We start from the raw sequence: 57671 nt of genomic DNA on the forward strand, positions 1-57671 counted from the left end.
GAGGCCCAAAGCAAGCACAGCGAGGGCGCCGACGGGTCCTGGAGCGGCTGGAGGTGCACTCCCGAGGAACGAGGGCGTGCACCGCAAGGCGCGAAGCCCTCGTCCCAAAGGCGCCCGACCACGGGGCCGAAGCAGGAAGGACTGCGCCGCAGGCGTCCGTTGAGGGTGGTGGCGGGCGACGGCGTGGGCACGAGCGGAGGCCCCAGAGAACTTAGGAGAACCAGTCCGACGGGCCCTGGAGCGGTCCGAACTCCCATACGGGAGCGGCGGTGAGACCGATGGACAGGATCAGCATCGTCAGCAGGACGATGCCCACGATCACGGCGATGTAGAGGTACAGGTTGCGGAACCTGACCCGCTCCACCAGCCACACCGCCTGGTGCCGCGCCTCGCGGCCGCTCGGCATGATGTAGCTGAGCAGGATCGTCACGAAGATCGCGAAGCCGCCGGTGTAGTTCGCGCCCTCGTTCGGCACGTCCATGAGGGACGCGTAGACCATGCCGACCAGGATGCCCGCCAGCAGGTACACCAGCCCGAACCCGATCGTGCGCAGCACGCTGCGGCCGAAGGCCACCGGATAGCTCAGCACCATCATCACGGCGTCGGAGGGGCCCGGACCGCGCTTCTGCACGCGCTCGGCCTGCTGGATCTTGACCTTGTCCAGGGCGCTGAGCCCCGCGATCATCACGATCCCCAGGATGACGCCGAACCACGGGAACCACAGCGCCACACCGGCGAGCGAGACCATGATGGGGATCAGCACGAGCGGATGCATCCGCCAGGCCGCTTCCTCGTACTCATCGTCGTCGTACTCGTCGTCCCCGCCGCGGAAGTAGTCGCCGAGCCGGTCGTGGCTGCCGCGGCGGAACCGGTTCAGCAGGCCGCCGCGCCGTTCCTCCCCGTACCCGTCGTCGTACTCGTCGTCGAACTCCCGTGTCCGGCCGGAGCGCGTACCGTCGTCGACCGGGGTGAGGATGTCGCCGAAGTCGCCCTTGGACAGCGGCGTGTTGAAGAACTGGGTCTGCGGCGCCTGGTTGGCGTAGTCGTCCTCGTACTCGTCCACGCGCTCGCGCCCGTTCTCGACGGGGTCGATCATCATCGTCCCCTGCGGGTCCTCGCGCTCGACCGGAGCGCCGGGCCGGATGCGCTGGGTGCCCGCGACGTCGTCGCCGCCGACGGGGTCGATCATCATCGTGCCCTGCGGGTCCTCCAGGTCGTCGGAGCCGACCGGGCTGATGCGCTGGGTCCCCGCGTCGGGACCGCCGACCGGCTCCTGCCGCGCGCCCCAGGCCGGGCGCCCGCCGGACAGGTCGTCGGTGGCCTCCTCGTCCTGCCACCCGGTGGCCGCGCGCCGCCCGCCGGACAGGTCGTCCGTGGCGTCGTCGTCGGTCTGCCACCCGGTGGGCGCGCGTCGCGCACCCGACAGGTCGTCGGTCGCCTCGTCGTCCGCGTTCCAGCCGCCCGAACGGGCGGCGTGCGTACGCGGCTGCTCCGCGGGCACCGACCAGGCGGCGGCCGTGTGCGACGGGTTGGGTCCGCTGGCCGAGTGCGAGGGCCCCCAGCCCTCGCTGCCCCGGGCTCCGTGGCTGGCCAGGTATCCCGCGGCCCCGCCCAGAGCGGCACCGGCGGCTCCCGCCGCCCCCGCCCCGCCGACACCGCGCCCGCGACCGTCGGAACCCGACGACGCACCGGCCCCGCCGCTGGCGGCCGGGCCGTGGCCGGCCGCCGGGCCGACGACGGTGTGGTTGCCGGTCAGCCCCGTCGGGCCCGCACCGGGGTCCTCGGTCCACGGCAGGTCGAGGTTGAGCCGGCCCGTCTCGGCGACGAGTTCGGCGGCGGTCGGGCGCTGGCGCATGCTCCGCGAGACCGCGCGGGTGACCAGCGGACGGAGTGCCTCGTGCATCCCCTCCATGTCGATCTCGCCGTTGAGGATGCGGAAGAAGATCACCTCGAAGGAGCCCGAGCCGTAGGGCGGGCGTCCGGTGGAGGCGAAGGCGACCGTGCCGCCCCAGGCGTGGATGTCCGTGGCCGGACCCAGGTCCGTGCCTTCGATGACCTCGGGCGACAGGTAGCTGGGCGTACCGACGAACGTGCCGGTCTGGGTCAGCTTGGCGCCGTCGACGGCGTGCGCGATGCCGAAGTCGATGACGATCGGCTCACCGTTGGAGATGATGACGTTGCCGGGCTTGAGGTCGCGGTGGATCACGTCCACCGCGTGGATGTCCTTGATCGCCCGGGCCAGTCCGGTGATGAAGCGGGTCAGAGCGCGGCCTCGCAGGGGACCGTGGTCGGTGACGGTCGCGTCCAGCGTGGGGCCGGGGATGTACTCGGTGACCACCCAGGGCAGCTCGGCCTGCGTGTCCGCGTCGATGACCTCGGCCACGTTGGGGCTCTGCACGCTGCGCATGGTCTCGACCTCGCGCGCGAGGCGGGCCCGCGCGATGTGGTCGCCGGCGACCTCGGGCTTGAGGACCTTCAGCGCCACGAACTGCTCGGTCCGGGGGTCCTCGGCCTGGTACACCACGCCCATGCCGCCCTGGCCGATGCGGCGGCGGATCACGTAGTGGCCGATGCGCTCCGGCAGCTCCTCGCCCGTGGGGAAACCTGCCGACATTGCCATCGAGAACTCATCCCCTCAAAAGACCGCATACCGCCACGTCCAGCTTATCGGCCGGGGGGATGGGTCAACCTTGGCTTGTGCGGCCCGTCCAGGGCCGTGGTGGTCTTCCGGGCCCACCGGGAGGTGGGGGCTCCGGCGACCGCTCCGTCCTCGGACGGCCACCACGAGTATGACGGAAAATCCGCCCCTGCGGTTCCCGTGCGGGGTGGTGCCCCCGGCCGGAACCGGCCGTCGGGCCGACCGCGGGCGGCGCCCGGATCGTCCCGACGGTCTCGATCATGCCAAAAACAGCGGAATCCGACGAGTGGGCGGGTGTGGGGAGGGTCGCACCGTGCCACCGCACGGCCCGACCCCCGGTCCCGCACGGCCGGTCAGCGCCCCTGGAAGGTCGCCTTGCCCGGCCCCTGCTCGATGAAGCTGCGCATCCCGGTCTTCTGGTCCTCCGTGGCGAACAGCCCGGAGAACTGCAGCCGCTCGATCTCCAGGCCGGTGTCCAGGTCGGTCTCCAGCCCGCGGTCCACGGCCTCCTTGGCGGCGGCCAGGGCCACCGCGGGGCCGTCCGTGTACCGGGCGGCCATCGCCATCCCCGCGGAGTAGACCTCCGCGTCGGGGACGACCTCGTCCACCAGGCCGATCCGCAGCGCCTCCTCGGCGCGCACGTGCCGGCCGCTGAAGATCATCTCCTTGGCCCGCGCCGGCCCCACCAGGCGCGGCAGGCGCTGGGTACCGCCCGCGCCGGGGATGACGCCCAGCTGGATCTCCGGCTGGCCGAGCCGGGCCTTCTCGCCCGCCACGCGGAAGTCCGCGCACAGGGCCAGCTCGCAGCCGCCGCCCAGCGCGTACCCGCTGATCGCCGCCACGACGGGCTTGGGGATCCGGGCCACGGAGGTCAGGGCGTTCTGCAGCGCCCGGGAGTACTCCAGCATCTGCGCGTGGGTCAGCTCCGCCATCTCCTTGATGTCGGCACCGGCCACGAACGCGCGCTCGCCGCCGTAGAGCAGCACGGCGCGCACGGAGGCGTCGGCCGCCACCCGGGTCGCGGCGACCGCGATCTCTCCCGTCACCTGGCCGTTCAGCGCGTTCAGGGCCTTGGGCCGGTCGATGCGCACGACGGCCACGGCCGGGTGGTCCGGATCGGTCTCCACCCGCACGAACTCGCCCACGAGCTCCACCTCTTCACCTTCGACGACTGTGTCCCTGGCTGTCCTACCACCCGGGTCACGAGAACAGCAGCACCAGGGTGCCCAGCCGCGCGGAGCAGGCGTAGGCCGCCGCCAGCAGGAGCACCGACCCGGCGATCAGCAGCGTGTCGGCCGCCCGCCAGCGGCTGCGGCGCGCGTGCGAGCGCGGCCCGGTGCCGAAGGCCCGGGCGTCCATGGCCGTGGCCAGCAGGGTCCCGGTCCGGATGGAGCGCACCAGCAGCGCGAACAGCCGCCCGAAGAACAGCCGCACCACCGCCACCGGGTTCGCTCCGGCCTCCAGACCGCGCGCCCGCCTGGCCAGGGTGATGGTCCGCCACTGGTGGGCGAGCAGCGGGATGAGGCGCAGGGCCGCCAGCACCCCCATGGCCGGGCGCTCCGGCAGCCGGAGCCGCTGCACGAGGCCGTCGGACGTCTCCGTGGGGTCACTGCTGACCGCCGCGAGCAGCCCGGGCAGGGCGATCGCGAGCAGCCGGACCGCCGCGCCCACCGCTCCGGAGAGGCCCTCCTCGCCGTAGAGGTAGTTGACCGCTCCGCTGGACAGGCCCATGAGGACGAAGGGGCCGCCCAGGACGAGCAGCGTGCGCCGGTCGATCCCGCTGAACGGGACCACCAGCACGACGGCGGCCAGCACCACGCCACCGGTCACCGCGTCCACGGCCGGGACGAGTCCCAGGGCCAGCACCAGCGCGGCGAGCAGTTTGGCGGCCGGGTTCAGCCCGGTCAGCCAGGCGCGGGCACCGGTGTGCCCGGGGCCGCCCAGGGCGGGCGCGCCCGCCTCGCCCCGCACGTCCGGCGGTGCGGCCTCCTCGTCCGGTACGTCCCGCGCGACGGGCACGGCCCCGGTGTCCGACGCGGCGTCCGAGCCCGGTGTGCCCCCCGCGCGCGACGAGGCTTCTGGGCCCCACGACCCTTCTGGGCCCGACGCGGTTCCGGATCCCGGATCGCGCCCTGGGGCCGAGGAAATCCCTGTGTCGGGCGCGGCCCCGGTGTCCGAAGCGGCGTCCGAGCCCGGTGTGCCCCCCGCGTCCGGCCGGATCGCCCTTCCCCTCATCGGTCCTCCTCCGCCGCGGTGGCCGCGGCCGGCTCCGGGTCCGCCACGGCCCGGCCGTCGGCCACCCGCACGCGCGTGTCCGCGAACCGGCGCAGCAGCAGTTCGTCGTGGGTCGCCATCACCACGGCACGGCCCTGGGCGCGCAGGGCGCCCAGCAGCTCGACGAGTTCGGTCCACGTCCGGGTGTCCTGCCCGAAGGTGGGCTCGTCCAGCACCAGGACGTCCGGCGCCCGGCTCGGGCCCGAGCTGAGCGCCGTGGCCACCGACAGCCGCCGCTTCTCCCCGCCCGAGAGGGTGTAGGGATGCACGTCGGCCAGCGCGGTCAGCCGCAGCCGCTCCAGCAGCTCGTCCACCCACGCCGCGGTCTCGGCCTCACCCGCCCCGGCCCGCCGCGGGGCGAACCTCAGCTCGTCGCGCACGGTGGTGGTGACGAACTGGTCCTCCGCGTGCTGGAACACGGTCCCCACGTGCCGGGCGAGCCGCCGGGCGGGCCAGCGCCGCAGCGGGCGCCGGTCCGCCTCCGCCAGCGGCCCGCGCGGCAGCACGGACCCGCGGTGCGGCTTGGCCAGTCCGGCCAACAGGGTCAGCAGGGTGGACTTGCCCGCCCCGTTGGGGCCGGTGAGCGCGGTCGCCGTCCCGGCCCTCACCTCCAGGTCGACGCCGGAGAACACCGTGCGCGGGGGCCCGGAGCCGACGCCCAGCTCCGGGGGCGTGCGCGCGGCGGCCCCGACCGCGGCCAGCACGCCCGCGCCGCCCGGTGCCGGGTCCAGCCGGGGCTCCGGTTCGGCGCCGGGCACCCACACGCCCTGCTCGGCCAGTGACCGGCCGTGCTCGGCGAACACCGCGTCCGGCGCGCCGTCGGCGACGACGCCGCCGCCCGGTTCCACCACCACGACCCGGTCGACGAGGCCGACGACCTCGGCGACCCGGTGCTCGACCAGCACCAGGGTGGCCTCGGTCGCGGCGAGGACGCGGGCCAGGACCGCCCGTACCAGGGCGGCGCCCGCCGGGTCGAGGTTGGCGGTCGGCTCGTCCAGGAGCAGCAGGCGGGGCCGCATCGCCAGCGCGCCGGCGATGACCAGGCGCTGCTTCTCGCCCCCGGACAGGGCGCCGGTGGAGTGGCGCGGCCCGTACGGGAAGCCGACGTCGGCCATCGCCCGCTCCACCCGCGGCCAGATCAGCGCCGGGTCCACCCCGAGGTTCTCCGGCCCGAAGGCGACGTCGTCGCCCGCCCGGGCCATCACCAGCTGGGTCTCGGGGTCCTGGCTGACGAGGGCGGCTCCGCCCCGGCGGCGGTCGGCGGGGCCGCCGTCCACGCGCAGGACGCCCTCCTGGTCGCCGCTGATGGCGCTGTCGGCGCCGGTCAGCCCGGCCAGCGAGTGCAGCAGGGTGGACTTGCCCGCGCCGGAGGCGCCGAGCAGGAGCACCCGCTCCCCCGGTTCGATGACCAGGTCCACGCCCCGCAGGGCGTACGACTCCCGGCCGGAGTGCCGCCAGCCCCATCCGGCGAGCTCGACGCGCGCGCCCTGGGCCCGCTCCACGCTCAGTCCCTGGCCGACGGGAAGGGAGCCAGCGCGCCCGACTTGGCCAGGGCCGTGGTGAGCAGGCGGGCGCCGACGCCCGCGATGACGGCGGCGCTGAGGATGACGATCAGGCCGTAGGCGAGCTTCAGGTCGAGCGACCAGGTGACGTTGTAGGTGAGGTTGTCGCGGATCGCGGGCGAGATCCCGGCGACGGCGGCGGCCAGGACGGCCACGCCCATGCCCCAGCGCCGGTAGCCGAAGGCGAGGAAGACCAGCTCGGGCAGGATCCCCTGCAGTGTGCCGTCGAGGATCACCATGACGCCCCACTGGGTGCCCAGCACCGCGGAGACGGACGCGGCGGCGATCGCGGTGAGCAGGGCGGCGCCGGGCTTGCGGATGATCAGGCCGCCCAGCACGCCGGAGATCAGCCACATGCCGTAGATGACCGCCTGTCCCGGGGGGAAGGCGACGAACAGCGGCGCGGTGATCGTCCAGAGGATGTTCCAGGCCCAGAAGACCACGCCGATGGCGACGCCGATGACGGCGGCCACGACGATGTCGACCGTGCGCCAGCTGCGGAGCCGGAGCAGGACGTCCTGCCAGAAGCCCGGGGTCTCGGTCTCGGTGCTCATGTCGGGGTGTCCCTTCGTTGGGGGGACGAGGGGCCCTTCCGGGGCACGCGGCGTCCGCCGCGCGCACCCTGGCCAAGAGCGCCACCGCGAACGTGCCGTCGGTGGCGGTTCTTACGACTTCCTTCGCTGGCATGACCCAGATCAGGTGTGTAAGGGTCTGCGGCCCTGTGCCGCACTCTCAGCGCTCGCGCGCTCCCCTGTCGGTTGGTCCCAGTATGGGGCATGAACGGCCGGATCGCCGCATGTCACCCCCGATTCGTGCCGCGGGACCCCTCAGGTGCCCTCCGTACCGCCGTCGCCGTCACCGTCGGCCCGGGGCTCGGGCCGGTCCGCGTCGGGGTCGCCGAAGTCCGACGGTGACTTGGGGAAGGACTTCTCGGGCAGGCCGGCCGTCGCCTCCCGCATGGTCTCCTGCCAGATGGGTCCGGGCAGGGTCCCGCCGTAGACGATCCCGTAGTAGCGGTCGCCGATCCGCACGCCCTGGAGCGGGTTCTGCTCGCCGCCCCGCAGGTCGCCGACGGCCACCGCCGCGGCCAGGTTGGGCGTGTACCCGGCGAACCACGCGTAGGCGGCGCTGTCGGTGGTACCGGTCTTGCCCGCCGCCGGGCGGCCGATGTCCAGACCGTTGGCGGTACCTCCCTTGAAGGTCTGCTGGAGCAGGTGGCTGACGCCGTCTGCGACCTTCCGGTCCACGGCGTCCTCCTCGCAGGTGTTGCCGACCACGATCCGTCCGGCGTCCGGATCCACGGGGTTCTCCGAGACGACCTCCACGGGGCGGGGCTCGCAGCGGGTGCCGTGGGCCGCGAAGGTGGCGTAGGCGTTGGCCACGGTGAGCGGGGAGACCTCCTGGTCGCCCAGGGTGAAGGAGCTCCACACGCCCAGGGGCTCACCGTCGGCGCGCGCGATCCCGGCGCTCTCGGCCATCCGCGAGGTCTCGCACAGGCCCACGCGCTTCTGCAGCTGGGCGAAGTAGGTGTTCACCGACCCCTTGGTCCCGCTGATCATGTTGTGCCGGCCCGCGCTGCTCTCCCCGGCGTTGCGGACGTCCCAGCCCGACATCCGGCCGCCGTCGCAGTTGCGCAGCCCGTCGACGGTCATGGTCTTGGGCGCGGAGAAGCTCGTGCCGTAGCCGAGCCCGGCGTCCAGCGCCGCCGCCAGGGTGAACGCCTTGAACGTCGAACCCGCCTGGTAGCCGTGCGAGCCCCCGTCCTCGTGGTCCACCGCGAGGTTGATGGAGGTCGTGTCGGAGTCCTCCTCGTCGAAGCCGTAGCGCAGGTTCTGCGCCAGCGCCCGGACCTTGCCGTTGCCCGGCTCCACGACCGCCTCGGCGGCGAACTTCGGCGCGGCGTCGGGCGGGACGTGCCGGTCCACGGCCTCCTGGGCGGCCGTCTGCGCGTCGCGGTCCAGGGTCGTGCGCACGGTGAACCCGCCCTGTTCCAGGGTGCGGTTCCGCTGCTCCTCGGTCTCGCCGAGGATGTCGGAGTTCTCCAGCCAGCGCATGACGTAGTCGCAGAAGAACGGGTAGTCGCTGCTGTAGCAGCTGCCCCCGCGCTCGGTGGGCTCCAGGTCCAGCCCGGTGCCCTTGTACTCCTCGGCCTCCTCTGCGGTGAGGTCACCGGTGTCGGCCATCCGGTCGAGCACCGTGTTGCGGCGCTCGATCGCGGCGTCGGGGTTGGCCAGCGGGTCGTAGTAGGAGGGTCCGCGCACGAGGCCGACCAGCAGCGCGGCCTGGGCCGGGCCGAGGTCGGCGGCGGGGACGGAGAAGTAGCGCCGGGCGGCGATCTCGATGCCGTGCGCCCCCGAACCGAAGTACGAGAGGTTGAGGTAGCCCTCCATGATCTCGTCCTTGGTCATGCGCTCCTCGATGCCCATGGTGTGGCGCAGCTCGACGAGTTTGCGCCCGACCGTGCGCTCGTTGGCGCGGGCCAGTTCCTCCTCGGTGTCGGCGTTCTCGATCAGGAGGTTCTTCACGTACTGCTGGGTGATGGTGGACCCGCCCTGGAGGTCGCCCTGGGCGGTGCGCACGAGCGCGCGCAGGACGCCGCGCAGGTCCAGGCCGTTGTGCTCGTAGAAGCGCTCGTCCTCGATCGCCATGAGCGCCGCCGGGACCCACGGGCTGATCTCGTCCAGGCCGACCAGGTCGCGCTCGCGTTCGGCGACCTCGGCGATCGGCCGGCCGTCGGCGTCGGTGAGCAGGATCCGCTCCGACAGGGGCGGGGGCTCCAGGTCGGCGGGCAGGGCCATGAACGCCGACGCCACGTCCCGTCCGACCAGGCCGGCCGCGCCCACCCACGGTAGGACGAGTGAGGCGCACAGCACTCCGGCCAGCGCCGCGACCCCCGTCAGCCGCAGGAGCGCGGCCGCCCGGGTCTCCTCGCGTGCTCCGTCACCACTGGACTCGGTCACGTCTCCCCCTCGGCGCCGTGCCTGCCGGTTCCGCGTGAGGCGGAACGCACTGCCCCGACCACCCTCCCCGGCGGGCCGCAAAGGGAGTCCTGCTCGTTCCCGCGTGTTGTCGAAAAGCTTCACAAATCAACGGCAAAGCGCACAGATCGTGCATCCGCTGACAGTCCGCACGAAACAGACTCTTCAATAACTCGACATCAAGAGGAATCGACGCGGACGACACCCCCGTGTACGCGTCGGCGCCGAAACCAGGGTCATCGACCGCACCCCGAGTCTGATCGATCGTTCGAGCCCCGGCGGCCCGTCCGGAATGACGCGCGACCCTCGACGTCGGCATTTGGTCATCCCTACCCAGCCGCACGCTCCTCGCAACCCGGTGGTTGAGTTTTCCGACTTTTCGCGAGAAGGAATACAAAAACAACCACAGAGACACCTGAATCTGGTGCAGCCCTATGCCCGATTTGAGAGGTTTACATGGCAGAAACCCGTCAAATACCAGCTCCGAGCCTTGGCGACCAGTGTGATGAGGATCACATTAATTATTCGGCCCCGACGCTCCGCCAAACCCCATGAGAGGGCAGACGATAGAGAGCGGAGGGCGCCGAAGCCGCAATCCGGACAGGTGTTGTTCCGGACCCTTCGTTAACTCCGGCTTGCCTTCGATGAAATTCTTGTTATTCGCCTTCCGAATACCGGCATGCCAGCCGAACCAGCCATAACGCCCAAAACATGACAGTTGCGGTGTAATCAGTGATCGGACGCCTTCCCATACTCGGGATCTCTCCAGACAACGACCTAGGACCGGTGAAAGCGGTCCCCGGTGAACGCTTCACCGTGGGAGCGACGGTGATCCGCGAGGGACACGACTCCCTCGCCGCCGGCGTGGTCCTCTACTCACCACAGGGCAAGCGCCGGGAACTCGTTCCCATGCGCGAGGCCGCTCCCGGAACGGACCGCTTCGAGGCCGAGATCAGCCTCCCCTCCGAGGGCACGTGGTCCTTCGCCGTGGAGTCCTGGACCGACCCCTTCACGACCTGGCGGCGGACCGCCCGGATCAAGCTGCCGCTGGGCCAGGACACGGACCTCGTCCTGGAGGAGGGCGCCCGCCTGCTGGCCCGCGCCGGCCGCCGCGTGCCCCGCAGGCCCGCCCTGGCCAGGGCGGCGGCCGTCCTTCGCGATGACTCCCTGGCCCCGGTGGACCGCCTGGCGGCCGCCCTGACCGACGAGGTCCTGGCCGAGATGGAGCGCGCTCCCGTGCGAGAGCTCGTCACCAGGTCCAAGCGGCGCAGCGTCGTCGTGCACCGCGAGCGCGCCCTGTTCGGCTCCTGGTACGAGTTCTTCCCGCGCTCGGAGGGCGCCCAGGTGGACACCGCACCGGGCCAGGAGCGCTCGGGCACCTTCCGGACCGCCGCCAAGCGCCTGCCGGCCATCGCCGACATGGGCTTCGACGTCGTCTACCTGCCGCCGATCCACCCGGTGGGCACCACCCACCGCAAGGGCCGCAACAACGCCCTGAAGGCCGGGCCGGGCGAGCCCGGATCGGTGTGGGCGATCGGTTCGGCCGACGGCGGCCACGACGCCGTCCACCCGGACCTGGGCACCCTGGACGACTTCGACGCCTTCGTCTCCGAGGCGGCCGAACACGGCCTGGAGGTGGCGCTCGACCTGGCCCTGCAGTGCTCGCCCGACCACCCGTGGGTCACCGAGCACCCCGAGTGGTTCGCGCACCGCGTGGACGGCTCCATCGCCTACGCCGAGAACCCGCCGAAGAAGTACCAGGACATCTACCCGCTCAGCTTCGACACCGACTTCGACGGCCTGTACGCCGAGGTCCTGCGGGTCGTCCGGCACTGGATCGACCACGGAGTGCGCATCTTCCGCGTCGACAACCCGCACACCAAGCCGGTGGCGTTCTGGGAGCGGCTGCTCGCCGACGTGGCCCGCGGCCACCCGGACGTGCTGTTCCTGGCCGAGGCGTTCACCCGCCCGGCGATGATGCGGACGCTGGCCAAGGTCGGCTTCCACCAGTCCTACACCTACTTCACCTGGCGCAACAGCCGGGAGGAGATCGAGGACTACCTCACCGAGCTCTCCCAGGAGACCGCCCACTACCTGCGGCCGAACCTGTTCGCCAACACCCCGGACATCCTGCACGCCTACCTCCAGCACGGCGGCCGTCCCGCCTTCGAGGCGCGCGCGGTCCTGGCCTCGACGCTCTCCCCCACCTGGGGCGTCTACTCCGGGTTCGAGCTGTGCGAGAACGTGCCCGCCGCCCCCGGCAGCGAGGAGTACCTCGACTCGGAGAAGTACCAGTACCGCCCGCGGGACTGGGCCGCCGCCGAGGCCGCCGGACACACCCTGAGCGGGCTCATCGGCCGGCTCAACGCGCTGCGCCGCTCCCACCCCGCCCTGCGCGAGCTGCGCAACCTCCGCTTCCACCACGTGGACCGGCCCGAGCTCGTGTGCTTCTCCAAGTACCGCCCCGGCACCGGCCCCGACGAGCCCGACGACCTCGTCATCGTGGTCGTCAACCTCGACCCGCACCACGCCCGCGAGGCGACCGTGCATCTCGACCTACCGTCCATCGGCCGCGACGGGGAGGAGGAACTCGCAGTGACAGACGAGCTGACCGGTCGCTCCTACACCTGGCGCGCCGCCAACTACGTCCGGCTCGACCCGGCGACCGGACCCGCTCACGTGTTCACCGTCAGCGGCAGATAGCGCCCTGGGCGGGGCCGGCGAGACCGGCCCCGCCCGTGCCCGAAACGCCCGTTGATCCGATGTCGAACATTCTTGGTGGGGAGCAGTAGATGAGCAATGACGAGCCCGGACCCGTTCACCACGGTCCGCTCGCCCCAGCCACCGGGGCCGCCACCGGCCCGCTCATGTCATCCGGCGGTACCAGCGATCCCTACTGGTACAAGCACGCCGTCTTCTACGAGGTCCTGGCCCGGGGCTTCTTCGACTCCAACGGCGACGGCACCGGCGACCTCGCCGGGCTGGTGCAGAAACTGGACTACCTCCAGTGGCTCGGCATCGACTGCGTCTGGCTGCTGCCGATGTACGAGTCCCCGCTGCGCGACGGCGGCTACGACATCTCGGACTACTTCAAGATCCTGCCGGAGTTCGGCCGCACGGCCGACTTCGTGGAGCTCCTCGACGAGGCGCACCGGCGCGGGATCCGGGTGATCACCGACCTGGTCATGAACCACACCAGCGACCAGCACCCGTGGTTCAAGGCCTCCCGGGAGGACCCGGAGGGCCCCTACGGCGACTTCTACGTGTGGTCGGACACCGACGACCGCTACGACGAGGCGCGCATCATCTTCGTCGACACCGAGACGTCGAACTGGACCTACGACGACGTGCGCGGCCAGTACTACTGGCACCGGTTCTTCTCCCACCAGCCGGACCTCAACTTCGAGAACCCGGCGGTCCAGGAGGCCATCCTGGAGGTCCTGCGCTACTGGCTCGACCTGGGCATCGACGGCTTCCGCCTGGACGCCGTGCCCTATCTGTACGAGCGCGAGGGCACCAACTGCGAGAACCTCAAGGAGACGCACGAGTTCCTCAAGCGGGTGCGGGCCGAGGTCGACCGCCTCTACCCCGACCGGGTGCTGCTGAGCGAGGCCAACCAGTGGCCCTCGGACGTCGTCGACTACTTCGGCGACTACGAGACCGGCGGCGACGAGTGCCACATGAACTTCCACTTCCCGCTGATGCCGCGGATGTTCATGGCGGTCCGCCAGGAGCAGCGCTTCCCGATCTCGGAGATCCTGGCCCAGACGCCGCCGATCCCCCGCAACTGCCAGTGGGCGATCTTCCTGCGCAACCACGACGAGCTGACCCTGGAGATGGTCACCGACGAGGAGCGGGACTACATGTACGCGGAGTACGCCAAGGAACCCCGCATGCGCGCCAACGTGGGGATCCGCCGGCGGCTGGCACCCCTGCTCGACAACGACCGCAACCAGATCGAGCTGTTCACCGCCCTGCTGCTGTCCCTGCCCGGCTCGCCCGTCCTCTACTACGGCGACGAGATCGGCATGGGCGACAACATCTGGCTGGGCGACCGCGACGCCGTGCGCACGCCGATGCAGTGGAGCGCGGACCGCAACGCCGGGTTCTCGCGCGGCGACCCCGCCCGGCTGTACCTGCCGCTGATCATGGACCCCGTCTACGGCTACCAGGCGCTCAACGTCGAGTCCCAGCGCGACAACCCGGGCTCGCTGCTGCACTGGACGCGCCGGATGATCCAGATCCGCAAGCGCCACCCCGTCTTCGGCACGGGCGAGTTCGCCGAGCTGGAGGCCACGAACCCGAGCGTGCTGGCCTTCATCCGCGCCCACGGCGACGACCGGATGCTGTGCGTGAACAACCTGTCGAGGTTCCCGCAGCCCGTGGAGCTGGACCTGTCCGGCTACGCGGGGGTCGCCCCGGTGGAGTGCGTGGGCGGCGTGCGCTTCCCGGAGATCGGTGAACTGCCCTACCTGCTCACCCTGCCCGGGCACGGCTTCTACTGGTTCCAGCTGCCCGCGGCCACCGGGGCCGCGCCGACCGCGCGCGACGAGGACGGCCTGCCGACCTACGGCCTGCCCGCCGCCGGGGTGAGCCCGCGCCCGGTCTTCGAGGGCCTGTCCGGCCACCCGTCCGGTCCGCCGGCCCGCGACTCGCACCACCGCACACCCACCATGGCGTCCAGCACCCCGAACGGTGACGCGGCCGACCCGCGCGACGGCGCGACCGGGCCCGCCCAGCGTCCCGCCGTCTCCGCTCCGAGCCTCGCGGGGCAGGCGACGGCACACACCGGACGGGATGGTGGCGGGAAGGGAAACAGGCCGTACTGACATGTCGCAACTCGAAGAGCTCCTCGCCGCCTGGCTGCCCCGACAGCGGTGGTTCTCCGGCAAGGGAATCCCCATCCAACAGATCCGGATCGAGAGTCAGCACCGGCTGGTGTCCTCCGGTGCCGGCGGGCCCGATCTGTACCTGCTCGTCGTGCAGGCGGGCCAGCGCGGCCGCAGTTCCCGCTACCAGGTTCTGCTGGGCGCGCGCCCGCCGCGGTCACTTCCTCCGGAACTGGCCGGCGCCGCGATCGGCGTGTGCACGGTGGCGGGCGGACGGCCCCGGGTCGTCTACGACGCCACCCACGACACCGAGCTGACCGGCATGCTCCTGGAGTGCTTCGTCTCCGGGCGTCCGGACGACGACAACGGGCCGGTGCGCTTCCGCACCCTGCCCGGAACGCGGGTGCGCACCGGCGCGCGCGGTCGGCTGCTGACCGGGGAGCAGTCCAACTCCTCCCTGGTCTTCGGCGACGACTACGTCCTCAAGGCGTTCCGCAGACTCTGGCCCGGCCACAACCCTGACCTGGAGCTCAACGTCGCGCTGGCGGGGTCGCCGTACGTGGCTCGCCCCTGCGGCTGGATCGAGGCCGACCTGCCGGGGCACCCGGCTCCGGCCACCCTGGCCCTGCTCCAGGAGTACGTGCCCGGCGCCACCGACGGCTGGGTGCTGGCGACCGCGAACGTGCGGCGCCTACTGGAGGGCGGCGGCGCCCAGCGCGAGTCGGCCTTCCCGCCCGTCTCCCACCATCGCCCCGGGGCGCTACGCGAGGGGATGGGGCATCCACCCTCGACCGAGAGCCTTCGGCTCCAGTCCTTCGCGGAGGAGGCCGAACGCCTGGGCCGCACCACGGCCGAGGTGCACCGCTCCCTGGCGCAGGCCCTGCCCACGGACGTGCTCTCCCCGGCCGCCGCCGCCGAGCTCGCCGACGCGATGGTCGAACGCCTGGCGATGGCCAGCGCGGAGGTCCCCGAGCTCGCCGAGCACGCGCCGCGGGTGCTGGAGGCCTACGCCGACTTCTCCGAGGTGGACGAGCCGCTGCCGATCCAGCGCGTGCACGGCGACTACCACCTGGGACAGGTCATCCGCACCGACTCCACGTGGGTACTGCTGGACTTCGAGGGCGAGCCGACCGTGCCCGTCCGCGACCGGCAGCGGCTCTCCAGCCCGCTGCGGGACGTGGCCGGGATGCTGCGCTCCTTCGACTACGCCGCCGGGTTCCTGCTCGTGGGCCAGCCCGCGGACCCCGAACTGGAGTGGTCGGCCCGGGCGTGGGCGCGGACCAACCGGGAGGCGTTCTGCGCCGGGTACGCCGACGGCGGCGGTCCCGACCCGGACAAGCACCTGACGGTGCTGCGCGCCTTCGAGTTCGACAAGGCCGTGTACGAGGTGCTCTACGAGGCCCACAACCGGCCGGACTGGCTCCGGGTGCCGCTGGAGTCCATCGCCACGGCCGCCGCCGCCCGGCCGGTGCCCGGCTGACCGATGACCGGGAGGACCGCCACGCGGGTGGCGGTCCGTCCCGCACCGCCGTCCCCGCGGACGCCGGCCCCGGCCGCCGTCCGCTCCCGCGCAACCCCGCACCGACACGATCCCGACGGAGCCGATGTGACCTCGCCCCGCAGCCAATCCCGACCGCGCCCGCGTCGACGCACCGCGCCCGACCCCGCGCTCCTGGCCGAACTCGACCGCGTGGTGGACGGACACCACCACGACCCGCACTCCGTGCTGGGCCTGCACGGCCCGACCGGCCGGAACCTGCGGGTCCTGCGCCCGGGCGCCGTGGAGGTGGCCGCCGTGCTGCCCGACGGTGACCGCGCCGAACTCACCCACCTGCACCGCGGCGTGTTCTCCGGGAACGTGCCGCGCGGGACCCGCGACTACCGGGTCGCGGCCCGCTACGAGCCCGGCGGCCCCGAACACGTCACCGCAGACGCCTACCGCTTCGCCCCCACCCTGGGCGAACTCGACCTGCACCTGATCGGCGAGGGCCGGCACGAGGAGCTGTGGCGCGCCCTGGGCGCCAACACCGCCGAGCTGGAGACCCCGATGGGCGAGGTGCCCGGGACGGGCTTCGCGGTGTGGGCGCCCGACGCCCGCGGCGTGCGGCTGATCGGCGACTTCAACTACTGGAGCGGTGTCGCGCACCCCATGCGCAGCCTCGGTTCCAGCGGGGTCTGGGAGCTGTTCCTGCCCGGCGTGGGCGAGGGCGACCTCTACAAGTTCCAGGTGCTGGGGGCCGACGGCCAGTGGCGGGACAAGGCCGACCCCATGGCGCGGCGCACGCAGGTCCCGCCGGCGACCGCGTCCGTGGTCACCTCCTCCGAGCACGTGTGGACCGACCAGGAGTGGATGGCCGAGCGCAAGGGCGTGGAGCCGCACCGGGCCCCGATGAGCGTCTACGAGGTGCACCTCGGGTCGTGGCGGCCGGGTCTGGGCTACACCGAGCTCGCCGAGCAGCTGGTCGAGTACGTGACCGACATGGGGTTCACGCACGTGGAGCTCCTGCCGGTGGCCGGGCACCCCTTCGACGGGTCCTGGGGCTACCAGGTCACCTCCTACTACGCGCCCACCCCGCGGTTCGGCTCGCCGGACGAGTTCCGCCACCTGGTGGACTCGCTGCACAGGGCGGGCGTCGGCGTGTTCCTGGACTGGGTCCCCGCGCACTTCCCCAAGGACGAGTGGGCGCTGGCCCGCTTCGACGGGTCGGCGCTGTACGAGCACCCGGACCCTCGGCGCGGTGAGCACCCGGACTGGGGGACGCTCATCTTCAACTACGGGCGCACGGAGGTCCGCAACTTCCTGGTCGCCAACGCCCTGTACTGGCTGGAGGAGTTCCACATCGACGGGCTGCGCGTGGACGCGGTGGCCTCGATGATCTACCTGGACTACTCGCGTGACTCCGACCAGTGGGAGCCCAACGTCTTCGGCGGGCGGGAGAACCTGGAGGCGATCGACTTCCTCAAGGAGCTCAACACGACCGTCTACCGGCGCAACCCGCACGTGGCGATGATCGCGGAGGAGTCCACCGCCTACACGGGCGTGACGCGGCCGGTCGACATGGGCGGGCTGGGCTTCGGCCTGAAGTGGAACATGGGGTGGATGCACGACTCCCTGGAGTACGTGAAGAAGGAGCCGGTCCACCGCAAGTACCACCACAACGACATCACGTTCTCGATGGTCTACGCCTACAGCGAGAACTACGTGCTGCCGCTGTCGCACGACGAGGTCGTGCACGGCAAGCAGTCGCTGTTCAACAAGCCGCCCGGCGACGAGTGGCAGCGCTCGGCGACGCTGCGGGCCCTGCTCGCGTTCATGTGGTCGCACCCGGGCAAGCAGCTGCTGTTCATGGGCGGGGAGATCGCCCAGGGCGACGAGTGGTCGCACGACCAGGGCGTGCCGTGGTGGCTGGTGCAGTTCGAGCACCACGCGGGCGTCCAGCGTCTGGTCAGAGCGCTCAACGCCGCCTACCGGCCGCGCCCGGCCCTGTGGTCCCTCGACACCGACCCGGCGGGGTTCCGCTGGCTGGACGGGGGCGACCACGAGGGCAACACGCTCACCTACCTGCGGCACGGCGAGGACGGCTCGGTGCTGGCCTGCGGCGTGAACTTCTCTCCGGTCCCGCGCCCCGAGCGCCGCGTGGGCCTGCCCGCCGGGGGCCGGTGGGAGTCGGTGCTCAACACCGACGACCCGCGTTTCGGCGGTTCGGGCTTCCCAGCGCCGGTCCGCGTCGAGGCGGAGGAGGTGCCCTGGGACGGCCAGCCCTTCTCGGCGGAGATCGCCCTGCCGCCGCTGGGCGCGGTGTGGTTCGAGCCCGAGCGCTAGAGAGTCACGGTAGCGTAACGCCGAGTTGAAGGAGACCGTTGCCTGGGCGGGGAGCAGACCCGCCCAGGTGAACGGAGTCTCCATGGTTGTCCAGGCTTCCTTCTCCCTCCCTTTCACCGTGTGTATCTCGGGCACGTAGCGAGTGCGCCTCCCGGTCGCGACCGGAGAGCCGCCCGGCGCCCCGGGCGCCGGCCCCAAGCGAACGGGCAGCAACGGCACCGCACGGACGGAGGAGATTGCCTTGAGCTCGGTCACCAGCGAAGGAAGGTCGACGAGGAAGGCCGGCCACCGCCGACCGCACAGCCACGACCCGATCGAGGGCGAGGCCGCCGCGAACGCGGCCCTGGCCGAGATCGGGGCACTGCCCGAGGACGACGCCCGTGCCGCGGAACTGCGGGAGTACGTCGTCATGGTCTACGCGCCCTTCGTCCGACGGGTCGCGCTCAAGTACCGCGGACACGGCGAACCCTACGAGGACGTACGCCAGACCGCCATGGTCGGACTGCTCAAGGCCGTCCACGGCTTCGACCCGGACCGCGGCAGCCCGTTCGTCTCCTATCTGCTGCCCACGGTCCTGGGCGAGATCAAGCGCCACTTCCGCGACCACACCTGGGCGATGCGCGTGCCGCGCCAGCACCAGGAGAACCGCGCACGGCTCCGGACGGCCATCGGGGCGTTCGAGCAGGAGCACGCCCGCGAGCCGACGACCCGGGAGATCGGTGAGCTGCTCGGCATGTGCGAGGGCGAGGCCGCCGAACTCCTCCAGGCCGACCAGGCCTACCGCGCCCTGTCACTGGACGTGCCCCACAGCTGGAGCGGGGACGGTTCGGAGGGCACCAGCCCCGAGGACCGCCTCGGATGCGAGGACCGGGGGCTGGCGCTGGTCGAGGAGCGCGAGTCGCTGCGGCCCGCCCTGGCCCGGCTGCCCGAGCGCGAGCGGCGGCTGCTCACCCTGAGGTTCTTCGGTGACAAGTCGCAGTCGGAGATCGCCGCGGAACTCGGCTACTCCCAGATGCACGTCTCCCGCCTCCTGGCGGCCGTCCTGCAGCAGTTGCGCGAGGACGTGGGCGCGTGCGGGCCGAAGGCGGTGTGAGGCCCCGCCGGGTGCACCCCCGCGGGGTGGGAGCCCGTCGGCCTGGCCGGGTGCGGCCCGCCGTGCCCGCGAACTCGGAATCCGGGTGGAGCCCGCCGAGACCGCGAGCCCGGTGCAGGCCCGCCGGGGCGGAGCGGAGTGCGCCGCTCAGCCCACGTAGCGCCGTGCCCGCGACCTCCGGCGCGGCTCCTCCAGGGCCCGCAGCCCGCGCTCGACCTCCACGGGGACCGGGCGCCGGTCCTCCAGCACCCACGGCAGGCCCGCCGCGGCCTCGGCCAGCGCCGCCACGGTGGCGGTGTCCAGGGGGGCCGCGCGCAGGGTCGCCCAGGTGTGCCGGCACGCTCCGGGCAGGGGGCGGCGCAGCCAGGCCGTCCACAGGGTGTTGCGGATCCCGAGGCGACGGCGGCGGCGGGCGTCGCGCACCTCGGAGGCCGCGTGGTGAACCGTCATCGCGCCGTCCCAGCACATCCACCACCCCGCGGCCGCCAGGTCGAGTGCCAGGAGTTCCTCCTCCCCGCCCAGCCACAGGCGCGGGGAGAACCCGCCGACGTCCTGGAAGGCGCGCACGCGCAGCACACTGGCTCCCGCGAGGATGCCGAGGAGGGCGGGCCCGGGCAGCCAGGAGGGGCCGCGCACCGGTGAGTGCCGCAGCTCCGGGGTGATGGGGTCCTCCTCCCCGCCGGGCTCGACGAGGATGCGGGCGGTCACCGCGCCCAGGCCGGGATGGGCGTCGAAGTGGTCGGCCGCGCGGTCGAGCGCGCCCGGCTCCCACCACGTGTCGTCGTCGCAGAAGGCGACGTAGGGCGTGTCCAGGGCTGCCACGCCTACGTTGCGGCCGACCGCCCCCAGGTTGGCCCGCGCCCGGATGAGCCCCATACCGGGATGGGCGCGGGCGACCGCCTCGGCGGTCCCGTCCCCGGAGGCGTTGTCCACGACGACGACCGGCGGCGACTCCGGAAGGTCCGCGAGCCGGTCCAGGGTCCGCAGGAGTTCGTCGCACCGGTTCCGGGTGATGACCACCACGCCGGTGCGCGCGCTCACCGCGACTCCAGCAGTGCCAGGTCCCGCTCCACGCGGGTGGGCAGCGGGCGGCGCCCGGCCACGGCCCTGGGCATGAGCCGCAGGGCGCCGGTCAGGGCCGCCCGGCTGTCGGGATCGCTGAGGGAGCGGCGCGCCGCCTCGGCCGTGCGGGACAGGGCGACCCCCGGCCGGCGGCGCAGCCAGGCGGCCAGGAGGGCGTTGCGCGCCTCCATCCGCCGCCGCCAGGTGCTCGGCGGGCGCAGCGAGGAGGGGTGGTGGTGGGCGCGCACGCCCGGAAGGTGGCACAGCCCCCATCCCAGGGCGGCCAGGTCCTGAGCGAGCAGGGCCTCCTCACCGCCGAAGAACAGCAGCGGATCGAACCCGCCCGCCTGGACGAAGGCGCTCCGGCGCACCACGGCCGCGCAGGCCAGGAAGCCCAGGACGCGCGGCCCCGGCAGGTCGTCGTCCGCGGGCAGCGGGCTGTGGGCGAGGTCGGCGTTGACCGGGTCGGGGCGTTGCGCCGCCCCGACCAGGACCGACGCGGCGACCAGGCCCAGCCGGGGGTGGGCGTCGAAGGCGTCGGCGGCGGCCTCCAGAGCCCCCTCCTCCCACCAGGAGTCGTCGTCGGAGAACGCGACGTAGGGGGTGCGCGCCCGCGCGACGCCGGTGTTGCGGGCGGCGCACCCGAGGTTGTGGTCGTGCTCCACCAGGACGACGTCGGGGAACTCGGCCCGGACGGCCTCGCCCGTGCCGTCGGTGGAGCCGTTGTCCACGACCACCACCGGCGGCGGGGGCGACAGGCGCCCCAGGTGGGCGAGGGTCCGCCGCAGTTCGTCGCGCCGGTCGCGGGTCGCGACGACCACCGTCACGCGGCTCTCGGTCACGTCCGCTCCCCCTCGGCCCCCACCGCGGCGGCCGACACCTCCGCAGCCCCGTCACCCGAGCACGCGCGCTCCTCCACGAAGTACTCGACGGTCCGCCGGATCCCCTCCTTCAGCCGGATCTCCGGGCGCCAGCCGAGGAGGCTCGTCGCCAGGCTCAGGTCGGGCCTGCGGTGGACGGGGTCGTCCGGGGGTCGCGCCACGAAGTCGATCTGCGAGCGCGACCCGGTGAAGTTGCGCACGTACTCGGCCAGGCCCAGCACCGTGAGCTCCTCGTCGCTGCCGATGTTGACGGGTCCGACGGCGTCGCTGTCGGCCAGGGCCAGCAGCCCGCGCACGGTGTCGTCGACGTAGCAGACCGAGCGGGTCTGGTGCCCGCTCCCCGCCACCGTCAGGGGCTCACCGGCCAGCGCCTGGTTGATGAACGTCGGGATCACGCGCCCGTCGTCCGGGCGCAGCCGCGGCCCGTAGCAGTTGAAGATGCGGGCGATGCCCACGTCGGCGCCCCGGGCGCGGCGGTGCGCCATCGTCAGGGACTCCGCGTAGCGCTTGGACTCGTCGTAGACGCTGCGCAACCCCACGGGATTGACGTTGCCCCAGTAGCTCTCGCGCTGCGGGTACTCCAAGGGGTCGCCGTACACCTCGCTCGTCGAGGCCAGGACCAGCCGCGCGCCGCTGCGTTCGGCCAGGGCCAGGGCGTGCCGGGTGCCGAGGCTGCCCGCCTCCAGTGTCTCCACGGGAAGGCGGAGGTAGTCCGCGGGCGAGGCCGCCGAGGCCAGGTGGAAGACCACGTCCAATCGTTCGGAAACGTCCAGCGGCTCGACGAGGTCGGCCTCCGTGAGCGTGAACCCGGGGTCGTCGAGCAGATGGCGCACGTTCTCCCGTCTGCCGGTGGAGAAGTTGTCCACGCACAGCACGCGGGCGCCCTCCTCCAGCAGCCGTTCGCACAGGTGCGAACCGATGAATCCCGCGCCGCCCGTGACCAGGGCGGTCCTCGTGTACCGGTCACTCATCCTCACTCGCCTCCTACGGCGTTCGTTCGGTCAGGGCCAGGAGGTCTCCTGGGACGGGCACACGACCAGCTCGCGCACCTCGCACCCGGCCGGCTGGGCCAGGGCGAAGACGACGGTCCTCGCCACGTCCTCGGGCGCGTTGAGCTTGGCGTCGGGGCCCGGCTTGTACTGTTCGGGGCGGTCGTCGAAGAAGTGGGTGCTCATGCCGCCGGGGACCAGCAGCGTCACCTGGACCTGCCCGGCGAGTTCGGCGGCCAGGGCCCGGGTGAAGCCGACGACCCCGAACTTGGAAGCGCAGTAGGCGGTCGCGTCGCTCAGCGCCCGCAGTCCGAGGGTGGACGCGCAGTTGACGATCGTTCCGTGGCTCTCCCTCAGGTACGGAAGGGCCGCCCGGGTCATGGCCGCGGTGCCGAGCAGGTTCACCCGCACGACCCGTTCCCAGTCGTCGGCGGACACGTCCGTGAGGGTGCCGCAGGCGTCGGTTCCGGCCGCGTTGACCAGGGCGTCGATCCGCTTGTGCTTGACGCCGACGCGCTGCACCGCCTGTTCGACCTGTGTCCGGTCGGCGAGGTCGGCCTGCTCGAAGGGCAGGTCGTTGCCGGGGTGCTGGCGGTCGATGACGATCGGGTACCCGCCCTCGGCGGCCACGGCCTCGGCCGTGGCGGCCCCCAGGCCGGAGGATCCGCCGGTGATCAGGGTGTTTCCGAGTGGGCGCATGCTCTCTTCTCCCGTCATGGTGGTCGTGGTCAGCTCGCGGCCAGGCCGCCGGAGTCACGGGCCCGGACGCGGGTCAGCAGTGCGGTCGTGGAACGCCCGGGCACCAGGGGCAGGGTGACCACCCGGCCGCCGTGTGCTCGGACCACAGGAGTCTCCGGCAGCCGCTCCACGTCGTAGTCGCCGCCCTTGACCCACACGTCGGGCCGCAGTCCGCCCAGCGCGGCGACCGGTGTGGGCTCCGTGAACACCCGCACCTCGTCCACGCAGGCGAGTTCGGACAGCACGCGCGCGCGGTCGCGCTCACCGACGATCGGCCGGTCCGGCCCTTTGAGCGCGCGGACCGAGGAGTCGCTGTTGAGCAGGACCACGAGGCGGTCGCCGAGCGCGCGGGCCCTCCTCAGCAGGTCGACGTGTCCGGCGTGCAGGACGTCGAAGCAGCCGCCGGTCGCCACCACGCGCCGGCCGCCGCGTCCCGCGCGCGGGACGGCGCCGAACGCGGTGGGCGTGAACGAGGTCACCGGCGGGTCCGGGGCCTCCGGCGACCGGGCGGAGCGGGCCGCCGCTCCCCCCTGGGCCACGAAGGCCGACGCCGCCCGCACGCCCTCGCGCACGGCCGTCACGGTGTCGGCGCCCTCGGAGAGCGCCACCGCACAGGCGGCGGCGAAGCCGTCCCCCGCGCCGCAGACGTCGGCCGGCCGGTCCACGCGCTCGCCGGAGACCAGGACCGTCCCGTCGCGGCCGTCGGACCAGGCGGCCCCGTGCTCGCCGAGCGTGACGGCCACGGAGTCGGCGCTCCACGCGCGGGCGAGTTCGGCGGCCCGGCACGGGGCGGCGGTCCCGTCCTGTGCCGCGATCCCGGCCTCGGCCGCGTTCGGCGTGGTCAGGCGGGTGCCCGGTACGGGGCCCAGGCCGCGCGGGTGCGGGTCCCACACGACCGGGACCCGTGCCGCGGCGTCCCGCAGCGCCGTGCGCACGGGCCGCTGCCGGGTCAGGATGTGGCCGTAGTCCGACACCAGCACGGCCGAGGCGCCGCGCAGCGCGTCGGCCACGGCCGACGCGGCCGCCGCCGTGTGCTCCTCCGTGCAGCCGCACGGGGTGTCCAGGCGGGCGATCGTGCGCCCGTCGGCCTGGATCCGGGTCTTGGTCGGTGTGCGCCGCATCAGGGGCAGGCCCACCAGGGTGATGTCCGGTCCCAGGGCCTCGGCCAGGGCCGTGGCCGCGTCGTCGCGGCCCAGGCCGGTCACCAGGAGGACCTCCCGGTCGGTGGCCCCGTGTGCGCACAGGGCGGCCAGCGCCGCACCACCCGGCCGGTGCCAGGAGACCGCCTCCTCCACGACGGGCGCCGGGGCGTCGGGGCAGTTCCGGTGCGAGGTACCGCGCAGGTCGACGTCGAGCAGGGCGTCCCCGACCACGACCACGGGTCCCCGTGCCGCGCTCACGGCCCGGTCCTCTGGCGCGGGGCGGTGGCGGTCGCGCCGCGCGCGCCGAGCTCCTCGTCGACCGCGGCGCAGAACACGTGCACCAGCGCGAGGTGCACCTCCTGCACGGTCGAGACGCTCGGTGCCGGCACCGCGACGGTCCCGTCGCTCAGGGCCTCCAGGGCGCTGGGCCCCTGGCCCGTCATCGCCCAGCAGGTGACGCCGAGTTCGTGCGCGGCCTTGGCGGCGGCGACCACGTTCTCGCTCGACCCGCTGGTGGACAGGCACACGAGCAGGTCGCCGGGGCGCCCGTGGGCGCGCAGCTGGCGGGCGTAGACCTGCCGGTAGCCGTAGTCGTTGGCGATGGCGGTGAGGCTGGAGGTGTCGGCGTGCAGCGCGACGGCCGACAGCGGGAGCCGTTCGGTCTCGAAGCGCCCGGTCAGTTCCGCCGTCAGGTGCTGCGCCTCGGCCGCGCTGCCCCCGTTGCCGCAGGCGAAGAGCCGGTGACCCGATGACAGGGCACGGGCCGCGCGGCGCCCCCACGCCTCGACCAGGGCTGTGTCCGTCTCGTCCAGGGCGGCGTGCAACCGCCTCAGGTGCGTGTGCATCAGACCTCCCCTCCGCGGGTTCCGACGGGTTCGCCGTGCGCGGCCCGGGCGCGCGGCACCGGGTGGCGCGTCTCGGCGACCACGTTGAGATAGCACTGCTCGGTGCGCCGGGCGACCTCCGCCCAGGAGTACCGTTCGCGGACCCGGGCGGCCGCGGCGGCGCCGAACGCCCGCCGCGTGGCACCGTCGGCGAGCAGTTCCCCCACGGACCGCGCCAGGCGGTCGGGGGAACGGGGCGGCACGAGCAGCCCCGTGGTGCGGTGCAGGACCGTGTCCACGTGACCGCCCACGCGTGAGGCGACCACCGGCACGCCGCAGGCCATCGACTCCACCGTGGACATGCCGAAGGGCTCGTACCAGGGGACGTTGACCGCGACGTCGGTCGACCGCACCAGGCCGGGCACGTCCGGCCGGGCCACGCAGCCCAGGAAGCGCACACGGTCCGCCACGCCCGAACCGTCGGCCACCGACCGGAGCCGGATGATCTCCGGGTCCGAGTCCAGATCACGCGGGTCCGGCCCCCCGGCGACCACCAGCTCGGCGTCGGGCAGCTTCGCCAGCGCCCGGATCACCGTGTCGACGCCCTTGCGCCGAACGATCCGGCCCAGGCTGAGCAGGCGCGGACGGTCGTCCCTCGGCAGGCTCGGGCCGTCGGGCCGGAACCGCCCGGTGTCGACCCCGCACGGCACCACGTCCACGCGCTCGAACGGGATCCCCCAGGAGGCGAGCTCGCGCCGCTCCTCCGTGGAGGTGGCCACGACCCTCGCGCACCCGGCGGCCACCGCACGCTCGACCCGCACGCGTTCGGCGGGGCTGGTGTCGGCCACGCCCTGGAAGCGCTGCTTGACGGTTCCGAGCGCGTGGAAGGTCTGCAGGACCGGCAGCTCCAGCGGGGCCGCCGCGTTCAGCGACGCCAGACCGCTCATCCAGAAGTGCGCGTGCACGACGTCGGGCCGGCCGGACGCCCAGGCCGCACGGAGCCGGCGCCCGAACTCCGGCATGTGGCGCGGCAGGTCGTCCTTGGGTATGGGCGCGGCCGGACCGGCGGGGACGTGGACCACGCGCACGCCGGGGCACATCGAGACGGCGTCGGGCCGGTCGGGGTCGGTGCGGCGCGTGTACACGTCGACCTCGTGTCCGAGGGCGGCGAGCGCCGACGACAGTTCCGCGACGTGGACGTTCTGTCCGCCCGCGTCCTCACCCGTGATGGCCGCCAGCGGACTGGCGTGCTCGGACACCATGGCGATCCTCATGACGTCACCTCCTGTAGCACCCGCTCCCACTCGTCGAGGAACCTCCCGACCCCGTACCTGCGCAGTGCCGCCCGCCTGGCGGCGGCGCCGGTACGCAGGGCCAGGCCGGGGTCGTCCAGGTAGGCCCTGAGCGCCTCGGCCAGGACCCGGGTATCGGTCGAGACCACCCCCGCCTGCGGCGGCACGGCCTCGTAGGCCTCCGTGGCGCCGAGCGCCGCGACGGGCAGGCCCAGCATCATCGCCTCGATGAGCGACAGCCCCAGCGAGGTCCACCGCAGGGGGTGGACGTAGGCGCGGCGGCGGGCCAGCAGCCGGTGCATGGCGGCCTGCGGCGGGTCCTCGTGGGCGCGCAGGCGGGACGGGTCGAGCCCGAGGTGGTCCGGCACCCGTCGGACCGCCATGCCGAAGAGGTCGAGGGGCACGTGCTCCGCGAGTTCCGGTAGGAGGTCGGTGCCCGTGACCCGCCACCGGCGCAGGGGTTCGTTCAGGACGGCGCCCACGCGCGGGACCTCACCGCTGTAGAGGTGGCCCGGATCGGGGACCCCGTGTTCGATGACCCGCGTCGGCGCACGGCCGCAGTCCCAGAAGAGAGCGTTGAAGTGGGTGACGTGGACGACGGGAATGTCGTCGCGATCGGCCAGCGGATGGCGGGTGCCGGGGACCTCGCCCCGGGGCGTGTTGTGCTCCACGTACACCGCGGGCACGTCGCGCCCCAGCGCGCGGCCCAGGACGCCCGCCGCCAGCTCCAGTTCGCGGGGGCGCTGCAGCACCACCAGGTCCGGCCGGCTCTGCCCCAGCCGCTCCACCGGGACCTCCACGGCGTTCGGCGGCCAGTCCCAGGTGCGGGCGCGCCCGCGCCCGTCCGGTCCCCGCTCCTCGTCGACCGGCAGGACGCAGGTGTGGCCGGACTGGACGAAGGCCGTGGTCCAGGAGCCGTGGACGTGCCAGATCAGGATGCGCAGGACCCGTTCGGGCGTCCGTACGCCCCCGGTACCGATGGCGCTGTCTGCGGGTCGTGCCTCGACGGTCATCGCTCCTCCTCGTCCAGCAGCGCGTCGACGGCTGCCAGGACGTCGTCGGTCGTGACGGAAGTCAGGCAGGGGTGGCCGGGCACGGGGCAGACCCGGGCGCGCGAGCCCGCGCAGGGGGCCTCCTGGTCGCCCAGTACGCGAACGCGTACGCCCTGGGGCGCCCAGGCGGAGGCGGGCACGACGGGTGAGAAGAGGGAGACGACGGGCGTGCCGACGGCGGCGGCAAGGTGGGCGGGTCCGGTGTTGCCCGAGACGAGGACCCGGGCCCGGTCGAGGACGTCGGCCAGTTCGGCCGTGGAGGTCCGTCCGGCGACGCTGGTGCCGGTGCCGGCCGCCACCGCCTTGGCCCGGGCCTCCTCGTGCGCGGCGCCGGTCACGACCACGCGGTCGCCGCGCGCGGTCAGGGCCGCGACGGTGTCCGTGGCCAGGAGTTCGGGGATCTCGCGGGCGGGGGCGTCGGCGCCGACGTGGACGGCGACGTAGCCGTCCGGGCCGGTCAGGTGGCGGGTGTCCGGCAGGGGCCGCCGCACGGCGGGGAGGCCGCGGTCGCCGGGCGGCCGCGGGTAGCCGGCCGCGGCGGCCAGGGAGAGCGCGCGCTCGTGCTCGGGGACCGCGGTGGCCACGCGGTGGCGCAGGTCGAGCAGGCTGCCGGGGTAGTCGTCGCTCACCGCCCCGATCCACGGCACCCCGGCCATGCGCAGGAGCAGGGCGAGCGGCAGCGGCGACTGGTGGAAGGACGTGAGGACGACGGCCCGGTCGGCCCCGACGCCGGCCAGGACACGGACCAGGCGGTCGACGTCGCCGCGCTCCACGGGCGGGGGCGCGGGGTCGATCCACGGGGCGCACCAGGTCACGACCCGGTCGACGCCCGGCAGCAGCGCGGCGGCGTCGGCACCGCGCGGGCCCGCCAGGAGCACCACGCGTTCGGCGCCGTGGGCGACGGCACGGACGGCGGGTCCGGCCAGGAGCACGTCCCCCATGCTGTCCATCCGCGCCACGAGCACGGTCCCACCGTTCGGAGTGGAGGCGGTCACGGCGCAGACCCCCTCACCAGGCGGAGGACGGCCGAGGCCGGGTCCGGTTCCGTCTCCGGGCTCGCCCGCCGCTCCTCCTCCCGGGTGAGGCGGGTGGGCACGAGCACGCCCCGGGCCCCGGCGGCGCGGGCGGCCGCCATGTCGGAGCCGATGTCGCCGACGACGGCGCACTCGGCGGCCGCCACGCCCAGTTCCGCGGCGGCGGACTCGACCATGCCGGGGCGCGGCTTGCGGCACGCGCAGCCGTCCTGCTCGCCGTGCGGGCACACGCGCCAGACGTCGAAGGGCCCCAGGAGTTCGTCGACGCGCCGGTTGACCGCGTCGACCTGGTCCGGGGCCAGCAGACCGCGGGCGATCCCCGACTGGTTGCTGACCACGCCCACCGCGAGCCCGGCCCGGCGTGCCAGGGCGACCGCGTCCGCGGCTCCGGGGGTCGGCCGGACCTTGTCGGGGTCGCCGTTGTAGGGCACGTCCTCGATCAGGGTGCCGTCCCGGTCGAACAGGACCGCGCGGACACCGGGCGCGCGCCGCGCCCCGGCGTGGCGGAGCGCACCGGCAATCCGGTGGCCGCAGGCCAGTGGCGGGATGAGCACGCTGGTCACCACCATGTCGACGACCTCGGCCGGATCGGCCGGTCCGGCGGTGGCGCGGCGCAGGGCGAAGCCCGCCGTGCGGGCCAGCCACCCGGCGCCCAGGACCCCGGCTGGCAGGGGCCTGCGCGCGAGCACCGCCGCGGCGGCCCCCGCCAGGAGGCCGGTGGTGAGGACGTGGCCGCGCAGCCCGCCGGGCTCCTCCCCGACCCGGACCCGCCAGCCGCGGCCGTGCACGGCGTCCATGAGCGTGTCGTCGGCGTTGCCGCGCTGCGCCGCCAGGCTGCCCCAGCGGCGCCCGGGACGCAGCGGGTGCTCGCATTCGCGCTCGCCGAGCCGCAGGGAGAAGCCGGCGTCCAGGACGCGCAGGGCCAGGTCGGTGTCCTCGCGGTAGGCACGGGGGAAGCGGGTGTCGAAACCGCCGACGGCCTCCAGGGCGCCGCGGCGGTAGGCCATGTCGGCCGTGATCCACGGCGCGCCCTCCAACCCGAGGGTGGCGCGCTCCCCGTCGGTGGGCCGCCGGCCCTCCGGCCGGGGGACGGTGATCCGGCCCTGGACGCCGCCGGTGGCCTCGTCCGCGGCCGCCAGGTCCGAGCACAGTCGCTCCGGCCAGTCCGCGGGCGGGTGGACGTCGTCGTCCAGGAAGGCGATCCACTCGGCCCGGCAGGAGTGCCATCCCGCCTGGCGGGCGGCGGCGGGACCGTGCCCGCCGCCGCGCAGGACCCGCACGCGGGGATGGCCGCCGATCCGCGGGAGCGCGTTCGCGGGCCCCGGCCGGTCGTCGACGACCACGATCTCGGCGGGCGCCCAGGCCCGCGGGGCCTCCAGCAGCGGTGCCAGGGCCCGGTGCAGGCTGTCCCGCCCCACTGTGGGGACCACGACCGCGTACTCCGGGCGGCTCATCGAACCGCCTCCCCGCCGCGACGGCGCACGAGGAACGGGCCGAGCGCGAGGACGTCCACCGGCGCGGAGCCGAAGCACTCCAGCGCGTCGCGCGGCGAGTCGACCATGGGGCGCCCGGCCGTGTTCAGGCTGGTGTTGACCAGCACGGGCAGGCCGCTCAGCTCCTCGAAGCGGTCGAGCACGCGCGCGGTGAGCGGGTCGTCCCCGGGGTCGACGGTCTGCACGCGCGCCGTGGAGTCCACGTGCACCACGGCGGGGACCCGGTCCCGCCAGTCCGGGTCGACACTGTGCACGAAGAGCATGTAGGGGCTGGGAAGCGGGCCCCCGGAGAAGATCTCCGGTGCCCGGTCGGCGGCGACCATCGGCGCCACCGGACGGAAGCGCTCGCGCCCCTTGACCGCGTTGAGCCGGTCCAGGTTCTCGGCGCGCGAGGGGTTGGCCAGCAGCGACCGGTGTCCCAGCGCGCGCGGTCCGTACTCCGAACGGCCCTGGAACCAGGCCACGAGGGCGTCCTCGTGCAGGGCGCGGGCGACGGCCTCGGCCACGTCGTCGGGGCGTTCGGCCTCGACGTCGGCCTCCTCCAGCAGCCGCGCCAACTCGTCCTCGTCCCAGGAGCGGCCAAGGTCGGCGCCGGGCATCGGCTCGATCACGTCCCCCGCGATCGAGGCGGCGTGCAGCGCTCCGCCCAGGGCGGTGCCGGCGTCGCCCGCGGCGGGCTGCACCCACACGTCCTCGAAGGGGCCGTCCCGGGCGATGCGGCTGTTGGCCACGCAGTTGAGCGCCACCCCGCCCGCCATCGCCAGGCGCCGGTACCCCGTCCGCCCGTGCAGCCACGCCATGATGTCCAGGAGGGTCTCCTCCAGCAGGGCCTGCACGCTCGCGGCCAGGTCGGCGTGCTCGGCCCCGGGTTCCTCGCCGGGGCGGCACCGCGGGACCAGCGCCTCCCAGTCCACCCCGGAGGCCCGGACCAGCCCGTCGCCCTCGTAGCCGATCCAGCGGCGCAGGTCCTCGACCATGGTCGGCTTGCCGTAGGAGGCGAGCGCCATGACCTTGTACTCGTCGCTGGAGCGGCGAAAGCCCAGGTGCGCGGTGAGTTCCTCGTAGGTCAGGCCCAGGGACTCGGGCAGCGGCTGGCGCGCGAGCACCTCCAGGCGGCCGTCGGTGTAGGCGCCCGCCAGGTGGGAGGCCGCCTCGCCCCGGCCGTCGGCCACGAACACCGCGAGGTCGCGGCCCGGATCCGGGGCGGCGAGCCCCGCCGAGGCCGCGTGCGCGACGTGGTGCGGGACGTAGGCGACCTTGGCCGGGTCCAGCCCGGGCAGGGCCGAGGCCAGGAAGGACGGGGCGCGCTCGACGAAGAGCAGGCGCAGGATCTCCCAGTCGCCCTCCTGCCCGGGGCCGTGCGGATCGGCCAGGGCGGGGTCGTAGGAGTAGGTGACCGCGTCCAGGTCCTCCGGGCGCAGTCCCGCCTGGTCCAGGCACCAGCGCATGGACTCGACGGGCAGCTCCCAGGCGGAGAAGGCCACGGGTTCCTTGCCGTGCTTGCGGCGGGAGAACCTCTCCTCCTCGGCCGCGGCCACGGTCCTGCCGTCGACGACGATCGCGGCGGCCGGATCGTGGAAGACGGCGTTCACCCCCAGGACTCTCATGGGCCGGCTCCTCCCGTCGCTGCGTTGACTCTGCGCTGCACCCACTCGACTACCAGGAGAAGCGACTCTCAAACATCGGCTGACCTGTGCCGACGGCACGGGAACCCGCGAACGCGCCGCCGCACGCGGCGATGTTTGGGCGGGTCCGATCCGGCTAGGGGACGGGTGAGGAACCGAGGACTTCTCCGGGAGGCGGACCATGCTGAGGAACATCTCGGACGTGATGACCAGCCCGCCGATCACCGTCGAGCCGAGCGCCTCGCTGCGCGAGGCGGCGGAGATCATGCGCGGCTCCGACGTGGGCGACGTGATCGTGACCGAGGGCGACACGCTGGTGGGCGTCCTGACCGACCGGGACATCGTGCTGCGGTGCGTGGCCGAGGGCATCGACCCGGACACGGCGACGGCCCGGTCGGTCTGCAGCTCCAACGTGGCTACCGTCCCCGCCCAGAGCAGCCTGCGGGACGCCGTGGACGTCATGCGCAGCGACGCCCTGCGCCGACTGCCCGTCGTGGAGGGCGAGCGGGTCGTCGGTGTCGTGACGATGGGCGACCTGGCGATGGCGGTCGACTCCGACTCCGCCCTGGCCGATGTCAGCGCGGCACCGCCCAACCACTGAGGCCAGGCACGACGCGGTGCCCGCCTCCGCCCCCGGGGCTGGAGAGGACGCGGGCACCGCCGTCGTGGCGTTGCGGGCCCTGGGACTGGGCGACTTCGTCACCGCCGTGCCCGCCCTGCGAGCCCTGGAACGCGCCTTCCCCGACCGGCCGCGGATCCTGGCCGGACCGGCCTGGTACCGGGACCTGGTGGACCTGGCCGGGCTGGACTGGGAGATCCGGCCCACCGAGCCGCTGCGGACACCGCCCTGGGCCGGGGAGCGTCCGCCCGACATCGCGGTGAACCTGCACGGCCGCGGACCCCAGAGCACCGCCGCGCTCGCGGCGCTCGCGCCCCGCCACCTGTGGGCGCACGCCGGCCCCGGGGCGATCGGCCCGCCGTGGCCGGGCCGGGTCCACGACACCGAGATCTGGTGCGGCCTGCTGCGCGCCCACGGTGTCCGGGCCGACCCGGACGACCTGTGGTGGCCGCCGCCACCCGACCCGTCCCCGAACGGCACTGCGCCGCCGCACCCGGACGACATTCCGTCGCCACGCCCGGACGGCACCGGGGAGTCGACGCCCCACGCCGGGGCCGGGACCGCCGTCGTCCACCCGGGCGCCTCGGCCGCGTCGCGCCGGTGGCCCGCCGAGCGGTTCGCGGCGGTCGTGCGCCACCTCTCCGCCACCGGACTGCGGGTGGTCCTCACCGGCTCGCCCGACGAGCGCCCCCTGGCCGAACACGTGGCCCGCTCGGCCGCGCCCGCCCCGGTCCGCGTCCTGGCGGGCCGGACCGGCGTGCGCGACCTGGCGTGCCTGGTCGCGGAGGCGGGACTGGTCGTGTGCGGCGACACCGGGGTGGCGCACCTGGCCACGGCCTACCGCACACCGTCCGTGCGCCTGTTCGGGCCCGTTCCCCCCGCGTTGTGGGGCCCTCGGGTGGACGGGCGGATCCACTCCTGCCTGTGGAACGGCACCGAGAGCGACCCGCACGCCCCGGTGATCGATCCCGGCCTGGAGGCGATCACCACCGCCGACGTCCTCGCGGCGTGCGCCGACGTGCTGTCTCGGGCGGACGCGCGCACCTGACGCCGTCGCACGCCGTCCGCACCCGTGACGGGCGCGAACGGCGGCGGGCCGTCGGTCAGGCGGAGCGCCGGTGCCAGCCGGTGAGGCGGGTCACCGCCTCGTCGAGCACCTCGTCCCGTTTGCAGAACGCGAACCGCAGCAGGTGGGCGCCCTCCCGCTGGTGGTCGTAGAACACCTGGGCCGGAACGGCCGCGACGCCCGCCTCGCGGGGCAGGGCGCGGGCCACGGTCACGCCGTCGGTGTACCCGAGCGGGCGGATGTCGGCCATGAGGAAGTACGTGCCCTCGCACACGCCGACGTCGAAGCCGGTCCGCGTCAGCCCCTCGGTCAGCCGGTCCCGCTTGCGCCGCAGGGCGGTGCGCTGCTCCTCGATCCAGGCGCCCTCGTGGTCGATGGCGTCGGCGATCGCCAGCTGGAGCGCGCCGTTGGCCGAGAACGTCAGGAACTGGTTCACCGTCCGCACCGCGCGCACCAGCGGTTCGGGGCCCATCACCCAGCCGGTCTTCCACGCGGTGACGGCGAACATCTTGCCCACCGACGACACCGAGAGCGTGCGCTCGCGCATGCCCGGCAGGGTGGCCAGCGGCACGTGCGGACGGCCGTCGAAGGTGAGGAACTCGTACACCTCGTCGGTGAGGGCGATCAGGTCGTGCTCACGGCACACCCGGGCGACCTGCTCCAGTTCCTCGGCGGTGAACACGGTGCCGGTGGGGTTGTGCGGCGTGTTGACGATGACCATGCGGGTGCGCGGGCCCACCGCGGCTCGCAGCTCGTCCGGGTCGAAGGTGAACCGGCCCGACACCGGGTCCGGGCGCAGCGTCACCGACCGGCGCACGCCGCCCGCGAGGGAGATCATCGCGGCGTAGGAGTCGTACATCGGCTCGAAGACGAGAACCTCGTCCCCCGGTTCGACCAGCGCCAGCAGCGACGCGGCGATCCCGGCGGTCGCGCCGACGGTCACGTACACCTCGGTCTCGGGGTCCAGGTCCAGGCCGTAGTGGCGTGCCCGGTACCGGCTCACGGCACTGCGCAGCTCGGGTCGCCCCGGGCCCGGCGGGTACTGGTTCGCCCCCTCCAGGATGTGGCGGGTCGCGGCCTCCAGAAGGGTCCGGGGCCCGTCGGCGTCGGGGAAGCCCTGCCCCAGGTTCACCGACTCGGTCTCCACGGCCAGCTGCGTCATCTCGGCGAAGATCGTCTCGCCGTAGGCGCGCATGCGTTCGATCAGCGGTTCATCCACGCGTCGAGCGTACCCGCCCGCGCCGGGGCCGCTCCGCGCAGGAGAGGGGCCACCGCCCCCGACCGGCACCCCCGGCGCAGGCCCGTTTCTCCCCTCGCCCCGGATCCGCCGCCCTCGGCGGACACCACCGGCACGATCCGCCTCCGGCACGGCGAACGGGGCGGACCAGACGGTCCGCCCCGTTCGCCGCCGCTCCCTAGAGCAGCAGGCTCAGCACGATCCACACGACGGGACCGGCGATGAGCAGGGAGTCCAGGCGGTCCATCAGCCCGCCGTGGCCCGGCATGAACCGGCCCATGTCCTTCACGCCCAGGTCGCGCTTGAACATCGACTCGATGAGGTCCCCGACCGTCGCGCCCAGGACGACCGCGAATCCCAGGACCACGCCGACCCACCACGGGCCGTCGAGCATCAGCACCACGCACAGCGCCCCGGCGACGCTGCAGCCGACCACGGAGCCGCCGAAGCCCTCCCAGGTCTTGTTCGGGCTGATCACCGGCGCCATCTTGTGCCGGCCCAGCAGGATCCCGGCGAAGTACCCGCCGATGTCGCTGGAGATCGTCACCACGATGAACGTGACCAGCCGGTACTGGCCGTCGTCGGGGTGCGCGATGAGCAGCATCCACGTGCCCAGCAGGAACGGCAGGTACACCAGGGTGAACAGGTTCGCCGACGCGTCGGAGACGAACCCGTCGGCCCCGCCGCGCAGCCGCCACGACAGCACGGCGATGGCGGTGAGCGCGGTCGCGCCCACCAGCCAGTCGGCACCGCCGAAGTAGGCGAAGGACTGCATGGCCACGCCCCCGACGGCGAGCGGCACCACGGCCAGGGTCATGCCCTTGCCCGCGAACGCCCGGTTCACCTCGCGCAGGCCGATCAGGACCGCCAGGGAGGTGATGATCGTGAACAGCTGCGGCCAGGGGAAGACCGAGAAGAACACGAGCGCGCCCAGGGCGCACCCGCTGGCGATGGCCACCGGGAGGTTGCGACCGGTCCGCACCGGCTCACCTCCCGGTTTGTGCAGCACGAAACGCTGCCCGTCGGCGCTGTCGGAGCCGCCGGGCGGCCCCGGGGGTCTGTGCTCCGGCGTGTGGTCATCGCCTCCGGAGCCGCTGGAAGAAGTGGTCACCGACTAAACCTCGAGCAGTTCCGCTTCCTTGTGCTTCAACAGCTCGTCGATGGCGGCGACGTACTTGTGGGACAGCTCGTCCAGTTCGACCTGGGCGCGGTGCGCCTCGTCCTCGCCGAGCTCGCCCGCCTTGACGCCCTTCTCGAAGGAGTCCTTGGCACGGCGGCGCACGTTGCGGATGGAGACCTTGCTGTCCTCGGCCTTGGTCCGCGCGACCTTGACGTACTCCTTGCGGCGCTCCTCGGACAGGTCCGGGAACACCACGCGGATGACCTGGCCGTCGTCGGACGGGTTCACGCCCAGGTCGCTGTTGCGGATCGCGTTGATGATGTCGGTGCGGGAGTTGACGTCGAACGGCGAGATGACGACCATGCGCGGTTCGGGAACCGAGAAGGAGGCCAGCTGGTTGATCGGCGTACGCGCACCGTAGTAGTCGACGGTGATCTTGTTGAAGGTCGCGGGTGTGGGACGGCCCGTGCGGATCGTCGCGAAGTCCTCCTTCGCGACCGTCACGGCCTTCTCCATCTTCTCCTCGGTCTCAAGGAGGGTCTCTTCGATCATGGGTGGCGCTCCCGGAACTCGACTCTGGTGTTCGTGGCTTGGCTGACGTCGTCGCGGCGTCTCAGGCGGTGATCGGCCCGACGATGGTGCCGATCTTCTCACCGCGGACCGCGCGCAGGATGTTGCCCTGGCTCATCAGGTCGAACACCACGATGGGCAGCCCGTTGTCCATGCACAGGCTGACCGCGGTGGCGTCCATGACCTTGAGGCTCTTGGTGAGGACCTCGTTGTAGTTGAGCTTGTCGAACTTGACGGCGTCGGGGTTGCGCTGCGGGTCGGAGTCGTAGACCCCGTCGACCTGCGTGCCCTTGAGGACGGCCTGCGCACCGATCTCCAGCGCGCGCTGGGCGGCGGTGGTGTCGGTGGAGAAGAACGGGGCGCCCAGTCCGGCACCGAAGATGACCACGCGGCCCTTCTCCAGGTGACGCACGGCCCGGCGCGGGATGTAGGCCTCGGCGACCTGGCTCATGTGGATCGCGGTCTGCACGCGGGTGTCCACACCGAGCCGCTCCAGGAAGTCCTGGAGGGCGAGGCAGTTGATGACGGTGCCGAGCATGCCCATGTAGTCGGCGCGGCCGCGCTCGATGCCGCCCTCGGTGAGCTGGGCGCCGCGGAACATGTTGCCGCCGCCGACGACGACGGCGACCTGGATGCCCTCGGAGACCGCCTCCGCGATGGACTCGGCCACGTACTGGACGACCTCGGGATCGATCCCCAGACCGCCACCGCCCGCGAACGCCTCTCCGGAGAGTTTGAGCATCACACGCTTCCAGCCGGAATCGTGCATGGCGGGTTCGGTGCTCGTCGCTTGGTTCTCCGACACGGCCTGTGGCCTCCCTTGTTGTCCCCGAGTGGCACAGGGTCCCCCGAGTGCTGCTGTGCTGCGGGCGGACGGGCCGCTCGTGGCGCCCGAATCCGCCCATATCCACCGAAGGTGCCGGGGAGAACTCTCCCCGGCACCTCCATCATCTCAAAGCCCTAGGCCTGGCCGACCTTGAAGCGGACGAAGCGCTTGACGCTGACTCCGGCCTCGTCGACCACCTTCTGGACGGTCTTCTTGTTCTCCTTGACGAACGGCTGGCCGAGGAGGGTGGTCTCCTTGAAGAAGCCGTTGAGGCGGCCCTCGACGATCTTGGGGATCGCCTGCTCGGGCTTGCCCTCCTCGCGGGTCGTCTGCTCGGCGATGCGGCGCTCGTTCTCCACGACGTCGGCGGGGACGTCGTCCTTGCCCACGTACTGCGGGGCCAGGGCGGCGATCTGCTGGGCGAGGTCCTTGCCGACCTCGGCGTCTGCCTTGTCCAGCTCGACCAGGACGCCCATGGTGGGGGGCAGGTCCGGGTCGGACTTGTGCAGGTAGCTGGCGACGTAGGCACCGTCGAACTTGGCGACGCGGCGGAGCTCCAGCTTCTCGCCGATGATCGCGCCCTTCTCGGCGATGAAGTCCTGCAGGCTCTTGCCCGGCTCGATCTCGGCGGCGGACACGGTGGCCAGGTCGTCGCTGTCGACCGAGACGACGAACTCGGCCACCTGGTCGGCCAGCGCGATGAACTGGTCGTTCTTGGCGACGAAGTCGGTCTCGCAGTTGAGCTCGATGAGGGTGGCCTTGCCCTCGCTCTGCTGCTTGAGGACGACCGTGCCCTGGGCGGCGGTGCGCTCGCCGCGCTCGGCCTGCTTCTTCGCGCCCTTGATGCGCAGGGCCTCGACGGCCTTGTCGAAGTCGCCGTCGGCCTCGGTGAGGGCCTTCTTGCAGGCCATCATGCCGGCGCCGGTCATGTCCCGCAGCTTCTTGACGTCCGCGGCGGTGAAGTTCGCCATGACTGTTCTCGAATTCCCTTGGAGTGGAGAGTCGGTGTCTTGGGGTGAGGCCGATGACCCGGCACGGCCGCCCCGCCGTGGTGGCGGGGCGGCTGTACCGGGACGGTGAGGCGGTCCTACTCGGCGGAGCCCTCGGCGGGCGCCTGGGCCGGCGCGTCGGCGGGCGACTCGGCGGCGGTGGCCTCGCCCGGAGCCTCGGCGGCGACCTCGTCGGCCGGAGCGACCGTGGCGGTCTCGGCCGGGGCCTCGGCGGCGGCCTGCTCCGTGGCGGCGGCGTCAGTGGCGGCGGCCGGCGCGGCGGCGGCCTCCTCCTTGCCCTTGCCCTCCAGGAGCTCGCGCTCCCACTCGGCCAGGGGCTCCTCGGCCGGCTTCTCGGCACCGGACTCGGCGGAGGCGCCGGAGCGGGCCAGGAGACCGTCGGCGACGGCGTCGGCGACCACGCGGGTCAGCAGGCTGACACTGCGGATGGCGTCGTCGTTACCCGGGATCGGGTAGTCGACCTCGTCCGGGTCGCAGTTGGTGTCGAGGATCGCGACGACCGGGATGTTCAGCTTGCGAGCCTCGCTGATCGCGATGTGCTCCTTCTTGGTGTCCACGATCCACACGGCGCTCGGCACGCGGGCCATGTCGCGGATACCGCCGAGGGTGCGCTCCAGCTTCTCCTTCTCACGACGGAGGTTGAGGAGCTCCTTCTTGGTGAGCGAGGAGCCGGCGACGTCGTCGAAGTCGATCTCCTCCAGCTCCTTGAGGCGCTGGAGCCGCTTGTGCACGGTGGAGAAGTTGGTGAGCATGCCGCCCAGCCAGCGCTGGTTGACGTAGGGCATGCCGACGCGGCGGGCCTGCTCGTCGATGGCCTCCTGCGCCTGCTTCTTCGTGCCGACGAACAGAATGGTGCCGCCGTGGGCGACCGTCTGCTTGACGAACTCGTAGGCGCGGTCGATGTACGCCAGCGACTTCTGGAGGTCGATGATGTAGATGCCGTTGCGCTCGGTGAAGATGAAGCGCTTCATCTTGGGGTTCCAGCGACGCGTCTGGTGCCCGAAGTGGACGCCGCTCTCCAGGAGCTGGCGAATCGTCACGACTGTGGCCATGACCTGGTCCTCCTTGCGGTGGCGGGGAGGGATTCCCCGCCTCGGTTGTGCCTGACGCCCCGGCCGCACCGCCACACCGCCGAAACGGTGTGGACCGTAGGTACGACCCCTCCCGAGGAAGGCTCGGGGGCGTGCGTAGTGTTGTTGGCCCGGTGGGCCACAGACGATTCTATCCTCCGCCGGGGGCGCACAGGACCTGCGCTGCGTCTTCGGCGCGCACGGCCCCCTCCGGCCCGTTGTCCACAGGTTCACGCACCCCCTGGCGCACCCCTCCCGCCGCGTCGACCCTGGATGTATGGCAACTTCCCGCCTCACACCCCTGACACCCCTGCTTCTCGTATCGCTCCTGCTGTTCCCCCTCTGCCTCGCCCGAACCGCGGTCGCCGACACCGCGTGGCGCTGGCCGGTGGATCCACCGGTGCGGGTGCTGCGCGGGTTCGACCCGCCGGAGGAGCGCTGGTTGCCCGGCCACCTGGGCGTGGACCTGGCCGCGGAGCCCGGCGCGCCCGTACGCGCGGCCGGATCCGGCCGCGTGCACTTCGCGGGCCCGGTGGGCGGAACGCCGGTGGTGTCCGTGGCCCACGGCGACCTGCGCACCACCTACCTCCCGGTGGACTCACCGCTCTCCCGGGGCGATCCGGTCGCGGCGGGCGACTCCCTGGGCGTCCTGGCCGGGTCGCCGACGCACTGCCCGTCGGGTCCGTGCCTGCACTGGGGCCTCCTGCGCGGCGCCACCCACCTGGACCCGCTCGGCCTCCTCGGCCGCGGCCGCGTCCGCCTCCTGCCCCTGGCCCCCGCCACCGCGCCCGTAACGGACACCACGGGCGATGAGCCCGGGCTCGGGCAGGAGCCGGACAGCAGACAGGCCACAAGATCCACACACGGCCGGTCGAGCCGCAGGCGTGAACCGGACAACAGACGGGCCAAGAGATCCACACGCGGCCGGTCGAGCCGCAGGCGCGAGCTGGACAACAGAGGGACCACACACCCGCGAACGGTGGCCCCGGGCACGGGCGTGGGCCTGGCGACGAAAGCCCCGCAGAGCACGAACGGTCGGCCCAGGCCCGGCGGGACGCCCGAACAGGTGGACCCCGCTCGGCTCAGGCGCGGGGGTGGGCCTGGCGGTAGGTGTCGCGTAGGCGCTCCACGGACACGTGGGTGTAGATCTGCGTGCTGCGCGGGCTGGCGTGGCCGAGGAACTCCTGCACGCTGCGCAGGTCCGCGCCGCCGTTGAGCAGGTGGGTCGCGGCGCTGTGCCGAAGGCCGTGCGGAGCGCCGTCCACCCCGGCGGCCCGCAGGTGGGCGTGCACGTCCTCTCGCGCCTGGCGCACGCCCAGACGGCCGCCCCGGGCTCCCAGGAGGAGCGCGCCGCCGCTGGCGGAGGTCGCCAGTTCCGGACGTCCGCCGGTCAGCCATGCGTCGAGGGCGTCCAAAGCGGGTGTGCCCACGGGCACGGTGCGTTCCTTGGCGCCCTTGCCCAGGACGCGGACGGTGTCGCGGGCGCGGTCCACGTCCCCCAGGTCCAGGGCGCACAGTTCGGCGACGCGCACACCGGTGGCGTAGAGCAGTTCGACCACCGCGCGGCGCCGCAGGTCCACGGGGGTCTCGGCCGACCCCTGGGAGAGGGCGGAGGCGGCCTGCTCCTCGTCCAGGACGGACGGCAGGGCGCGCTGCTGGGCGGGCGCGACCAGTCGGGGCCCGGGATCGCTCTCCAGCACGCCCTCGCGGTGCAGGAACCGGGTGAGCGCCCGCACGGCCGCCACTCTGCGCGAGAGGCTCGCGCGGCTGATCCCCTCGTCGCGGGAGCGGGCGAGCCATCCGCGCACCAACAGGACGTCCAGGTCCTCGAACCCGTAGCCCTGGCCCCCCGATCCCTCCGAGGTCTTCGGCGCCGGGCCGCCCTCGACGCCCCCGTCCTCACCCCGCCCGGTCGCTCCCCCGACCGGTGTCTCCGGCGGGGGACCGCCCTCCGCCAGGAACCCCTGGAGTGAGCGCAGGTCGGCGAGGTAGCCGCGGACGGTGTGCGGAGAGCGGCCCAGTTCGCCGGACAGGTGGGCGCCGAAACGGTCGAGCACGGTGCGGTCGAGCACGGTCAGCTCCGGGGCAGGCAGGCGACGGCGTCGATCTCCACCAGGTAGCGGGGGTCGACGAACCCGTTGACCTCCACCAGAGTGCCCGCCGGGCGGGGCTCGTCCGGCAGGCAGTCGATCAGGGCCGGACGGAGGGCGTCCAGGTCGGCGACGTGCCGCAGGTAGTAGGTGAGTTTGACCAGGTGGGTGAGGTCGGCTCCGTGGGTCGCCAGCACCGTCTCCATGTTCCGGAAGATCTGCCGGGTCTGCCCGATGATGTCGCCGGCGACACCGCCGTCGGGCGCCTGAGGGGTCTGTCCGGAGACGAAGAGCAGGGGGCCGTCCGCCACGCGGGCATCACTGTACGCTTTGGCCATAACGGCAACCTACCCATTTCCCGGCGCCCCGGTCGCCTCGTCGCGCCCATGAACCGACCCGGGACGACAGGGCCCCGCGCGTCCGCGTCCGCGTCCGCGGATCGGCCGCCGCTCGACCCCGCTCCGGCGCAGGCGAGCGTGTTCCTTCGTCGGACGGACCGGTCCGGTCTGCTCTCGGTCTTCACCGCGCGGTCCGCCAACCGGTCGAGCACCGCTCCACCAGACCGGCCGCGGCCAGCATCCCCAGGGCGCGCATCGTGCCCTCCAGGGTGCCCTCGCTGCACGCCGCGATCGTCGCGGTCCCGGCCCCCTTCCGGGGCACCGCGTCCAGGACCCGCCGGGTGTCGGCGTCCAGCGCGGCCTCCAGACGCGGCGGGCCCGCCCCCTCCTCCCCCAGCGGCACCACCTGCGCGATCACGTCCTCGGCGCAGGTCACACAGGTGGCCTGCCAGTCGCGCAACAGCACGTGGCAGCCCACGGACAGCGCCGAGGTGACCGGCCCCGGCACGGCCATCAGCGCGCGGTTGAGCTCCGCGGCGTGCGCGGCTGTGTTGAGCGCGCCGCTGCGGCGACCCGCCTCCACCACCACGGTGCCCGGGGTGAGCGCCGCGATCAGCCGGTTGCGGATCAGGAAGTCCGGGGCCCGCGGCGTGGAGCGCACCGGCCGCTCACTCACCAGGACGCCGCGCCGGGCGACGTCCGCGAACAGTCCGGCGTGCCCGCGCGGATAGTCCACGTCCAACCCGCAGGCGAGCACCACCACGGTGTTCCCGGCGGCCTGGGCGGCCCGGTGCGCGGCGCCGTCGATGCCGTACGCCCCGCCCGAGACCACGACCACGGAGCGCTCGGCCAGTCCGTAGGCCAGCTCCGCGGCGACGTGCTCGCCGTACGGGGTCGCCGCCCGTGCCCCCACCAGCGCCGCCGAACGCAGGCACAGGTGCCGCAGGTCCCCCCGGCCACGGACCCACAGGCCGTGCGAACGGCGACCGCCGGGAAGGTCCAGCGACTCCAGCCTCCCCGGCCACTCCGGGTCGCCCGGTGCCACGAACCGGATCCCCGCCTCCGCCGAGTCGCTGAGCAGGGCGTCCGCGTCCACCCGGCCCGCACGGGCGCTCCAGCGCGCCCAGCGCCGTTCGAGCCGCGACGCCTCGTCCGGACCGGTCGGCGCCCCCTCCTCATGCGGCGCCGACGGCGCTGGCCCGCCCGCCACCAGGTCGGCCCACACCCGCGCCGCGCCGTACTCCGCGAGCAGCTCCCCCAGCCACAGGTCACCCGGGGGCGCCACCACCGTGAGGCACGCCCGCGCCCGGGCGTCGGCCTCCTCCTCCGCCGCACGTACCGTCACGTCACTCCTCCGTCTCCCCGCACCGCCACCCCGCTCGACTCCTGCTCCGCGCCCGGAGCACCGTCTGCCCGACCACCCCCGCCGGACCCCGCCAACCCATGACCCCGCCGGGCACCGCGCCCGCCGTTGCGGGCGGCGACCACCGGAGGGCCTCCCCAGGCCTCACCAGGCTCGGCCCGACCACAGGGCGAACGCATAGGCCACCTCCTCCTCGCCGGGCTGGTCGCGTTCGGCGAGGTCGGCCAGCGTCCACGCGACCCGCAGGGCGCGGTCCACGCCCCGCGCGCTGATCAGCCCCTGGTCCATGGCCCGGCCGAGCACCCGCAGGGCCGCCGGTTCCACCGGGAACTCGCGGCGCAGCCGGGAACCGGGGATCTCCGCGTTGGTGGACCACGGGGTGTGCGCCAGGCGGGCGGCGGCTCTGTCCCGCGCCTTCGCCACCCGGGCCGCGACCACCGCGGAGGACTCCGCGAAGGCCCGGTCCGCGAGCAGCTCGGCCCGGCTCACCGGTTGCAGTTCCACCTTGAGGTCGACCCGGTCCAGCAGGGGCCCGGACAGGCGGGAGAAGTACCGGCGGCGCTCGCCCGCCGGGCAGGTGCACAGGCTGCCCGGTTTGGCGCACGGGCAGGGGTTGGCGGCCATCACCAGTTGGAAACGGGCGGGGAACGACACCGTGGACGCGGCCCGGGCCAGGACGACCTCACCGCGTTCGAGCGGTTCCCGCAGGGAGTCCAGGACACCGCGGCCGAACTGCGGGGCCTCGTCGACGAACAGCACGCCCCGGTGGGCCTTGGAGACCCATCCCGGACTCGGGTAGCCGCTGCCCCCGCCGATGATCGCCGCGCGGCTGGAGGTGTGGTGCGGAGCCGCGAACGGCGGCCGGGTGACCAGGGGCGAGCCCGCGGGGAGCATGCCCGCCACCGAGTGGATCGCCGTCGCCTCCAACGCCTCCGCCGGCCCCAGTTCCGGCAGGACCGTGGGCAACCGTTCCGCGAGCAGGGACTTCCCGGTCCCCGGCGCACCGAGCATCATCAGGTTGTGCCCGCCCGCCGCGGCGATCTCCACGGCCCGCCGCGCCACCGGCTGCCCCAGGACGTCGGCCAGGTCCGGGCCCGCGTCGGCGGGCGCGCGCGGAGGGGGCACCTCGGCCCGCGGCGGGTCCGGGGGCGGTTCGCCGCCGCGCAGCCAGTCGCACAGCTCCATCAGGTTGCCCACCGGCACCACCTCGGCGTCCGGCACCAGCCGGGCCTCCTCAGCGTTGCCGTGGGCGACCACGAAGCGGCCGTGGCCCTGACCGGTGGCCGACACCACCGCCGGGAGCACGCCCGGAACCGGCCTGGCCCGGCCGTCCAGTCCGAGCTCGGCGATGAGGACGGTGCCCTCCAACCGATCCGACGGCACCTCTCCGGCGGCGGCCAGCACCGCGCCCGCGATGGCGAGGTCGAAGAGGCTCCCCGCCTTGGGCAGGCTGGCCGGGGACAGGCTGACGGTGATCTGGCCGCTGGGCCAGGACTCGCCGCTGTTGACGAGGGCGGCTCGGACCCGGTCGCGCGCCTCCCGCAAAGCCGCGTCCGGCAGGCCCACCATGGTCACACCGGGGTCTCCGCCGCCCAGGTGGACCTCCACCTCGACGACGTGGCCGCGCACGCCCAGCAGGGTGACGCAGTGGGTCCGGGCGAGCGTCATCACGTCATCCCCCGCTCATGGGAGACGAAAACGCGGCCTTCCAGGATGAGCACGCCCACGCCGTCCACCCTCAGCGGTCGGGCGGGAACGCGGTGCCGGTCGGCCCACGCACGGCCGAGGCGCCGCAGTCTGCGCCGCCGGGTGGGGGTGACCGCCTCGACCGGGTGGCCGTACCGAACCGAGGTACGCGTCTTGACCTCGGCGACGACCAGGGTCCGACCGTCCCGCGCCACGACGTCGATCTCCCCGGCGGGGATCCGCCAGTTGCGGTCCACCACGCGCAGGCCGACGCGTTCGAGGAAGGCCACCGCCAGATCCTCGCCGTGCCTGCCCAGTGACTGCCGGTACTTCGCCCGCCGATCCATCGGCGACCACCTCCCGTTACTACGGTCGGTGATCGTCGGTCGGCGCGCCAGAGGGAATGTCGAGCTGTGGACAACTCCGCCGGGCGCACGAGAAGCCAGGACCCACGGAGCTTGCTTCGACCCGTGCCCCTACCTCCGGAGCACGACTCGAAGACCAGCGGAGACCCCGGACATACAGCCAGGGCACCGACGGGGGTTCCGGAGGGTCCGCGGGCGGGATCGGGAGGCCGGGCACGAACGGATGCCCAGCGGAGGTTCACAGCGACACGGTCAGTCCTCGGGGGCCTCGGCGGGCGGCAGCTCCAGGTCGGCCTTGGTGATCTCCTCGACGTTGACGTCCTTGAACGTCACCACGCGCACGTTGCGGACGAACCGGGCCGGGCGGTACATGTCCCAGACCCAGGCGTCCTCCATCACGACCTCGAAGTACATCTCCCCGTTCTCGGTGGAACGCGGCTGGAGGTCGACGTGGTTGGTGAGGTAGAAGCGGCGCTCCGTCTCCACCACATAGCTGAACAGCCCGACGACGTCCCGGTACTCGCGATAGAGCTGGAGCTCCATCTCGGCCTCGTACTTCTCCAGGTCCTCAGAACTCATCCACGCGCTCGCTTTCGTCAGCACTCTCCGCTGGTGGTGTGCCTTTCCCCTCATCACATGGACACCGACGTCCCCCGGCTTGTTCCCGCCGGGCGAGGGCCCCACGCTCCGGGTACGCCAATACGGTCCGAGATCCATGATGCGTCACAGAACGGCCTCATGCGCCCGGTCGGCCGGAATTCCTCGGGCGCGGGCCGGTCGGAGCACCGCCACGGCCCCGTTCGGGGCGCGCGATCGCTACTCGTCGGGCTCGTTGAGCTGGTCGAACGTGTCGGGGACACCGAGCCCGCCCGCCTGGCCGATCGGCCAGATGATCACGAAGGCGCGTCCCACGACGTGGTCGATCGGGATCGCTCCGCCGCCGGGGTTGTTCTGGTTCAGCCGCGAGTCGTAGGAGATCGCCCGGTGGTCGCCCATCACCCACAGGTGGTCCTCGGGCACCTCGATCGGGCCGAACTCGGTGTGACTGGCCACGCTGCCCGGATAGAGGTACTCGTCCTCCTCCAGCGGGACCCCGTTCACCAGCACCCGGTTCTCCTCGTCGCAGCACTCCACGACGTCGCCCGGCAGGCCGACCACGCGCTTGATGTACTCCTTGCCCGTGGGAGCGGCGCCCAGCTGCTGCTGCACCCACGTGAAGCCGCGCGCGACCGGGTTGCTCGGTTCCGGGACCACCACGGTGTTGGGGTCGTCCCATGACCCGTCGCCGTCGAAGACGACCACCTCGCCGCGGTCGATGTCGCGCACCTGGTAGACCAGCTTGTTCACGAGCACGCGGTCCCCGATGAGGAGCGTGTTCTCCATCGAGGAAGAAGGGATGTAGAACGCCTGCATCACCCAGGTCCTGATCACGAACGCCAACACCAGGGCGACCACGATCAGGATCGGGAGTTCCTTCCAGAACGACCCCTTCTTGGCACTGTTCTGGGACTTGGTCATCTCGGCGTCCGCCCTCTCCTCAGGCTCACGGCCATCGGCATCGGAGACACCACTGGCTCCCGAGTGCGGTGGCACTCGGGAGCCAGTGGTGGAGCTGTGCTCCTCCGGGCCGCGGCCGGAGTCCTCCTCGGACTCCCCGTCGGCGCCGGGGCCCCTGTCGTCTTCACTCATCGTCGGAAGCCTATCCTGCCTCCCCGGCGGGAGCGGCGAGGATTCCGATCGAAGGCGCGAAAGACTACTTGGAGACGGGCTCGCGGCGCTCGCGGATACGAGCGGCCTTCCCGCGCAGGTCGCGCAGGTAGTACAGCTTGGCGCGGCGCACGCGGCCGCGGGCGACGACCTCGTACTTCTCGACGGCCGGGGTGTGGATCGGGAAGGTCCGCTCCACGCCCACGCCGTAGCTCACCTTGCGGATGGTGAATGTCTCGCGGCTGCCCGCGCCCTGACGGCGGATCACGACGCCCTTGAAGACCTGGACACGAGTACGGTTGCCCTCGGTCACGCGCACGTGAACGTTGAGTGTGTCACCCGGACGGAACTCCGGGACGTCGGTGCGAAGCTGAGCCTTCTCCAGCTCCTGAATGGCGGTGTGCATCTCGCGAATCCTCATCGGTAGCGCTCCGCGGCCTGATCCCCTGCGTGCAGGGGGGCGCGGGCGAGGGCCCTGGAATGGGTCTGAACTTTCGAACCGCCCGGTGACCGTCACAGAGGCCGACGTTCTGCCGCCGGCATGCGGATGCCGCCGGTCACCAAGGGGGAACTCACCTAGTTTGCCACATGTTCGCCGGCGTCCCGAACGGGCTCTTCGGCCAGCACCTCGCGGTCGCGCCGGTCCCACGCCTCGTCCGGGGTCGCCGCGACCAGGTCGGGCCGGTTGCGCGCGGTCTTGCGCAGCGCCTGGTCGCGCCGCCAGCGGTCGACCGCGCCGTGGTTGCCGGACAGCAGGACCGGCGGGACCTCCTGGCCGCGCCAGGTCGCCGGCTTGGTGAACACCGGCCCCTCGACGAGGTGTTCCATGCCGCCGGAGGCGAACGAGTCCTGGACCGCGGACTCCCTGTTGCCCAGCACACCGGGCAGCAGGCGGGTGATCGCCTCCACCATCACCAGGGTGGCCGACTCGCCCCCGTTGAGCACGTAGTCGCCGATGCTGACCTCCTCGACCGGCATGCGCCGGGCGGCGTCCACCGCGACCCGCGAGTCGATGCCCTCATAGCGCCCGCACCCGAAGACCAGCCGGGGCTCGGCGGCCAGGCGCTCGGCGTCGGCCTGCCGGAACGGGCGGCCGCTCGGGGTGGGCAGGATCAGCCGCGCGGGTTCGCCGCCCACGACCTCGTCGAGGGCCTCCCCCCACGGTTCGGGCTTCATGACCATGCCCGGCCCCCCGCCGTAGGGGGTGTCGTCCACGGTGTTGTGCCGGTCGTGCGTCCACGAGCGCAGGTCGTGGACGTGCACGTCGAGCAGGCCGGCCGCGCGCGCCTTGCCGATCAGGGACAGGTCCAGCGGCGCGAAGTAGTCGGGGAAGATGCTGATGATGTCGATGCGCACGGCGTACCCGTTCAGTCGGCTGTGTGCAGGTCGAGCAGGCCGGGCGGGGGGTCGATGACGACGACGCCCTGCTCGGTGTCGACCTCGGGGACCAGTGCGGCCACGAACGGCACCAGCACCTCGTCGCCCTCGGGGGTGGTCACGACCAGCAGGTCCTGCGCGTGGTGCAGGACGTCGTCGACGGTGCCGACGGCGGCACCGGAGGTCGTCCGCACCGCGAGACCGATCAGTTCGTGGTCGTGGAACTCGTCCGGGTCGTCCAGGGGCGCGATGTCGGCGGAGTCCACCAGGAGCGCGGTACCCCGCAGCGCCTCGGCCGCGTCGCGGTCGCCGATGCCCTCGAAGCGCACGAGCAGGCGGCCGCTGTGGCGCCGCGTGGCGGTGATCCGCAGCGGTCCGACGGCGGGCGGATCCGTGTCCAGGGCCGCTCCGACGGCGAACCTGGCCTCCGGGTCGTCGGTGCGCACGTCGACGGCGACGTCGCCGCGGATACCGTGCGCGCGGCCGATCCGGCCCACCACGAGTCGCATGGGAGTTCCGTCCTTCTGTGAGATCCGCCCCCGGGCGGCCGGGTGCCGCCGGGGTCACCCGGGCGCGGGACGCGGGTCGTCCCGTCGCCCCTGCCTCGGGAGGCAGTGTGCCCGGGGTCGCGACGACCCCGGGCACGGCTGTGGGGCGCCGACCTTCGCGGTCGACGCCCCGAGAGGCGCGTCAGCGCACTTCGTGCAGGTCCAGCAGGTCCACCCGGACGTACCGGCCGCCCGCGAGCGAGCCGATGACCGTCCTGAGCGCCTTGGCGGTCCGGCCGTTGCGGCCGATCACCTTGCCCAGGTCGTCGGCGTGGACGCGGACCTCCAGGACCTTGCCCTTGCGGAGCCGCTTGGCTCTCACCTGGACGTCCTCGGAGTTCGCGACGATCCCCTTCACGAGGTGCTCAAGCGCCTCTTCCAGCACGTCAGGCCTCGCCCTCGGACTTCTCGGCCTCGGCGGGCGCGGCCGGCTTCTCGGCCGGCTTGTCCGCCTTCTTCTCGGTCTTCTTGGCCTTGGTGGCCTTCTCGGCGCCCGGGAGCACGAGCTCCTTCAGGGCGGCCTGGAAGGCGGCCTCCTTGGCCTCGGGGTCCTTCGCCTCGGCGACCTGGAGCGGAGCCGGAGCGGCGAGGCCCTTGAACTTCTGCCAGTCGCCGGTCTTGCGCAGGAGGACCTTGACCGCGTCGGAGGGCTGAGCGCCCACGGACAGCCAGTACTGGGCCCGCTCGGAGTCGACCTCGATCAGGCTCGGGTGCTCCTTGGGGTGGTACTTGCCGATCTCCTCGATCGCCTTGCCGTCCCGCTTGCTGCGGGCGTCGGCGACGATGATGCGGTACTGGGGCGTACGGATCTTGCCCATACGCTTGAGCTTCAGTTTGACAGCCACTGGAGTGGTCTTCTCCCGATGAACGGTGTGCGGCGTCCGACGGTTCGACGCGTGGGGTTGCGAAGCCCGTCAGGACTGACGTGGGCGGCTGGCTAGTTAGAGGGCTGGCCCGCCACCGTTAGTCGACTACTCATTGTGCCAGACACCGACGAGTTCCTCGGCCAGGATGACCGGCGTGTGCGGTCACAGTGGAAACACGTCCGGCCCGCCCCCGGGTGGGGACGGGCCGGACGGACGCCGGTGCGCGGGCCTTGGCGGTGCGCCGCTCGCGCGCGGCGCGCCTACTTCTTGGGGAACTTGAAGTCCGACAGGTCCGGCATGCTGGAGCCGCCGAGGCCGGGCGGGAGCTGCGACTGCCCGGCGCCGCCCAGGCCCGGGGGCAGCTGCGGAGCCTGCTGGCCGCCCTCCTCCTGCCTGCGCTGGCGCTGCGCGGCGCGCTCGGCCTCCTGCTGGCGGGCCTTCATCGGGTTGCCGCTGCGCTGCTTGCCCTTCTTCGCCTTCTTGGCCTGGGCCTTGGCCTTCTTCTTGTTGCCGCCGCCCATGCCCGGCATCCCCGGCATGCCGGGCATCCCGCCGTTCTTCATCTTGCGCATCATCTTCTGCGCCTCGAAGAAGCGGGTGACCAGGCCGTTGACGTCGCTGACCTGCGTGCCCGAACCGTTGGCGATGCGCAGGCGGCGCGAGCCGTTGATCATCTTGGGGTTGGTGCGCTCGCCCGGGGTCATCGACCGGATGATGGCCTGGATGCGGTCCAGGTCCTTGTCGTCGATGTTGTCGATCTGCTCGCGCATCTGGCCCATGCCGGGCATCATGCCGAGCAGGTTGCCGATCGGGCCGAGCTTGCGGACCATCGACATCTGTTCGAGGAAGTCGTCCAGCGTGAAGTCGTCGTCCGAGGCCATGGTCGAGGCCATCTTCTCGACCTCGGCCTCGTCGAACGTGCGCTGGGCCTGTTCGATGAGCGTGAGGACGTCACCCATGTCCAGGATGCGCGAGGCCATCCGGTCCGGGTGGAAGAGGTCGAAGTCCTCGAGCTTCTCGCCCGTGGAGGCGAACATGATCGGTCGCCCGGTGATGTGCCGGATGGACAGCGCGGCACCGCCGCGGGCGTCGCCGTCGAGCTTGGTGAGCGCGACCGCGTCGTAGCCGACCCCGTCGAGGAAGGCCTGGGCGGTGTTGACCGCGTCCTGACCGATCATGGCGTCGACGACGAAGAGGATCTCGTCGGGCGAGACGGCGTCGCGGATGTCCGACGCCTGCTGCATCATCTCGGTGTCCACGCCGAGACGGCCGGCGGTGTCGATGATGACGACGTTGTGGTTGTTGCGCCGCGCGTGCTCCACCGACTCGCGCGCGACCGCGACCGGGTCGCCCACGCCGTTGCCGGGCTCAGGCGCGAACACCGGGGTGCCGGCGCGCTCGCCGACCACCTGGAGCTGCGTGACGGCGTTGGGGCGCTGCAGGTCCGCGGCCACGAGCAGGGGCGTGTTGCGCTGGTCGCCGAGCCACTTGGCGAGCTTGCCCGCCAGGGTGGTCTTACCGGCGCCCTGCAGGCCCGCGAGCATGATCACGGTGGGCGGGTTCTTGGCGTACCGGATCTGGCGGGTCTCGCCACCGAGGATCTCGACCAGTTCCTCGTTGACGATCTTGATGACCTGCTGTGCCGGGTTCAGGGCCTTGGAGACCTCTTCGCCGCGGGCGCGCTCCTTGACCCGCGAGATGAACTCGCGGACCACCGGCAGCGCGACGTCCGCCTCCAGCAGCGCGAGGCGAATCTCGCGAGCGGTCGCGTTGATGTCCTCCTCGGACAGCCGCCCCTTACCGCGCAGCGAGGAGAAGACCGATGTCAGCCGGTCGGAAAGCGTCTCGAACACGAGTGTGGCCAGTCCTTCGTCTCGGAATTGGTTTCCCAGCCTACCCCCAACGCGTCACCCGACACCGCTCGCGCGGGGCCCTACGCGCGGTGCGCGGGCCGACACCGCCGACCGGCGCCTCCCGCGCGGGCCCCGACACGGCGGAACCCTCCCGCCGGGCCGCTGGTGGCGGCCGGCGGGAGGGTCCCCGGCGTCGTGCGGACCGACGTGCCGACAGGTCGCGCTCGGCCCTCTAGGTCGTGTTTTTTGCAGTATTCCGGGCTCGGGGCCCGCCAGGCTGCCTCTCGCTGCGCCTCTGCGCTCGTGCAGCACCACCAGGCTGAACTTCGCACATCGCCTTGCGAGAGATGGCCCGGCGACCGCTCACTCACCCGAAGCCTTCAGAAAAACACTCCCTAGTCGCCCTCGGTCTCCTCCGGGGACTCGGATCCCTCCGTGCCCTCGGTCTCCTCCGAGCCGCCCGACTCGGTCGCGGCGCGCTGCTCGTCCAGGGCCGTCAGCATCGCCTCCTGCTGGTCACCGGTCAGCCCGCGCGTCGTCAGCTGGGCGGAGCCGTCGATCGCGTACGTCTCGTCGCCGACCCTGTCGTAGTTGGCGCTGCAGGACATCTCCAGCGTGCCGCCGGCCTCCAGTTCGCCGGTGTCGCTGCACTCCAGATCGCCGATCTCGTCGTTGCTGAAGGTGACGTCCATCCGGACGGTCACCGTGCCGCTGCCGGCACCGCCCGCGTCGCGCACCGTCCCCGACCAGGTGCAGTCGGGGCCGGGCTCGCAGTTCATCGCGGGCTGGCCGTCCCAGGCCACCTCGATCCGCGCGTCCCGGGAGCCGCCCAGCTCCTCCTCGGCCAGGCCGGCCAGGGTGCCGTAGACCTCCTCGGCGGCGGCCGCGTCGGCCTCCGCCAGGTCCAGGCGCACCTGCGGTCCGCTCTCGGCCTCCGGCGGCACCAGTTCCTCGATCGCGATGCGCTGGATCTGTCCGGTCTCGGCGTTGATCCAGAGCTGGTTGCGCTCGCCGGCCAGGTCGACCCGGTAGGTGAGGACGTCGTCGAGGTTCTCCTCGTTCGCCTCCTCCGAGTCGAGTTCGATCCCGCCGAGGATCTCGGCCAGGACCGGGGGCGGGAGCGTGGCGGCCGGGTCGATCCCCGCCTGGGCACCGGTGGCGCGCACCCAGTTCTCGTCGAAGTCGTCGAAGTCGGGCCCGAACACGCCCTGGTCGAGCCAGAAGTCCTCCGGCGCCCGGATGAACAGCTTGTCGTCCGCGCTGACCAGGTCGCCCTCGATGCCGTTGGCGCTCACCGTGCCGTGGGTGGCGCCGGAGTCGGTGACCGTCAGGGCCACGTCCCGCACGTCGCCGCCGACGCTCGCGGCCACCTGCCCGGACGCCGTGAGCGCCGGGTACTCGGCCAGGTCGGCCAGGGCGTCCTCCAGGAGGGGCGCCGCCTCCACCGGTTCGGCGGCCTCGGGGGAGGGCTCCTCCTCGCCCCCGGCTCCGGGGCGCAGGTCTCCCAGGACCGAGCATCCGGTCACTCCGAGCGCGAGCGCGGCACCCGCCGCGGCGAGCGCCCAGCGCCCGGACCTGCGACCCCTGATGTGACTAACCGGCGCCATCATTCCTCCTGACCCCGACCTGTGGGGCACTGTAACGAGTCCGCGTACGTGCATGGGATGGGCTGTGGGGACGCTCGTCTCCCGGCCCTGTCGGCGTGGGACGCGGCTGTCCGGCCGGGGGTTCCGATCCACCCGGCCCCGGCAGGGACGCGTCGCGCCGTCCGGCCGTGGGGCCGCCGCGCGGGCCGTGTCCCGCGGCACCCGGCCGCTCGGCTCCGCAGCCCCACCGCCCCGAAAGCGTATCCAACCCCGGCACAGACCACGGCCAACAACGCTCCATCAAACCGCACAAACGGGGTGGAGCACGCGCCCGGCGGCTCCGGCGCGTCCCCGGCCCGAGCGCGCTGTGCCCCGCACACGAACGAGACCGACGGGGATCACTCCCCGCCGGTCTCTGGGTCACCTCACCGCGTCAGCGGCCAAGACCCGCGGCCTCGACGTTGAAGACTAGGCCTTGGCCTGCGATGAGGCCGTCTCCTCGCCCGGAGGCGTCGACGAGGAGACCGCTTCTGCCTCGAGCTCGTCCAGCTCGTCGAAGGCGTAGGCCGTTTCGGCGTGCAGCTCGTGGTCCAGGCCGTTGGTCTCGACCTCTTCCGGGATACGGAAGCCCATGATGAGGTCGATGATCTTGGCGATGATCCAGGTGGCGACGAAGGAGTAGGCGATCGTGGCGGCCACGGCGATCAGCTGGACGATCAGCAGCGAGACGCCGCCGCCGTCGAGCAGGCCGCTGGAGCCGGAGGTGATCTCGGCGGCCACGAGGCCGATCATCAGCGAACCGATGATGCCGCCGACCATGTGGATGCCGACGACGTCGAGCGCGTCGTCGAACTTGAACTTGAACTTCCAGCTGATGGCGTAGGCGCAGACCGCACCGGAGACCAGGCCGACGGCGATCGCGCCGATCGGGGTGACGTCCGCGGCGGCCGGGGTGATCGCGACCAGGCCGGCGATGGCACCGGAGGCGAAGCCGAGCGCGCTGGCCTTGCCGTAGCGCAGCTTCTCCACGATGATCCAGGCGATGATCGCGGCGGCCGTGGCGACCTGGGTGTTGACCAGGGCCAGCGCGGCGGTGGCGTCGGCGGCGTAGGCGGAGCCGGCATTGAAGCCGAACCAGCCGAACCACAGCAGGGCGGCGCCCAGCAGGACGAACGGCAGGTTGTGCGGGCGCATGGACTCCACGCCGAAGCCCTTGCGGCGGCCGAGGACGAAGGTCAGGGCCAGCGCCGCGGCACCGGCGTTGATGTGGACGGCGGTGCCTCCGGCGAAGTCGACCACGCCGGCGTCGCCGATCCCGATCAGCTCGAACCAGCCGCCGCCCCAGACCCAGTGGGCCACGGGGAAGTAGACGAGGGTCGCCCAGACGGGGACGAAGACGAGCCAGGCGCCGAACTTGGCGCGGTCGGCGATGGCGCCGGAGATGAGCGCCACCGTGATGATGGCGAACATCATCTGGAAGCCGGCGTCGACGAGCAGCGGGTAACCGCCGCCGCCCTCGCCGTCGGAGGGCTCGATCTCACCGATGAGGCTGCTCAGACCGACGTAGTCGAAGCCGCCGATGAAGTGGTTGACGACTCCGGGGCCTTCGGCGTACGTGAGCGAGTGGCCGATGGCGACCCACAGCACGCTGACGATCGCGATGCTCGCGAAGCTCATGAGCATCATGTTCAGGACGCTCTTCGCCCGGGACATGCCTCCGTAGAAGAAGGCCAGTCCTGGGGTCATGAGCATCACCAGCGCGGCGCTCACCAGCAGCCACGTGGTGTTGCCAGTGTCAATCATGTCGTCGCCTCCGTAGGACGGACGGGGGATGGTCGTGCCAAGGCGGCGTCAGCGAGCACGTCATCGGGCCGTGCAGATCACCACACAGGCCACTGTCCGAGCTGGGTGTTTCTCCATGGGAGCTGCCATGTTGCACCCGTGTAAAAGGACAGCCAGAAGTGTTAAGCCACCATGAACGGAGGCCCCAGCACGTGCGATCGCTCGTGCATGCGTACAGAACGCGACCCGTGCCGTGAACGGGGAGCGACACATCGGACACGCACGGTCAGATCTCACCTGGGTAACGGCGGCGGAGTCAGGTTCCGCGGCCCCGTGTTGCGGTGTCGTGACGCACACATGAAGTGGCTCACACCGGGCGGACCTCCCCGCGCCCGTCGGACGACCCGCGCTCGCCCGCCCCGGACGCACCGGTGGCCGGGCATCCGCGCGGATGCCCGGCCACCGGTGCGCCGACGCGGTCCCGCCGCGGCCGGGCGGGCGCGGTTCAGGAGCCGTTGAGGACGGCGTCCACGAAGACCTCGGGGTCGAAGGGCGCCAGGTCGTCCGGGCCCTCCCCCAGTCCGACGAGCTTGACCGGGACGCCCAGCTCACGCTGGACCTGCACGATGATGCCGCCCTTGGCGGTGCCGTCGAGCTTGGTCAGCGCGATGCCCGTCACGTTCACGACCTCGCCGAACACCCGCGCCTGGCGCAGGCCGTTCTGGCCGGTGGTGGCGTCCAGGACCAGCAGGACCTCGTCCACCTGGGACTTCTTCTCCACCACGCGCTTGACCTTGCCCAGCTCGTCCATGAGCCCGGTCTTGGTGTGCAGGCGCCCGGCGGTGTCGATGATGACGGTGTCGGCGCCGTCCTCGATCCCCCGCGAGACGGCGTCGAAGGCCACGCTGGCCGGGTCGGCGCCCTCCTCCTTGTGGACGACGGGCGCGCCCACCCGGCCGCCCCACGTCTGGAGCTGCTCGGTGGCGGCGGCGCGGAAGGTGTCGGCGGCGCCGAGGACCACGCTGCGGCCGTCGCCGACCAGGGAGCGGGCGAGCTTGCCGGTGGTGGTGGTCTTGCCGGTGCCGTTCACGCCAACCACCATGATCACCGCCGGCCGGTCGCCGTGCGGCTCGGTGCGCACGGTCCGGTCGGTGTCGGTGCCGATCTGCGCCAGGAGCTCCTCGCGCAGCAGCCCGCGCACCTCGTCGACGCCGCGGCTGCCGAGCACCTTGACCTTGGTGCGCAGGCTCTCGACGATCTGCGCCGCGGCGGTCACGCCGATGTCGGCGGTGATGAGGGTGTCCTCGATCTCCTCCCACGCGTCCTCGTCCAGGGAGTCGGAGGAGAGCAGGTTGAGCAGCCCCTGGCCCAGCGAGGTCTGCGACCGGGCCAGCCGGGCGCGCAGGCGCACCATGCGCCCCGCGGACGGCGGCGGCGTCTCCAGCTCGGGTTCGGCCGTGGGTGCGGCCTCGGCCGGAGGGGCGTGGGCGGGCGGCGGGACCACCGCGCCCTCGGCCCGTTCGCGGTCCTCCTCCGGGGCGACAGGCTCCCCGGTGACCTCGGGCTTGGTCTCCTCCTCGCCCGGCTCGACCGGACGACGGGTCTTGACCAGGAAGAACCCGCCGACGGCCAGCAGCAGGACCAGGACGACGATGACTGAGGTTGCGAGCACGGTGATGTCCATAGCGCTCCCCAGTCTCCCAGAACGCGCGACGCGATCGCGTCACGGCCGGGTGGCGTGCCGGGAACGAACCGGGGTACGGCCGCCCCGCCCGAACGGCCTCCGCCCGCCCTCCGGGCTCATGTGGTGCGGTGGCGGGTCGTCCTCAGGATGAGCAGGAAGAACGGCGCGCCCAGGAAGGCGGTCACGACACCGATGGGCAGCTCGGCGGGGGCGACCACGGTCCGGGCGACGATGTCGACCAGCACCAGGAACGCGCCACCGAAGAGCACGGTGACGGGCAGGATCGCCCGGTAGTTGGCCCCCACCAGGCGGCGGACCACGTGGGGCACCACGATGCCGACGAAGCCGATCAGTCCGCTCACGGCCACCGCGGCGGCCGTGGCCAGCGACGCGGCGCTGATCACGACGATCCGGATCACCCCCGGGTTCAGGCCGAGGCTGATCGCCTTGTCGTCGCCCAGGGCGAGCATGTCCAGCAGGTAGCCGCACGCCAGCAGCACGACCAGGCTCACCAGCGCGTAGGGCCACACCAGCCGCACGTCGTCCCAGCCGCCGCGGCCCAGACCGCCCAGCAGCCAGGAGTAGACGCGCTGGAGCTGGTCGACCCCCATCTGCTGCACGAGGGTCTGCGCCGCGGACAGGAACGACGACACGGCCACGCCCGCCAGGACCAGGGACGCGGTACCGCCGCCGCCCGCGGTCGAGCCCAGGAGGTAGGCGGCGGCCACGCCCGCCAGTGCCCCGACGAAGGCCGCGAACGGCACGGCGGCGCGCGGGCTGTCGGTGAGCTCCTGGCCGAAGACCATGACCAGGGTGGCGCCCAGCCCGGCACCGGCGGCGGCGCCGAGCAGGAAGGGATCGGCCAGGGCGTTGCGGAAGACGCCCTGGTAGGCGCCGCCCGCGGTGGCCAGGAGGGCGCCGACGACGGCGCCCATGACGACCCGGGGCAGGCGCAGCGCCACCAGCAGTGCCACCTGCCGCTCGTCGAGCGGTGACTCCACTCCACCGAACGGCAGGTGGCTGAGGAGGTGGCGGACGATGTCGGCCGCCGAGATGTCGGCCGCCCCGGCCGAGACGCCGAGGAGGCCGGACACGACCAGCAGGACGGCTCCGCCGGCCAGCCAGCCGACGGGCGCGACCCGCCGCACCGTCGGCCGGGCTCCGCCCCCGCCCCCGCGCGGCGTCCGTCGGCCTCTCACCAAGGCTTAGCCGCCCGCGGTCTCGCGGACGGCGTCGCCGACGAGTTCGGCGAAGTCGACCACACGCGGGCCCCAGCGCGAGGCGATGTCCGCGTCGAGCAGGTACACCGCGTCCTCCTCCACGGCCGTGACCGTGTCGAAGGCCGGACGCTCGCCCACCGACGACACGGTCTCCTCGTCGCCGTAGGACAGGAAGATCAGGTCCGGGTTCTCGTCCACGACGTACTCCGGGGACAGCTGCGGGTAGCCGCTGTCGGCGCCGTCGGCCGCGTCGGCGATGTTCTCCAGCCCGAAGGCCTGGTAGATCTGGCCGACGAAGGTGCCGGAGGTCGCGGAGTAGAGGCTGTCGTCCAGCTCCTGGTAGAAGGTCAGGTCCACCT

Annotated in this window: 48 protein-coding genes, 1 pseudogene and 1 riboswitch (1 of these 50 running past the window's edge); of the genes and pseudogenes, 8 read left to right on the forward strand and 41 right to left on the reverse strand. The window is 72.9% G+C overall.

Annotated elements, in window-relative coordinates:
• Positions 1-211: 211 nt before the first annotated feature.
• The 6 genes from ADL05_RS06740 to ADL05_RS06765 form a co-directional block, all read right to left on the reverse strand.
• Positions 212-2620 (reverse strand): protein kinase, encoded by a 2409-nt coding sequence (locus ADL05_RS06740; RefSeq protein ID WP_231640636.1) that lies wholly within the window; start codon positions 2618-2620, stop codon positions 212-214.
• Positions 2621-2991: 371 nt separating this feature from the next.
• The gene (locus ADL05_RS06745) at positions 2992-3792 is read right to left on the reverse strand and encodes an enoyl-CoA hydratase/isomerase family protein (RefSeq protein WP_231640637.1); all 801 of its coding nucleotides are present in this window, start codon (positions 3790-3792) and stop codon (positions 2992-2994) included.
• Between the two features lie 46 nt (positions 3793-3838).
• Complete coding sequence (locus tag ADL05_RS06750) at positions 3839-4609, reverse strand: energy-coupling factor transporter transmembrane component T (RefSeq protein ID WP_053616178.1); 771 nt, start codon at positions 4607-4609, stop codon at positions 3839-3841.
• A 260-nt stretch (positions 4610-4869) separates the two neighbouring features.
• The gene (locus tag ADL05_RS06755) at positions 4870-6414 is read right to left on the reverse strand and encodes an ABC transporter ATP-binding protein (RefSeq protein ID WP_369800900.1); all 1545 of its coding nucleotides are present in this window, start codon (positions 6412-6414) and stop codon (positions 4870-4872) included.
• 2 nt (positions 6415-6416) lie between these two features.
• Positions 6417-7028, reverse strand: a complete 612-nt coding sequence (locus ADL05_RS06760; RefSeq protein ID WP_053616002.1) for an ECF transporter S component — start codon at positions 7026-7028, stop codon at positions 6417-6419.
• A gap of 101 nt (positions 7029-7129) precedes the next feature.
• A riboswitch (TPP riboswitch) is annotated at positions 7130-7237 on the reverse strand.
• A 64-nt stretch (positions 7238-7301) separates the two neighbouring features.
• Positions 7302-9434 (reverse strand): transglycosylase domain-containing protein, encoded by a 2133-nt coding sequence (locus ADL05_RS06765; RefSeq protein WP_053616003.1) that lies wholly within the window; start codon positions 9432-9434, stop codon positions 7302-7304.
• Positions 9435-10184: 750 nt separating this feature from the next.
• Here ADL05_RS06765 and ADL05_RS06770 point away from each other — a divergent pair.
• The 5 genes from ADL05_RS06770 (at position 10185) to ADL05_RS06790 (ending at position 19197) form a co-directional block, all read left to right on the forward strand.
• Entirely contained in the window at positions 10185-12155 is a 1971-nt protein-coding gene (locus ADL05_RS06770) for an alpha-1,4-glucan--maltose-1-phosphate maltosyltransferase (protein ID WP_053616004.1), read from the forward strand.
• A gap of 89 nt (positions 12156-12244) precedes the next feature.
• Positions 12245-14281, forward strand: coding sequence for a maltose alpha-D-glucosyltransferase (treS, locus tag ADL05_RS06775; protein ID WP_053616005.1), 2037 nt, complete (start codon positions 12245-12247; stop codon positions 14279-14281).
• Position 14282: 1 nt separating this feature from the next.
• On the forward strand, positions 14283-15761 hold the full coding sequence (locus tag ADL05_RS06780) for a phosphotransferase (RefSeq protein ID WP_053616006.1): 1479 nt from the start codon (positions 14283-14285) through the stop codon (positions 15759-15761).
• A gap of 192 nt (positions 15762-15953) precedes the next feature.
• The gene (glgB, locus tag ADL05_RS06785; RefSeq protein ID WP_394324832.1) at positions 15954-18104 is read left to right on the forward strand and encodes a 1,4-alpha-glucan-branching protein; all 2151 of its coding nucleotides are present in this window, start codon (positions 15954-15956) and stop codon (positions 18102-18104) included.
• Positions 18105-18345: 241 nt separating this feature from the next.
• Positions 18346-19197 carry a SigB/SigF/SigG family RNA polymerase sigma factor gene (locus ADL05_RS06790; protein ID WP_053616007.1) on the forward strand — a complete coding sequence of 284 codons (852 nt, stop codon included), beginning with the start codon at positions 18346-18348 and terminating at the stop codon, positions 19195-19197.
• A gap of 147 nt (positions 19198-19344) precedes the next feature.
• Here ADL05_RS06790 and ADL05_RS06795 read toward each other — a convergent pair whose 3' ends face one another.
• The 11 genes from ADL05_RS06795 to ADL05_RS06845 are packed head-to-tail and all read right to left on the reverse strand — an operon-like array spanning position 19345 to position 31311.
• On the reverse strand, positions 19345-20238 hold the full coding sequence (locus ADL05_RS06795) for a glycosyltransferase family 2 protein (protein WP_053616008.1): 894 nt from the start codon (positions 20236-20238) through the stop codon (positions 19345-19347).
• Positions 20235-21101, reverse strand: coding sequence for a glycosyltransferase family 2 protein (locus ADL05_RS06800; RefSeq protein WP_053616009.1), 867 nt, complete (start codon positions 21099-21101; stop codon positions 20235-20237). Before ADL05_RS06800 ends, ADL05_RS06795 begins: the two co-directional genes overlap by 4 nt.
• Positions 21098-22111: a UDP-glucuronic acid decarboxylase family protein gene (locus tag ADL05_RS06805; protein ID WP_053616010.1), complete on the reverse strand. Its 1014-nt coding sequence runs from the start codon at positions 22109-22111 to the stop codon at positions 21098-21100. Before ADL05_RS06805 ends, ADL05_RS06800 begins: the two co-directional genes overlap by 4 nt.
• 30 nt (positions 22112-22141) lie before the next feature.
• The gene (locus ADL05_RS06810) at positions 22142-22828 is read right to left on the reverse strand and encodes an SDR family oxidoreductase (protein ID WP_053616011.1); all 687 of its coding nucleotides are present in this window, start codon (positions 22826-22828) and stop codon (positions 22142-22144) included.
• Positions 22829-22857: 29 nt separating this feature from the next.
• Positions 22858-24267: a PfkB family carbohydrate kinase gene (locus ADL05_RS06815; protein ID WP_053616012.1), complete on the reverse strand. Its 1410-nt coding sequence runs from the start codon at positions 24265-24267 to the stop codon at positions 22858-22860.
• The gene (locus tag ADL05_RS06820; RefSeq protein ID WP_053616013.1) at positions 24264-24854 is read right to left on the reverse strand and encodes an SIS domain-containing protein; all 591 of its coding nucleotides are present in this window, start codon (positions 24852-24854) and stop codon (positions 24264-24266) included. The genes ADL05_RS06815 and ADL05_RS06820 overlap by 4 nt, the downstream gene beginning before the upstream one ends.
• Positions 24854-26107 carry a glycosyltransferase gene (locus tag ADL05_RS06825; RefSeq protein WP_053616014.1) on the reverse strand — a complete coding sequence of 418 codons (1254 nt, stop codon included), beginning with the start codon at positions 26105-26107 and terminating at the stop codon, positions 24854-24856. Before ADL05_RS06825 ends, ADL05_RS06820 begins: the two co-directional genes overlap by 1 nt.
• Entirely contained in the window at positions 26104-27138 is a 1035-nt protein-coding gene (locus ADL05_RS06830; RefSeq protein ID WP_053616015.1) for a glycosyltransferase, read from the reverse strand. The genes ADL05_RS06825 and ADL05_RS06830 overlap by 4 nt, the downstream gene beginning before the upstream one ends.
• Positions 27135-28127 carry a glycosyltransferase family 9 protein gene (locus ADL05_RS06835; protein WP_053616181.1) on the reverse strand — a complete coding sequence of 331 codons (993 nt, stop codon included), beginning with the start codon at positions 28125-28127 and terminating at the stop codon, positions 27135-27137. The genes ADL05_RS06830 and ADL05_RS06835 overlap by 4 nt, the downstream gene beginning before the upstream one ends.
• 41 nt (positions 28128-28168) lie before the next feature.
• A complete protein-coding gene (locus ADL05_RS06840; protein ID WP_053616016.1) occupies positions 28169-29665 on the reverse strand; it encodes an HAD-IIIA family hydrolase in 1497 nt (498 codons plus the stop codon).
• Positions 29662-31311 (reverse strand): carbamoyltransferase C-terminal domain-containing protein, encoded by a 1650-nt coding sequence (locus ADL05_RS06845; RefSeq protein WP_053616017.1) that lies wholly within the window; start codon positions 31309-31311, stop codon positions 29662-29664. Before ADL05_RS06845 ends, ADL05_RS06840 begins: the two co-directional genes overlap by 4 nt.
• 199 nt (positions 31312-31510) lie before the next feature.
• On the opposite strand from ADL05_RS06845, the gene ADL05_RS06850 reads away from it, so the two are divergent.
• Positions 31511-31930: a CBS domain-containing protein gene (locus tag ADL05_RS06850; protein WP_053616018.1), complete on the forward strand. Its 420-nt coding sequence runs from the start codon at positions 31511-31513 to the stop codon at positions 31928-31930.
• Positions 31931-31946: 16 nt separating this feature from the next.
• Positions 31947-32996 (forward strand): glycosyltransferase family 9 protein, encoded by a 1050-nt coding sequence (locus ADL05_RS06855; protein WP_231640639.1) that lies wholly within the window; start codon positions 31947-31949, stop codon positions 32994-32996.
• Positions 32997-33051: 55 nt separating this feature from the next.
• Here the strand turns inward: ADL05_RS06855 and ADL05_RS06860 are convergent, their stop codons facing one another.
• From ADL05_RS06860 to rpsB, 6 genes are all read right to left on the reverse strand, one after another.
• Positions 33052-34233, reverse strand: a complete 1182-nt coding sequence (locus ADL05_RS06860) for a pyridoxal phosphate-dependent aminotransferase (protein ID WP_053616019.1) — start codon at positions 34231-34233, stop codon at positions 33052-33054.
• Positions 34234-34429: 196 nt separating this feature from the next.
• On the reverse strand, positions 34430-35362 hold the full coding sequence (locus tag ADL05_RS06865; RefSeq protein WP_053616020.1) for a phosphatidate cytidylyltransferase: 933 nt from the start codon (positions 35360-35362) through the stop codon (positions 34430-34432).
• A 3-nt stretch (positions 35363-35365) separates the two neighbouring features.
• Entirely contained in the window at positions 35366-35923 is a 558-nt protein-coding gene (frr, locus tag ADL05_RS06870; RefSeq protein WP_053616021.1) for a ribosome recycling factor, read from the reverse strand.
• Between the two features lie 61 nt (positions 35924-35984).
• On the reverse strand, positions 35985-36710 hold the full coding sequence (gene pyrH, locus ADL05_RS06875; RefSeq protein WP_053616183.1) for a UMP kinase: 726 nt from the start codon (positions 36708-36710) through the stop codon (positions 35985-35987).
• A 191-nt stretch (positions 36711-36901) separates the two neighbouring features.
• Positions 36902-37738 carry a translation elongation factor Ts gene (gene tsf, locus ADL05_RS06880; RefSeq protein ID WP_053616022.1) on the reverse strand — a complete coding sequence of 279 codons (837 nt, stop codon included), beginning with the start codon at positions 37736-37738 and terminating at the stop codon, positions 36902-36904.
• A 116-nt stretch (positions 37739-37854) separates the two neighbouring features.
• Complete coding sequence (gene rpsB / locus ADL05_RS06885) at positions 37855-38829, reverse strand: 30S ribosomal protein S2 (protein WP_053616023.1); 975 nt, start codon at positions 38827-38829, stop codon at positions 37855-37857.
• Between the two features lie 295 nt (positions 38830-39124).
• On the opposite strand from rpsB, the pseudogene ADL05_RS29460 reads away from it, so the two are divergent.
• A pseudogene (locus ADL05_RS29460) lies at positions 39125-39517 on the forward strand (peptidoglycan DD-metalloendopeptidase family protein); the annotation flags it as partial.
• 412 nt (positions 39518-39929) lie between these two features.
• On the opposite strand, the gene ADL05_RS06890 reads toward ADL05_RS29460, so the two are convergent.
• From ADL05_RS06890 to ADL05_RS06980, 18 genes are all read right to left on the reverse strand, one after another.
• Positions 39930-40904: a tyrosine recombinase XerC gene (locus ADL05_RS06890; RefSeq protein WP_231640653.1), complete on the reverse strand. Its 975-nt coding sequence runs from the start codon at positions 40902-40904 to the stop codon at positions 39930-39932.
• Positions 40905-40921: 17 nt separating this feature from the next.
• A complete protein-coding gene (locus tag ADL05_RS06895) occupies positions 40922-41275 on the reverse strand; it encodes a RidA family protein (protein WP_053616025.1) in 354 nt (117 codons plus the stop codon).
• A 181-nt stretch (positions 41276-41456) separates the two neighbouring features.
• Positions 41457-42620: a DNA-processing protein DprA gene (locus ADL05_RS06900; protein WP_053616026.1), complete on the reverse strand. Its 1164-nt coding sequence runs from the start codon at positions 42618-42620 to the stop codon at positions 41457-41459.
• Positions 42621-42782: 162 nt separating this feature from the next.
• Positions 42783-44306 (reverse strand): YifB family Mg chelatase-like AAA ATPase, encoded by a 1524-nt coding sequence (locus ADL05_RS06910; protein WP_053616028.1) that lies wholly within the window; start codon positions 44304-44306, stop codon positions 42783-42785.
• Positions 44306-44671 carry a YraN family protein gene (locus ADL05_RS06915; protein WP_053616029.1) on the reverse strand — a complete coding sequence of 122 codons (366 nt, stop codon included), beginning with the start codon at positions 44669-44671 and terminating at the stop codon, positions 44306-44308. Before ADL05_RS06915 ends, ADL05_RS06910 begins: the two co-directional genes overlap by 1 nt.
• Before the next feature lie 270 nt (positions 44672-44941).
• A complete protein-coding gene (locus ADL05_RS06920; RefSeq protein WP_053616030.1) occupies positions 44942-45268 on the reverse strand; it encodes a DUF2469 domain-containing protein in 327 nt (108 codons plus the stop codon).
• A gap of 237 nt (positions 45269-45505) precedes the next feature.
• The gene (gene lepB, locus ADL05_RS06925; RefSeq protein ID WP_053616031.1) at positions 45506-46378 is read right to left on the reverse strand and encodes a signal peptidase I; all 873 of its coding nucleotides are present in this window, start codon (positions 46376-46378) and stop codon (positions 45506-45508) included.
• A 64-nt stretch (positions 46379-46442) separates the two neighbouring features.
• On the reverse strand, positions 46443-46802 hold the full coding sequence (gene rplS / locus ADL05_RS06930) for a 50S ribosomal protein L19 (RefSeq protein WP_053616032.1): 360 nt from the start codon (positions 46800-46802) through the stop codon (positions 46443-46445).
• A 170-nt stretch (positions 46803-46972) separates the two neighbouring features.
• Positions 46973-47752: a tRNA (guanosine(37)-N1)-methyltransferase TrmD gene (trmD, locus tag ADL05_RS06935; RefSeq protein WP_053616033.1), complete on the reverse strand. Its 780-nt coding sequence runs from the start codon at positions 47750-47752 to the stop codon at positions 46973-46975.
• An 11-nt stretch (positions 47753-47763) separates the two neighbouring features.
• Positions 47764-48282 carry a ribosome maturation factor RimM gene (rimM, locus tag ADL05_RS06940; protein WP_053616034.1) on the reverse strand — a complete coding sequence of 173 codons (519 nt, stop codon included), beginning with the start codon at positions 48280-48282 and terminating at the stop codon, positions 47764-47766.
• Positions 48283-48463: 181 nt separating this feature from the next.
• A complete protein-coding gene (locus ADL05_RS06945) occupies positions 48464-48706 on the reverse strand; it encodes an RNA-binding protein (RefSeq protein WP_053616035.1) in 243 nt (80 codons plus the stop codon).
• 1 nt (position 48707) lies between these two features.
• Positions 48708-49166, reverse strand: coding sequence for a 30S ribosomal protein S16 (gene rpsP / locus ADL05_RS06950; RefSeq protein WP_053616036.1), 459 nt, complete (start codon positions 49164-49166; stop codon positions 48708-48710).
• A 281-nt stretch (positions 49167-49447) separates the two neighbouring features.
• Entirely contained in the window at positions 49448-51040 is a 1593-nt protein-coding gene (gene ffh, locus ADL05_RS06955; RefSeq protein ID WP_053616037.1) for a signal recognition particle protein, read from the reverse strand.
• 395 nt (positions 51041-51435) lie between these two features.
• Positions 51436-52647, reverse strand: coding sequence for a hypothetical protein (locus tag ADL05_RS06960; protein WP_053616038.1), 1212 nt, complete (start codon positions 52645-52647; stop codon positions 51436-51438).
• Positions 52648-53094: 447 nt separating this feature from the next.
• Positions 53095-54429 (reverse strand): ammonium transporter, encoded by a 1335-nt coding sequence (locus tag ADL05_RS06965; RefSeq protein ID WP_053616039.1) that lies wholly within the window; start codon positions 54427-54429, stop codon positions 53095-53097.
• Between the two features lie 484 nt (positions 54430-54913).
• Positions 54914-56092: a signal recognition particle-docking protein FtsY gene (ftsY, locus tag ADL05_RS06970; protein ID WP_053616040.1), complete on the reverse strand. Its 1179-nt coding sequence runs from the start codon at positions 56090-56092 to the stop codon at positions 54914-54916.
• A 116-nt stretch (positions 56093-56208) separates the two neighbouring features.
• Complete coding sequence (locus tag ADL05_RS06975) at positions 56209-57240, reverse strand: iron ABC transporter permease (RefSeq protein ID WP_053616041.1); 1032 nt, start codon at positions 57238-57240, stop codon at positions 56209-56211.
• Between the two features lie 57 nt (positions 57241-57297).
• On the reverse strand, positions 57298-57671 hold the end of the coding sequence (locus tag ADL05_RS06980; protein WP_082376188.1) for an ABC transporter substrate-binding protein. The gene runs 598 nt beyond the window's last position; the window shows 374 of its 972 coding nt (coding positions 599-972); the start codon falls outside the window, past its right edge; it ends in the stop codon at positions 57298-57300.

The organism is Nocardiopsis sp. NRRL B-16309 (assembly GCF_001279585.1).
Lineage (GTDB): Bacteria > Actinomycetota > Actinomycetes > Streptosporangiales > Streptosporangiaceae > Nocardiopsis.

Coding starts and splice junctions, on each gene's coding strand:
- ADL05_RS06825 (WP_053616014.1), bottom strand. CDS start 26,107: ATGAGGATCGCCATGGTGTCCGAGCACGCCAGTCCGCTGGCGGCCATC.
- treS (WP_053616005.1), top strand. CDS start 12,245: ATGAGCAATGACGAGCCCGGACCCGTTCACCACGGTCCGCTCGCCCCA.
- ADL05_RS06850 (WP_053616018.1), top strand. CDS start 31,511: ATGCTGAGGAACATCTCGGACGTGATGACCAGCCCGCCGATCACCGTC.
- ADL05_RS06910 (WP_053616028.1), bottom strand. CDS start 44,306: ATGACGCTCGCCCGGACCCACTGCGTCACCCTGCTGGGCGTGCGCGGC.
- ADL05_RS06760 (WP_053616002.1), bottom strand. CDS start 7,028: ATGAGCACCGAGACCGAGACCCCGGGCTTCTGGCAGGACGTCCTGCTC.
- rpsB (WP_053616023.1), bottom strand. CDS start 38,829: ATGGCCACAGTCGTGACGATTCGCCAGCTCCTGGAGAGCGGCGTCCAC.
- ADL05_RS06960 (WP_053616038.1), bottom strand. CDS start 52,647: ATGGCGCCGGTTAGTCACATCAGGGGTCGCAGGTCCGGGCGCTGGGCG.
- rplS (WP_053616032.1), bottom strand. CDS start 46,802: ATGCACACCGCCATTCAGGAGCTGGAGAAGGCTCAGCTTCGCACCGAC.
- ADL05_RS06840 (WP_053616016.1), bottom strand. CDS start 29,665: ATGAGCCGCCCGGAGTACGCGGTCGTGGTCCCCACAGTGGGGCGGGAC.
- ADL05_RS06740 (WP_231640636.1), bottom strand. CDS start 2,620: ATGGCAATGTCGGCAGGTTTCCCCACGGGCGAGGAGCTGCCGGAGCGC.
- ADL05_RS06805 (WP_053616010.1), bottom strand. CDS start 22,111: ATGAGTGACCGGTACACGAGGACCGCCCTGGTCACGGGCGGCGCGGGA.
- pyrH (WP_053616183.1), bottom strand. CDS start 36,710: ATGCACGATTCCGGCTGGAAGCGTGTGATGCTCAAACTCTCCGGAGAG.
- ADL05_RS06830 (WP_053616015.1), bottom strand. CDS start 27,138: ATGACCGTCGAGGCACGACCCGCAGACAGCGCCATCGGTACCGGGGGC.
- ADL05_RS06820 (WP_053616013.1), bottom strand. CDS start 24,854: ATGCACACGCACCTGAGGCGGTTGCACGCCGCCCTGGACGAGACGGAC.
- ADL05_RS06810 (WP_053616011.1), bottom strand. CDS start 22,828: ATGCGCCCACTCGGAAACACCCTGATCACCGGCGGATCCTCCGGCCTG.
- frr (WP_053616021.1), bottom strand. CDS start 35,923: ATGATCGAAGAGACCCTCCTTGAGACCGAGGAGAAGATGGAGAAGGCC.
- ADL05_RS06835 (WP_053616181.1), bottom strand. CDS start 28,127: ATGGACAGCATGGGGGACGTGCTCCTGGCCGGACCCGCCGTCCGTGCC.
- ADL05_RS06920 (WP_053616030.1), bottom strand. CDS start 45,268: ATGAGTTCTGAGGACCTGGAGAAGTACGAGGCCGAGATGGAGCTCCAG.
- ftsY (WP_053616040.1), bottom strand. CDS start 56,092: ATGGACATCACCGTGCTCGCAACCTCAGTCATCGTCGTCCTGGTCCTG.
- tsf (WP_053616022.1), bottom strand. CDS start 37,738: ATGGCGAACTTCACCGCCGCGGACGTCAAGAAGCTGCGGGACATGACC.
- ADL05_RS06845 (WP_053616017.1), bottom strand. CDS start 31,311: ATGAGAGTCCTGGGGGTGAACGCCGTCTTCCACGATCCGGCCGCCGCG.
- ADL05_RS06915 (WP_053616029.1), bottom strand. CDS start 44,671: ATGGATCGGCGGGCGAAGTACCGGCAGTCACTGGGCAGGCACGGCGAG.
- lepB (WP_053616031.1), bottom strand. CDS start 46,378: ATGAGTGAAGACGACAGGGGCCCCGGCGCCGACGGGGAGTCCGAGGAG.
- ADL05_RS06965 (WP_053616039.1), bottom strand. CDS start 54,429: ATGATTGACACTGGCAACACCACGTGGCTGCTGGTGAGCGCCGCGCTG.
- ADL05_RS06780 (WP_053616006.1), top strand. CDS start 14,283: ATGTCGCAACTCGAAGAGCTCCTCGCCGCCTGGCTGCCCCGACAGCGG.
- ADL05_RS06895 (WP_053616025.1), bottom strand. CDS start 41,275: ATGGCCAAAGCGTACAGTGATGCCCGCGTGGCGGACGGCCCCCTGCTC.
- rimM (WP_053616034.1), bottom strand. CDS start 48,282: ATGCGACTCGTGGTGGGCCGGATCGGCCGCGCGCACGGTATCCGCGGC.